This window comes from Aureisphaera galaxeae, from assembly GCF_028561275.1.
Lineage (GTDB): Bacteria > Bacteroidota > Bacteroidia > Flavobacteriales > Flavobacteriaceae > Aureisphaera > Aureisphaera galaxeae.
The window spans coordinates 1-57,671 of sequence record NZ_JAQQTF010000005.1; the positions used below are offsets into that span (position 1 = coordinate 1).

The 57,671-nt window shown below is 41.7% G+C and carries 56 protein-coding genes and 1 other RNA gene (1 of these 57 running past the window's edge); 28 read left to right on the forward strand and 29 right to left on the reverse strand.

All coding sequences use genetic code 11. The annotated features are described in order from the left end of the window. On the forward strand, nt 1–351 hold a 351-nt coding region (locus POV27_RS10165; RefSeq protein WP_272862660.1), incomplete at its 5' end, for a T9SS type A sorting domain-containing protein. 77 nt (nt 352–428) lie between these two features. On the opposite strand, the gene POV27_RS10170 is transcribed toward POV27_RS10165, so the two are convergent. Further along, entirely contained in the window at nt 429–545 is a 117-nt protein-coding gene (locus POV27_RS10170; protein ID WP_272862661.1) for a 30S ribosomal protein THX, read from the reverse strand. 173 nt (nt 546–718) lie between these two features. Here POV27_RS10170 and POV27_RS10175 point away from each other — a divergent pair, with 173 nt between their 5' ends. Next, nucleotides 719–1,675 carry a T9SS type A sorting domain-containing protein gene (locus tag POV27_RS10175; RefSeq protein WP_272862662.1) on the forward strand — a complete coding sequence of 319 codons (957 nt, stop codon included), beginning with the start codon at nt 719–721 and terminating at the stop codon, nt 1,673–1,675. Between the two features lie 96 nt (nt 1,676–1,771). Here POV27_RS10175 and trpA read toward each other — a convergent pair whose 3' ends face one another. From trpA to POV27_RS10220, 9 genes are all read right to left on the reverse strand, one after another. Next, complete coding sequence (trpA, locus tag POV27_RS10180) at nt 1,772–2,533, reverse strand: tryptophan synthase subunit alpha (protein WP_272862663.1); 762 nt, start codon at nt 2,531–2,533, stop codon at nt 1,772–1,774. A 33-nt stretch (nt 2,534–2,566) separates the two neighbouring features. Then, complete coding sequence (trpB, locus tag POV27_RS10185; RefSeq protein WP_272862664.1) at nt 2,567–3,748, reverse strand: tryptophan synthase subunit beta; 1,182 nt, start codon at nt 3,746–3,748, stop codon at nt 2,567–2,569. Beyond that, nucleotides 3,732–4,331: a phosphoribosylanthranilate isomerase gene (locus tag POV27_RS10190; protein WP_272862665.1), complete on the reverse strand. Its 600-nt coding sequence runs from the start codon at nt 4,329–4,331 to the stop codon at nt 3,732–3,734. Before POV27_RS10190 ends, trpB begins: the two co-directional genes overlap by 17 nt. Nucleotides 4,332–4,357: 26 nt before the next feature. Next, nucleotides 4,358–5,137, reverse strand: coding sequence for an indole-3-glycerol phosphate synthase TrpC (trpC, locus tag POV27_RS10195; protein ID WP_272862666.1), 780 nt, complete (start codon nt 5,135–5,137; stop codon nt 4,358–4,360). Next, nucleotides 5,138–6,133, reverse strand: a complete 996-nt coding sequence (gene trpD, locus POV27_RS10200; protein ID WP_272862667.1) for an anthranilate phosphoribosyltransferase — start codon at nt 6,131–6,133, stop codon at nt 5,138–5,140. Nucleotides 6,134–6,144: 11 nt separating this feature from the next. Continuing rightward, on the reverse strand, nt 6,145–6,711 hold the full coding sequence (locus tag POV27_RS10205; protein ID WP_272862668.1) for an anthranilate synthase component II: 567 nt from the start codon (nt 6,709–6,711) through the stop codon (nt 6,145–6,147). A 1-nt stretch (nt 6,712) separates the two neighbouring features. After that, nucleotides 6,713–8,113: an anthranilate synthase component I family protein gene (locus POV27_RS10210; RefSeq protein ID WP_272862669.1), complete on the reverse strand. Its 1,401-nt coding sequence runs from the start codon at nt 8,111–8,113 to the stop codon at nt 6,713–6,715. 180 nt (nt 8,114–8,293) lie between these two features. Continuing rightward, complete coding sequence (locus POV27_RS10215) at nt 8,294–8,863, reverse strand: YceI family protein (RefSeq protein WP_272862670.1); 570 nt, start codon at nt 8,861–8,863, stop codon at nt 8,294–8,296. 16 nt (nt 8,864–8,879) lie between these two features. Beyond that, nucleotides 8,880–9,335 (reverse strand): MarR family winged helix-turn-helix transcriptional regulator, encoded by a 456-nt coding sequence (locus POV27_RS10220; RefSeq protein WP_272862671.1) that lies wholly within the window; start codon nt 9,333–9,335, stop codon nt 8,880–8,882. A 160-nt stretch (nt 9,336–9,495) separates the two neighbouring features. On the opposite strand from POV27_RS10220, the gene POV27_RS10225 reads away from it, so the two are divergent. From POV27_RS10225 to POV27_RS10240, 4 genes are all read left to right on the forward strand, one after another. Beyond that, entirely contained in the window at nt 9,496–10,044 is a 549-nt protein-coding gene (locus POV27_RS10225; protein WP_272862672.1) for a TlpA disulfide reductase family protein, read from the forward strand. An 11-nt stretch (nt 10,045–10,055) separates the two neighbouring features. Beyond that, nucleotides 10,056–10,709 carry a thioredoxin family protein gene (locus POV27_RS10230; protein ID WP_272862673.1) on the forward strand — a complete coding sequence of 218 codons (654 nt, stop codon included), beginning with the start codon at nt 10,056–10,058 and terminating at the stop codon, nt 10,707–10,709. A 111-nt stretch (nt 10,710–10,820) separates the two neighbouring features. Then, nucleotides 10,821–11,135 (forward strand): rhodanese-like domain-containing protein, encoded by a 315-nt coding sequence (locus POV27_RS10235; RefSeq protein ID WP_272862674.1) that lies wholly within the window; start codon nt 10,821–10,823, stop codon nt 11,133–11,135. A gap of 10 nt (nt 11,136–11,145) precedes the next feature. Continuing rightward, nucleotides 11,146–11,541 (forward strand): rhodanese-like domain-containing protein, encoded by a 396-nt coding sequence (locus POV27_RS10240; protein WP_272862675.1) that lies wholly within the window; start codon nt 11,146–11,148, stop codon nt 11,539–11,541. 52 nt (nt 11,542–11,593) lie between these two features. Here POV27_RS10240 and POV27_RS10245 read toward each other — a convergent pair whose 3' ends face one another. Both POV27_RS10245 and POV27_RS10250 read right to left on the reverse strand, forming a co-directional pair. Then, complete coding sequence (locus tag POV27_RS10245) at nt 11,594–12,895, reverse strand: dipeptidase (RefSeq protein ID WP_272862676.1); 1,302 nt, start codon at nt 12,893–12,895, stop codon at nt 11,594–11,596. Between the two features lie 74 nt (nt 12,896–12,969). Next, a complete protein-coding gene (locus POV27_RS10250; RefSeq protein WP_272862677.1) occupies nt 12,970–14,448 on the reverse strand; it encodes a helix-turn-helix domain-containing protein in 1,479 nt (492 codons plus the stop codon). 118 nt (nt 14,449–14,566) lie between these two features. Between POV27_RS10250 and aceB the strand changes: the two genes are divergently transcribed. Together aceB and aceA are read left to right on the forward strand one after the other, a co-directional pair. Then, a complete protein-coding gene (gene aceB / locus POV27_RS10255; RefSeq protein WP_272862678.1) occupies nt 14,567–16,165 on the forward strand; it encodes a malate synthase A in 1,599 nt (532 codons plus the stop codon). 72 nt (nt 16,166–16,237) lie between these two features. After that, nucleotides 16,238–17,515 (forward strand): isocitrate lyase, encoded by a 1,278-nt coding sequence (gene aceA / locus POV27_RS10260; RefSeq protein WP_272862679.1) that lies wholly within the window; start codon nt 16,238–16,240, stop codon nt 17,513–17,515. Between the two features lie 51 nt (nt 17,516–17,566). Here aceA and POV27_RS10265 read toward each other — a convergent pair whose 3' ends face one another. Together POV27_RS10265 and ssrA are read right to left on the reverse strand one after the other, a co-directional pair. Continuing rightward, nucleotides 17,567–18,661 (reverse strand): adenylate/guanylate cyclase domain-containing protein, encoded by a 1,095-nt coding sequence (locus POV27_RS10265; RefSeq protein ID WP_272862680.1) that lies wholly within the window; start codon nt 18,659–18,661, stop codon nt 17,567–17,569. Nucleotides 18,662–18,872: 211 nt separating this feature from the next. Continuing rightward, nucleotides 18,873–19,270, reverse strand: a transfer-messenger RNA (tmRNA) gene (ssrA, locus tag POV27_RS10270). Nucleotides 19,271–19,382: 112 nt separating this feature from the next. On the opposite strand from ssrA, the gene POV27_RS10275 reads away from it, so the two are divergent. Then, nucleotides 19,383–20,594, forward strand: a complete 1,212-nt coding sequence (locus POV27_RS10275) for an NAD(P)-dependent oxidoreductase (protein ID WP_272862681.1) — start codon at nt 19,383–19,385, stop codon at nt 20,592–20,594. Nucleotides 20,595–20,751: 157 nt separating this feature from the next. Continuing rightward, nucleotides 20,752–21,339, forward strand: coding sequence for a hypothetical protein (locus POV27_RS10280; RefSeq protein WP_272862682.1), 588 nt, complete (start codon nt 20,752–20,754; stop codon nt 21,337–21,339). A 104-nt stretch (nt 21,340–21,443) separates the two neighbouring features. Here the strand turns inward: POV27_RS10280 and POV27_RS10285 are convergent, their stop codons facing one another. From POV27_RS10285 to POV27_RS10325, 9 genes are all read right to left on the reverse strand, one after another. Continuing rightward, entirely contained in the window at nt 21,444–23,663 is a 2,220-nt protein-coding gene (locus POV27_RS10285) for an ATP-binding response regulator (RefSeq protein WP_272862683.1), read from the reverse strand. A 142-nt stretch (nt 23,664–23,805) separates the two neighbouring features. After that, entirely contained in the window at nt 23,806–25,773 is a 1,968-nt protein-coding gene (locus POV27_RS10290) for a transglutaminase domain-containing protein (protein ID WP_272862684.1), read from the reverse strand. Nucleotides 25,774–25,803: 30 nt separating this feature from the next. After that, complete coding sequence (locus POV27_RS10295; RefSeq protein WP_272862685.1) at nt 25,804–26,469, reverse strand: DUF1361 domain-containing protein; 666 nt, start codon at nt 26,467–26,469, stop codon at nt 25,804–25,806. After that, nucleotides 26,456–26,818: a ribosomal maturation YjgA family protein gene (locus POV27_RS10300; RefSeq protein WP_272862686.1), complete on the reverse strand. Its 363-nt coding sequence runs from the start codon at nt 26,816–26,818 to the stop codon at nt 26,456–26,458. The genes POV27_RS10295 and POV27_RS10300 overlap by 14 nt, the downstream gene beginning before the upstream one ends. A gap of 107 nt (nt 26,819–26,925) precedes the next feature. After that, nucleotides 26,926–28,272 (reverse strand): cell envelope integrity protein CreD, encoded by a 1,347-nt coding sequence (gene creD / locus POV27_RS10305; protein ID WP_272862687.1) that lies wholly within the window; start codon nt 28,270–28,272, stop codon nt 26,926–26,928. Nucleotides 28,273–28,296: 24 nt separating this feature from the next. Beyond that, nucleotides 28,297–28,599, reverse strand: coding sequence for a hypothetical protein (locus tag POV27_RS10310; RefSeq protein WP_272862688.1), 303 nt, complete (start codon nt 28,597–28,599; stop codon nt 28,297–28,299). Continuing rightward, entirely contained in the window at nt 28,596–29,123 is a 528-nt protein-coding gene (locus POV27_RS10315; RefSeq protein WP_272862689.1) for a hypothetical protein, read from the reverse strand. The genes POV27_RS10310 and POV27_RS10315 overlap by 4 nt, the downstream gene beginning before the upstream one ends. Before the next feature lie 38 nt (nt 29,124–29,161). After that, nucleotides 29,162–29,455: a winged helix-turn-helix domain-containing protein gene (locus POV27_RS10320; RefSeq protein WP_272862690.1), complete on the reverse strand. Its 294-nt coding sequence runs from the start codon at nt 29,453–29,455 to the stop codon at nt 29,162–29,164. Nucleotides 29,456–29,462: 7 nt separating this feature from the next. Further along, on the reverse strand, nt 29,463–30,065 hold the full coding sequence (locus tag POV27_RS10325; protein ID WP_272862691.1) for a hypothetical protein: 603 nt from the start codon (nt 30,063–30,065) through the stop codon (nt 29,463–29,465). Nucleotides 30,066–30,337: 272 nt separating this feature from the next. Between POV27_RS10325 and POV27_RS10330 the strand changes: the two genes are divergently transcribed. Then, complete coding sequence (locus POV27_RS10330; protein WP_272862692.1) at nt 30,338–30,697, forward strand: DUF1801 domain-containing protein; 360 nt, start codon at nt 30,338–30,340, stop codon at nt 30,695–30,697. Here POV27_RS10330 and kdsA read toward each other — a convergent pair. Continuing rightward, nucleotides 30,694–31,512, reverse strand: coding sequence for a 3-deoxy-8-phosphooctulonate synthase (gene kdsA, locus POV27_RS10335; protein ID WP_272862768.1), 819 nt, complete (start codon nt 31,510–31,512; stop codon nt 30,694–30,696). The two genes, POV27_RS10330 and kdsA, sit on opposite strands and share 4 nt — an antisense overlap. Before the next feature lie 117 nt (nt 31,513–31,629). On the opposite strand from kdsA, the gene typA reads away from it, so the two are divergent. The 11 genes from typA to POV27_RS10390 all read left to right on the forward strand — a co-directional run bounded on the left by typA (nt 31,630) and on the right by POV27_RS10390 (nt 44,446). Beyond that, nucleotides 31,630–33,423, forward strand: a complete 1,794-nt coding sequence (typA, locus tag POV27_RS10340; RefSeq protein ID WP_272862693.1) for a translational GTPase TypA — start codon at nt 31,630–31,632, stop codon at nt 33,421–33,423. A gap of 155 nt (nt 33,424–33,578) precedes the next feature. Further along, nucleotides 33,579–33,779 (forward strand): hypothetical protein, encoded by a 201-nt coding sequence (locus POV27_RS10345; RefSeq protein WP_272862694.1) that lies wholly within the window; start codon nt 33,579–33,581, stop codon nt 33,777–33,779. Continuing rightward, nucleotides 33,769–35,169: a class I SAM-dependent methyltransferase gene (locus tag POV27_RS10350; RefSeq protein WP_272862695.1), complete on the forward strand. Its 1,401-nt coding sequence runs from the start codon at nt 33,769–33,771 to the stop codon at nt 35,167–35,169. Before POV27_RS10345 ends, POV27_RS10350 begins: the two co-directional genes overlap by 11 nt. Continuing rightward, the gene (locus POV27_RS10355) at nt 35,150–36,664 is read left to right on the forward strand and encodes a sulfatase-like hydrolase/transferase (protein ID WP_272862696.1); all 1,515 of its coding nucleotides are present in this window, start codon (nt 35,150–35,152) and stop codon (nt 36,662–36,664) included. The genes POV27_RS10350 and POV27_RS10355 overlap by 20 nt, the downstream gene beginning before the upstream one ends. 96 nt (nt 36,665–36,760) lie before the next feature. Beyond that, nucleotides 36,761–38,239, forward strand: coding sequence for a sulfatase-like hydrolase/transferase (locus tag POV27_RS10360; RefSeq protein WP_272862697.1), 1,479 nt, complete (start codon nt 36,761–36,763; stop codon nt 38,237–38,239). Nucleotides 38,240–38,500: 261 nt separating this feature from the next. After that, nucleotides 38,501–39,385 (forward strand): GNAT family N-acetyltransferase, encoded by an 885-nt coding sequence (locus tag POV27_RS10365; protein WP_272862698.1) that lies wholly within the window; start codon nt 38,501–38,503, stop codon nt 39,383–39,385. After that, complete coding sequence (locus POV27_RS10370; RefSeq protein ID WP_272862699.1) at nt 39,382–40,488, forward strand: DegT/DnrJ/EryC1/StrS family aminotransferase; 1,107 nt, start codon at nt 39,382–39,384, stop codon at nt 40,486–40,488. Before POV27_RS10365 ends, POV27_RS10370 begins: the two co-directional genes overlap by 4 nt. After that, nucleotides 40,485–41,786, forward strand: a complete 1,302-nt coding sequence (locus tag POV27_RS10375) for an O-antigen translocase (protein ID WP_272862700.1) — start codon at nt 40,485–40,487, stop codon at nt 41,784–41,786. Before POV27_RS10370 ends, POV27_RS10375 begins: the two co-directional genes overlap by 4 nt. Before the next feature lie 3 nt (nt 41,787–41,789). Further along, entirely contained in the window at nt 41,790–43,271 is a 1,482-nt protein-coding gene (locus POV27_RS10380; protein ID WP_272862701.1) for an O-antigen translocase, read from the forward strand. Further along, nucleotides 43,268–44,020, forward strand: a complete 753-nt coding sequence (locus POV27_RS10385) for an acyltransferase (protein ID WP_272862702.1) — start codon at nt 43,268–43,270, stop codon at nt 44,018–44,020. Before POV27_RS10380 ends, POV27_RS10385 begins: the two co-directional genes overlap by 4 nt. A 12-nt stretch (nt 44,021–44,032) precedes the next feature. Next, entirely contained in the window at nt 44,033–44,446 is a 414-nt protein-coding gene (locus tag POV27_RS10390; protein WP_272862703.1) for a sugar 3,4-ketoisomerase, read from the forward strand. Here the strand turns inward: POV27_RS10390 and POV27_RS10395 are convergent. Next, complete coding sequence (locus POV27_RS10395) at nt 44,443–45,582, reverse strand: glycosyltransferase family protein (protein WP_272862704.1); 1,140 nt, start codon at nt 45,580–45,582, stop codon at nt 44,443–44,445. The genes POV27_RS10390 and POV27_RS10395 overlap by 4 nt on opposite strands. Before the next feature lie 38 nt (nt 45,583–45,620). Here POV27_RS10395 and POV27_RS10400 point away from each other — a divergent pair, with 38 nt between their 5' ends. After that, nucleotides 45,621–46,715, forward strand: a complete 1,095-nt coding sequence (locus POV27_RS10400; protein ID WP_272862705.1) for a glycosyltransferase — start codon at nt 45,621–45,623, stop codon at nt 46,713–46,715. 167 nt (nt 46,716–46,882) lie between these two features. Here the strand turns inward: POV27_RS10400 and POV27_RS10405 are convergent, their stop codons facing one another. Both POV27_RS10405 and POV27_RS10410 read right to left on the reverse strand, forming a co-directional pair. Then, entirely contained in the window at nt 46,883–47,824 is a 942-nt protein-coding gene (locus POV27_RS10405; RefSeq protein WP_272862706.1) for a glycosyltransferase family 2 protein, read from the reverse strand. Next, nucleotides 47,817–48,728: a glycosyltransferase family 2 protein gene (locus POV27_RS10410; protein WP_272862707.1), complete on the reverse strand. Its 912-nt coding sequence runs from the start codon at nt 48,726–48,728 to the stop codon at nt 47,817–47,819. Before POV27_RS10410 ends, POV27_RS10405 begins: the two co-directional genes overlap by 8 nt. Nucleotides 48,729–48,796: 68 nt before the next feature. Between POV27_RS10410 and POV27_RS10415 the strand changes: the two genes are divergently transcribed. Both POV27_RS10415 and POV27_RS10420 read left to right on the forward strand, forming a co-directional pair. Next, complete coding sequence (locus tag POV27_RS10415; RefSeq protein ID WP_272862708.1) at nt 48,797–49,624, forward strand: 2OG-Fe(II) oxygenase; 828 nt, start codon at nt 48,797–48,799, stop codon at nt 49,622–49,624. Beyond that, on the forward strand, nt 49,621–51,243 hold the full coding sequence (locus POV27_RS10420; protein WP_272862709.1) for a S8 family peptidase: 1,623 nt from the start codon (nt 49,621–49,623) through the stop codon (nt 51,241–51,243). Before POV27_RS10415 ends, POV27_RS10420 begins: the two co-directional genes overlap by 4 nt. Nucleotides 51,244–51,247: 4 nt before the next feature. Here POV27_RS10420 and POV27_RS10425 read toward each other — a convergent pair whose 3' ends face one another. Both POV27_RS10425 and POV27_RS10430 read right to left on the reverse strand, forming a co-directional pair. After that, nucleotides 51,248–51,931, reverse strand: a complete 684-nt coding sequence (locus tag POV27_RS10425) for a cell division ATP-binding protein FtsE (RefSeq protein WP_272862710.1) — start codon at nt 51,929–51,931, stop codon at nt 51,248–51,250. A 32-nt stretch (nt 51,932–51,963) separates the two neighbouring features. Continuing rightward, nucleotides 51,964–52,437 carry a tail fiber protein gene (locus tag POV27_RS10430; RefSeq protein ID WP_272862711.1) on the reverse strand — a complete coding sequence of 158 codons (474 nt, stop codon included), beginning with the start codon at nt 52,435–52,437 and terminating at the stop codon, nt 51,964–51,966. A 139-nt stretch (nt 52,438–52,576) separates the two neighbouring features. On the opposite strand from POV27_RS10430, the gene POV27_RS10435 reads away from it, so the two are divergent. The 3 genes from POV27_RS10435 to POV27_RS10445 form a co-directional block, all read left to right on the forward strand. Continuing rightward, nucleotides 52,577–55,600 carry a tetratricopeptide repeat protein gene (locus tag POV27_RS10435; protein ID WP_419179946.1) on the forward strand — a complete coding sequence of 1,008 codons (3,024 nt, stop codon included), beginning with the start codon at nt 52,577–52,579 and terminating at the stop codon, nt 55,598–55,600. Nucleotides 55,601–55,635: 35 nt separating this feature from the next. Beyond that, complete coding sequence (locus POV27_RS10440) at nt 55,636–57,441, forward strand: TonB-dependent receptor (protein WP_272862713.1); 1,806 nt, start codon at nt 55,636–55,638, stop codon at nt 57,439–57,441. Between the two features lie 180 nt (nt 57,442–57,621). Further along, nucleotides 57,622–57,671, forward strand: partial view of a hypothetical protein gene (locus POV27_RS10445; RefSeq protein WP_272862714.1) — the start only. It continues 352 nt past the right edge of the window; 50 of the gene's 402 nt are visible here — the first part of the coding sequence; its start codon is at nt 57,622–57,624; the stop codon falls past the right edge of the window.

A 57,671-nucleotide genomic window follows, 5' to 3' on the forward strand; every position in this document is an offset into this window, starting at 1 on the left:
ACCTATACGATCACCCTGACGGCCGAGGACGAGTACGGGAACGTATCTACCTGTACCTTCGAGCTTACGGTGGAGAGCGTACTTGGTCTTGAGGACACGGTGCTTGACAATGCCATCAGCATCTACCCGAACCCAGCGGAGAGCGTGGTGAACCTTGCCAACACGGCCAACATCCTGTTGGACCAGGCGGCGATCTACGACACCAACGGTAGGCACATCCAGACCATCGACCTTAGCGACATGCAACAGGAGAAGGCCATAGACGTGTCCACCCTGGCAACGGGAGTGTACATGGTACTGATCACCAGTGACGAAGGTGCCGCTACGGTGAAAAGATTAGTGAAAGAATGAGGATTATGATAGTTAGTTAATGTAAGAACCCCCTTTGGAAACGAAGGGGGTTCTTTATTTTTTTAGGAGGAGGAAAACTACTTTTTCTTAGCAGGAGCCGCAGCGGTTTTTTTTCGCTTCTTTTTAGGACGAAGTCTGCCCGAAGTTCCCATAATGATTTTTCCCCTTTTCGTTTTTTTGTCTCCTTTTCCCATATGTATTTGTTTTATAGAGTGTTACTAAAGTTAATAAAAAAAAGCAAATCCTTTAGTAGTTATGTATTTGCCCCATCGAAGACACAAATTTTTGCATATCAGCAAGGTCTTCTTAGCGGTTTCTACTGCGAAAAACGTATATTAAAGTACATTAAACTTTAAATTTATTTATTATGAGAAAAAATTATCTATTGCTTTTGCTAACAGCATTCTTTGCTTTTAATATGAGTGCTCAGATTGACCCGTTCTTCGATAATCTTGAGGGTGAAACAGATGGGGCTGATGTATGTAGCACCCCGGGACCTAACGAGTGGTGGATCGACTGGTTCTCCGATTGTTCTACCGCCGGACAAGCAAGCAGTGCTCAGGCCTACAGTGGAAGTTTGTCTTTCTATGTACGTCCATCTGATCCTGGAGCAGGAGACGTTATCGATCCTGTACTGGACTTGGGTAACAAAATCTTCGGGACTTGGTACCTAAGCTTTTGGTACTATGTGCCTAGTAACCGGGAAGCCTATTTCAACATTCAAGGGGTCACCCCGATTGCAGGTGGGGAGTGGGTGGTAGGAAACATTCCTTTCAACGGAGACTTGCTTACACCTGGTGAAGGACAAATTGACAACTCTGCTTTAGGAGCTGTTACTTTCACCTTCCCACACGACCAGTGGTTTAGAATCTACATGGGATGGGATATCTCTGGTGGAATCTCTACGGCAACTTGGTTCATGTATGTTGACGGTAATGAAGTAATTCCTCCGGGAACTGCTTTCACTGATTCAGGAGGAACTGTTCCTACATCATTGGGGGGTTTAAACTTCTTCTCTGTGGGACCAAACAATGAGTACTATATTGATGATGTGGAATTCTGTGATTTCTGTACTGGAGGGATAAGTGACCTTGAGACAATTGGGGTTTCTATGCATCCTAACCCGGTTAAAGATCGATTGAACGTTCAAGCAAGAGAAGCGATCTCTAACGTCACTGTCTACAACCTATTGGGGCAGCAAGTATATACTGCTAACATTGATGCGCTCACTACAACCATAGATATGTCACAAATGACCACTGGAACCTACTTTGTACAGGTGGAAGTCAATGGTAGAACGGCCGTGGATAAAATCATAAAATAAACAATAGCTCCATTGTTTTATAGGAAAAGGGGTGCCATCTGGCACCCCTTTCTTTTGTCTTCCTATGTTCGGAATATACCTAAGTTAGTTATGTCTTTACCGAATTGAGGACACAAAGTTTTGTATGCCAGAAACACCTTCTTTTCGCAATGATTTTATGAAAGCACTTCCTATAATAGCCCCTTTCGATTTTTCGGTAGCCGCCTGAAAAGTGGAAGCATTGCTAATTCCGAATCCGACGATCTGCTGGCTGTTAAGTTCCATGCGGGCGATTCTATCAAAATAATTAGCTTGTTCTTCGCCAAAACCGTCTTTGGCACCCGTGGTACTCGCACTACTTACCATATAAATGAAACCGTTGGAAGCCTCATCTATCTGTCGTATGCGTGCCTCAGACGTCTGAGGGGTGATTAAAAACACATTGATAAGTCCGTATTGCTCAAATATGGATTGGTAGTGCTCTTGGTATTCGGCCAAGGGAAGATCAGGAAGAATGAGCCCATCGATTCCAATTTCTTGGCATTTCGCACAGAAGGCTTCCACACCGTATTGTAAAACAGGGTTGAAATACCCCATAAGGATTAAAGGAATGGAGATATGCTCCCGAACAGCTGCTAACTGATCAAAAAGCTTTTGGGTGGTCATTCCGTTATTCAAAGCTTGGGTAGAACTTTCTTGAATGGTAGGGCCATCGGCCAATGGATCGCTAAAAGGGAGGCCTATTTCTACCATATCCACTCCCGATTGTTCTAATTGCTTTAGTATAGGCACCGTGTCTTCCAAGGCAGGAAAACCAGCAGTAAAGTAAATGGACAATAGCTTTTTATCTTCTTGAAGTTTTTGGTTGATTCTATTCATATACTTCTATTTAGATCAGGAAATCCCCTCTGGCTAGAGATTAAAATAATTTATATAAGTGTTAAGGTCCTTGTCCCCACGGCCACTTAAGTTTAATACGACCACATCGTCTTCCTTAAATTTTCGCTGTTCGAAAATGGCCAAGGCATGACTGCTTTCTATAGCGGGAATGATCCCTTCGAGTTTGCAAAGTTCCAATCCTGCTTTCATAGCGTTCTCGTCGGTGATGGAAATGAATTCACCGCGGCCGCTAGCAAACAAATGTGCATGCATGGGGCCTACTCCCGGATAATCCAAACCTGCCGAAATGGAATACGGTTCGGTGATTTGACCATCTGCCGTCTGCATCAATAGCGTTTTGCTCCCATGAATGATTCCCATTTTCCCTAAGGCGGAAGTTGCTGCACTTTCTCCCGTGTCGATACCCTTTCCTGCGGCTTCTACCGCGATGATGCCCACTTCAGGTTCATTGAGATAGTGGTAATAGATGCCCGCGGCATTACTTCCTCCTCCAACACATGCCACTACATAATCGGGTCGCTCACGTCCTTCTTTTTCCAGCAATTGCTTTTGGGTTTCTTCACTAATAACGCTTTGGAAACGAGCCACCATATCGGGATAGGGATGCGGCCCAACAACACTGCCTATGATGTAATGGGTATCTACTGGGTTATTGATCCAATCGCGAATGGCTTCGTTGGTGGCATCCTTTAAGGTTTTACTTCCGCTGGTCGCTGGGACCACAGTTGCACCCAGCATTTTCATTCGGGCCACATTGGGGGCTTGCCGCTTAATGTCGATCTCACCCATATATACAATACACTCCAGTCCCATCAAGGCGCAGACCGTAGCGGTTGCCACACCATGCTGCCCAGCACCCGTTTCCGCGATGATGCGGTTTTTACCCAGTCGCTTGGCCAATAGAATCTGTCCAATGGTATTGTTTACTTTATGGGCTCCAGTATGACAAAGGTCCTCACGTTTTAAATAAACCTTGGTGTTGTATTTTTCTGAAAAACGTTCGGCAAAGTAGAGCGGGGTTGGTCTCCCGACATAGTCTCGCAACAACTGGCGAAATTCTTTCTGAAAGCCTTCTTCTGCGGTGATGCTTAGGTATTGTTGACGCAGTTCCTCTACATTGGGATATAGCATTTCTGGGATATAGGCGCCACCAAATTCTCCGTAGTATCCTTTTTCGTTAACGTTGTAATTCATGATTCAATTTTTTTAATGCTGAAATATCTTTAAGGCCGGGTTTCACTTCGAACCGGCTGTTTACATCAATGGCGTAAATGGGTAGATCGGTTTGTAAAAGAGCTCGTACCTTGTCCATTTCCTCTAAACCAATCCCTCCACTTAAGACGAAAGGCTTTTTACTGGGATAGTCCTTTAGTACGGACCAATCGAAGGTATACCCATTGCCTCCTTTTTCCTTGCCTTTGGTATCGAACAAGTATTTGTCGACCACCGATTCGTAGGATTGCAGGATTTTAAAATCGAAGGTGTCTTTAATGGAAAAAACTTTCCACAGTTCAACCGCTTCCGAAGCAAGCTGATCTTTTAATACCCAGCAATAACGATCCGATTCTTCACCGTGAAGCTGAATGACATCAAACCCGAACTGCTTTGTTTTTTCGATAATGAATTCGATGGAAGCATCTACAAACACTCCGACTCTTTTGGACGTTCGCGTATCCGATATGGATTCCCGATCGAAATTCCTGGGACTTTTTTCATAGAAAATGAATCCCAAGTAGTCGGGTCGCAACTCGTCTACGGCAGCCGTGTTGTGTTTCATTCCACATATTTTGAGTCGAAGGTCCATTACAGATGATCTATAAATTCTTTTGCTTTATTTCCAGGGTGATCGCTTTTCATAAAGTATTCACCCATGAGAAACCCTTGGAATCCGTATTGTCTCAGCTCGTTGATGGCTTTGAGGCTACTGATGCCACTTTCGGAAACCTTCACAAATTCATTTGGGATCTTTTCTGATAGTGCTTTACTCGTATCCAAAGAAACCTCGAAGGTTTTTAAGTTTCTATTATTAACTCCTAATAAGTCCACTGTGGGATGTAGGGATTTGTTGAGTTCTACTTCGTTGTGTACTTCGAGAAGGACATCCAATCCCAATTCCTTGGCTAAGGCCGAAAAGGATTTCAATTCTTCTTCAGAAAGACAGGCCGCAATCAATAAAATCGCATCGGCGCCATGAGCTTTTGCTTCGTGTATTTGATAAGGATCTACGATAAACTCTTTGCGCAATAAAGGAATGGACACCGAATGTCGTGCCAATACCAAATCTTCTAAGGAACCTCCGAAGAATTTAGTGTCGGTAAGTATAGAAATGGCACTCACCCCTGCATTTTCGTATCCCTTTACTACTTCGGGTAATAATACTTTATCATTAATGACCGACTTGCTTGGCGAGCGTCTTTTGTGCTCGGCAATAATACCCGTGTTCGAATTTCGGATGGAATGGGCCATAGAAATACAGTCCCTTTCATAGTAAGGCAAGCTTTCGATGATAGAAAGCGGAAATGCCTCTTTCTTGGCTTCGACTTCCTTGCGTTTATAGGCGGTTATTTTTTCGAGTATGGTCATTTAGTTAGCGCTTAATTCCTGTAGTTTTTTCAATGTTTTTAAGGCATTGCCCGATAGCAGACTTTCTTTTGCCTTTTCGAATCCATCGATAATGGAAGATCCATTTACTGTTGAAATGGCCAGCCCCGCATTGGCACAAACGACATTGTTTTGGGCTTCGGTGCCTTTTCCATTAAGGATGTCGGTAAATATTTGAGCAGAACTCTCCACGGTTTCACCGCCATAGATATCACTTTGCTGAATTCGTTTTACACCAAATGTTTCAGGAAGTAAGACCTTTTCCGTGACATTGGAAATCATCTTCACGGGGCCTGTTAATGAAACTTCATCATAACCATCCATCGCGTGAAGTACTGCAAAGTTTTTGGTGCCTTTTTGATAGAGATAGCCATACATACGGGCCAACTCCAAATTGAAAACCCCTACCAATTGGTTTTTCGGGAACGCTGGATTTACCATAGGACCGAGCATATTGAAGAAGGTTTTTACACCCAGTTCACGACGGATGGGTGCCACGTTTTTCATGGCTGGGTGAAATAGGGGAGCATGCAAAATACAAATACCTGCTTCGTCCAGAGACCTTTTTAGATAGTCCCTTTCATTGCTGAATTTTATCCCTAATTGTTCCATTACGTTGCTGCTTCCACTAATGGAAGAAACCCCATAATTTCCATGCTTGGTAACCTTCACTCCAGCTCCTGCCGTGACAAATGAGGCTAGGGTAGAGATATTGAAGGTGTTTTTTCCGTCCCCTCCCGTACCGCAAAGATCGATGGTGTTGTAATCGGCGACATCGACGGGAACGCATAGTTCTAGAAGGGCGTCCCTAAAACCTTCCAATTCTTCCAAAGCGATGCTTCGCATCATATAAACGGTAATGAAGGCGGCAATCTGACTGGAATTATAGGCCCCTTCACTAATGGAGACTAGTACATTTCTCGCCTCTTCCTTGGTGAGTTGTTCGTGGTTGATGAGTCTGTTCAGAATTTTTTTCATGGTCATCTATTTTAGGCGGCCACCCAGTTTTTGATCATTTGTTTTCCTTTGGGAGTAAGCACACTTTCCGGATGAAACTGTACTCCACGAATATCGAAATCCCGATGGCGCAGGGACATGATTTGTCCGTTTTCGTCTATGGAAGTGATTTCCAATGCTGCTGGAAAGTCTTCTTTAGAAACTACCCAAGAATGGTAACGGCCAATTTCAATTTCTTGGTCCAAGCCTTTAAACAAGGGTTCATCGTTCACTAGAAGGGTTGCTTTTGTAGCAACACCATGGAAAACTTCACTTAGGTTGATGATCGATCCACCGAATACTTCCCCAATGGCCTGCTGACCGAGACAAACCCCCAAGATTGGGATTTTACCTGCGTAGGCTTCAATGACATCTTTTAATAGACCGGCTTCATCGGGAATGCCAGGACCAGGCGATAACAATATCTTATCGTAATTGGCTACCTCGTCCAATTGAAACTGGTCGTTTCTTTTTACGGTTACCTCTACATCCAATTCTTCGAGATAATGAACCAAATTGTATACAAAACTGTCGTAATTGTCTATTACCAGTACTTTCATGTTATAGGGTTTCTGCCAATTCTAAGGCACGGAGCAAGGCTCCTAATTTGTTATACACTTCTTGTAATTCTTTTTCTTCATTGCTTTCACTTACAATACCTGCCCCGGCTTGAAAATGTAACTGATGATCTTTGCTTACAAAGGACCGGATAATGATGGCATGGTTGAAGTTGCCGTTGAAATCCATAAAACCAATCGCTCCTCCGTAAAAATCGCGGTTCACATTTTCGTATTGCTCCAACAATTGCATGGCCCTGTGTTTGGGAGCGCCACTTAGCGTTCCCGCTGGAAAAGTGTCTGCTACAATCTGAAGGGTAGGGGTATCCGGATTTTTAAGCGCGGTTACTTTGCTTACCAAATGAATGACATGCGAAAAGAATTGCACCTCTCGGTAGGTCTCAACCTTCACATCGCTTCCATGGCGGCTTAGATCATTGCGGGCAAGATCTACGAGCATGACATGCTCGCTGTTTTCTTTTTCATCGGCCGCCAGTTCCTTTGCCAGGGCTGCATCTTGTTCGTCATTCCCTGTTCTTTTAAAGGTCCCTGCGATGGGATGTATTTCGGCACGATCGTCTTTTACAACCAATTGCGCTTCTGGGGAACTTCCAAAAATTTTGAAGTTGCCGTAATCGAAATAGAATAGATACGGAGAAGGGTTTACACTTCGTAAGGCGCGATATACGTTGAATTCATCCCCTTCGAAGCCTTGGGTAAAACGTTTACTAGGCACTATTTGGAACACATCGCCTCGAGCACAATGTTCTTTGCAGGTGCGCACCAATTGTTTGAAGCCTTCATCATCTATATTGGTTTTGGGTGCTCCATTTTTGGTGAAGGGATACTCCGCGAAATTTTTGGATCGCAATAACTGTTCTATCTGTCCAATATTGCTTTCACTCTCGTAACAATGGGAAAAGATATAGGCTTCGTTATTGAAATGATTAATGGCGATGATGTTTTGATAGATAGCGTAATAGAGGTCGGGGATTTCCAGATCGCCTTCCTTTTTGGAGATTTCAATATTCTCGAAATAGCGAACTGCATCGTAGGCCATATAACCGAAAAGCCCGTTGTGAATGAACTTGAATTTTTCCGACGCTTCACATTCAAAAGAGGCGGCAAAGGCATTCATGAGTTCGGTCACCTCTGTATTTGCATCAATCTCCGATGCTAAACGACTCCCGTCGGGAAACTTCTGAATCACCTTTTCATTTGCCACTTGGAAGGAGGAAATCGGATTAAAGCATACATAGCTAAAAGTGTTGTCGTTGGCACGATAGTCGCTACTTTCCAACAACAGGCTATTTGGAAACTTATCCCGCAGCCTAAGGTAGACAGATACTGGGGTGAGCGTGTCTGCCAATAGTCTTTTTGAATGTGTTTTTAAGTTGTATTTCATGTTTTGTTGAAATAAAAAAGGCTTATCGTGATGATAAGCCTTCGTGTATATTTTTTCACACTAGTGGTTATGCTCACGACATTCGACGTAAGTTTTTCCACCACCAAGTATGAGTATTGTTCATTTGCATTGTTGGTTCAAATATAGAAATGATATTTTAAATGACAAATGAAAAATAAATTAAAATTGTAGGTCAACCGCTAGGTCGAAAAGATCTTTAATTGCTTTGTTTCCCAAGTTGTCGAAAAAGCTTCCAGATCCGTATTTAATTCCAAATTTGGTGCGGTCAATGCTTACTTTGGCAGTGGCATTGTTACCATTCATGTCCATTTTGAAACTAATGGGCTTTGTTACCCCTTTAATGGTAATACTACCTTCTACAGCATAGGTGTTACCTGTTTTAGAACTACCGGCGATTACCAGGGTAGCTGTAGGGTGATTGGCCACACCAAAGAAGTCATCACTGCTTAGGTGACCTTCCAATTTCTCTTTTCCTTTTCCAGCTTTAAGATCGGTTACCTGTAGGCTGGTCATATCGATTACGAATTCTCCACCCACAATACGATCGTTATCCATTTCTAGGTATCCTTCCTTAAGATTGATAGTTCCCGTATGCTTTCCAGTCACTTTTCTTCCAATCCAAGTAATAGAGCTCTCCTTAACCTTCATTTTCTTGACCACAGGTGGTGTGAAGGCGGTAAAAGATGTAGCAATAAGCGCTACTAATACGATTTTAAGTGTCTTTTTCATGTTGTTTGTTTTTGAGTTATTCATTGCTTCTTAATTTATCTAGTAGTGTATTTAAAGTTTCTTGTTCGTCTTTGGTAAGGTGTTTTAGTATTTCTTTGTTAGCTTCGTCGGTTACAGGATCCAAGTCCTTTAATAATTGTAGTCCCTTTTCTGTAATGAAAATTTCAACCTTTCTGCGGTTTTGTTCACATACACGTCGTTCTACGAGTTCTTTTACGATCAATTTATCCACCAATCGGGTCGTATTGCTGCTCTTATCGATCATGCGTTCCTGAAGGGTCGATAGGTTGGCCGGATTTCCTTTTTGCCCTCGTAAGATGCGAAGTACATTGTACTGCTGCATGGTAATATCGCGTGTCTTAAAGCGATCGATACTTTTTTCAATGTACCGAGAAGTATACATGATATTGATTACCGTTCTTGCGGGAAGCGGTATCTTTACGGTGGACTTTATGGCCTCTTCGATTGTCATTAATGTATCTACAATTGTTGTAGGTACAAATGTAAGTATGATTTTTGAATTTACAATCACTTTAACACGATTTTAATTTTTCTGAAGTGAATACTACCATAGGGTAATAAGGATATGTTAAATAAAGGTTTCGTATCTAGGACTTTACTATTTTTAGCTTATGAAATTTTTATCCCTTTGTTCACTGGCTTTACTGTTGTTTCTAGGTTGCAAAGAAACTCCTGAAAAAGAAGCCGCTGAAAATGTTGCTTCCGTTGAAACTGAAATCCAAGAGAATCCTCCGGTTGCTTCATCACTAATTCCTACATACAATTTCGACGAATTGGAAGAAACGTATTTTAAGGTTGAAAGTGACTCTACCTATGTTATCAATTTTTGGGCCACATGGTGCAAGCCTTGTGTGAAAGAGCTTCCTGCTTTCGAACAATTGCGCGAAAATCACGCAGCCAATAAGGTGAAAGTGGTGTTGGTAAGCCTGGATTTTCCCGAGCATGTAGAGAAGGCGGTAATTCCGTTTATTGAAAAGAAGGGATTGGAATCGGAAGTGGTGTTGTTGGATGATCCCGATGCCAATACATGGATTCCTAAAGTGAATCCCAAATGGAGCGGTGCGATCCCAGCTACCATTATATTGAATAAGGAAAAAAGTAAGTTCTACGAACAGTCCTTCACCTACGAAGAATTAGAAAAAGAAGTTATATCACTATAAATAAAAGAACCATGAAACTAAAAAAGTTACTTACCCTAGAGGTGGCCGCAGTGCTAGTGTCCTTTATTGCATTTTCGGCATTTATCAATTCTTCCCACAACGAGGAAGTATCGAACCCTGTTTCCGTCGATGGTTACAGTATTGGCGATGAAGCCGCTGGAATTAATTTATTGAATGTGGACGATACCATGGTGTCTTATGAGGATTATCCTGATGCTCTGGGCTTTATCGTTATTTTTACCTGTAACACCTGTCCTTATGCAGTGGCCAGTGAGGATCGAATTATTGCATTGGATGCCGAATTTAAGCCAAAAGGATTCCCGGTAATCGCGATTAACCCTAACGATCCAGCTGTTCAACCGGCGGATACCTTCGCGAAGATGAAACAAAAAGCAGCCGATAAAGGATTTACATTCCCATATCTGTATGACGAATCCAAATCAGTGTATGCTCAGTACGGAGCCAAGAAAACCCCGCATGTGTATTTGCTTCATAAAGAGAATAATAAGAACATTGTGAAGTACATTGGAGCCATAGATGACAACGTACGAAATGCCTCTGGTGTTAAGGAGCGTTTCTTGTCAAATGCCATTTACGAATTGCTCGACGGAAAGGAAGTAACCGTTAAGGAAACCAAGGCAATAGGATGCTCTATTAAGGTGTAAAAAAAGAAATTTATTTTGTTTAACATTTTTCCCGACTTGTTTTTGTAACATTTCGGGATTTTTTACGTCTATTGATAAGAGATTTTGTAATTTTAAGGAAAAATTAACACGATGCAAGACCTTACCCAAAGCCAATGGACAGAACAATTAGCGCAGGATGACAATGCGATGATCTTGGATGTTCGTACCGACTTAGAAGTGGCCGAAGGCATGATCCCCAATGCTAAACAAATTGATATTCAGAATGCAGGTGGTTTTATGCAAGAAGCCCAAGAGTTGGACAAATCTAAGAACTATTATGTGTATTGCAGATCTGGAGGGCGAAGTGCCCAAGCTTGTATGATTCTGAATTCATTGGGTTTCTCAAATACCTATAACCTCATGGGAGGAATTACGGAATGGGAAGGGGAGGTCATAACCCTATAAACTAACCGTTATGAAAAGGATATTATTCATGGCCCTAATGGCCAGCTTTGTCTTTCTCGGGTCCTGCAAGCAGGCCAATGACCGAGAAATTGAAATGGTATCTGCAATGAAAGTTTATGAAGCGGTCTATGGAGAGGAGAACTTACAATTGGTAGATGTGAGAACAAAGGATGAATTTGATGTGAGCCATCTTAAAAATGCTCAAAACATCTGTGTAACCAGTCCTGATTTTAAAGAAAAAGTAGCTTCCTTGGACAAGGAAAAGCCTGTATACGTATATTGCAAAAAAGGAGGTAGGAGTGCTAAAGCCGCTTCTATCTTAAAGGATATGGGCTTTACCAAGGTATACGACCTGCAAGGTGGAATTACCTCTTGGCAGGAAGAAGGATTGGAAACAATTAATTAAAGATTATCCATACTGGAAAGAAAAGGCTATCCCACAAAGGATAGCCTTTTTTTTATGATCCTTTTTGAAGTTCTGCCGCTACTGCCTGTACTTCGTCCAATACCCTCAATAAGTTACCGCTCCATAGTTTTTCGATTTCGGCTTCAGTATATCCTCTTCGGACCAATTCTAAAGTTACATTGAAGGTTTCTGAGGCATCACCCCAACCTTCAATTCCCCCTCCACCATCAAAATCACTGCTAATGCCGACATGCTCCAAGCCCATCTTTTCCACGAGGTAATCAATATGGTCCACGAAGTCGGCAACGTCTACTTCCGGTGGTAGATCGGTCATGGTTTTGGTTTTTGCTTTCACGATGCGGGACATTTCCTCATACGCCGCATAATACGAATCACGGTATTCTGGTTCCAGCTTGCGCACTTCAGACCAAGATAAGAGCATCATCCCCAAGGAGTCCATCACTTTTTCCTGCATTCCCTTTACCACCTTGTTACGGGCTTCATATTTTTCAGTATTCAGATAACTTCTGAAAGCCACGGTTTGAACCACGCCGCCATTTTCCTTCATCCATTGCAATTGTTCGTCGTCCAGATTCCGACTGTGATCACAAAGTGCCCTTGCTGAAGAATGGGAGGCGATAATGGGCGCTTTTGTCAATTCGATCATTTGCCGCATGGATTCTTTGGAAGGGTGGGATACATCGATCATCATTCCCAAACGGTTCATTTCGGCTACTACTTCCTTCCCCAACTCACTCAGGCCATTGTGTAACCAAACATCATCTTCCTCCCCGGTATTACTATCGCACAATTGACTATGTCCATTGTGGGATAAGGACATATAGCGTCCACCTATATCGTAAAACTTCTTTACATTGGTGATGTCCATACCCACAGGATATCCATTTTCAATCCCGATCATCGCGACTTTCTTTCCTTTGGCGTGAATGCTACGCACCTCTTCAGAAGTGGTGGCCAATTCAATATCGTTGGGAGCATATGTAGTTACCAGATCATTGATGGCCGTAAACTTAGCTATGGCGTTTTCGTAAGCCACTTCAAAACCTTGGTCTGTAAGGGAATCTTGCCCAGTATAAACAATGAACCAAGCCACATCCAATCCACCTGCTTTCATTTTCGGAAGGGTTACCTGGGTTTCCAATTCTTGGGTATAGTTAATGGAATCGGTGAAATTCTTCACATTGATATCACAGTGGGTGTCCAGGGTAATGACCCGTTCGTGTATGTCTTTGGCCTTGGCGATGAGCTGGTCTTCGGTCATAGCGGTTTCTTTGGGTTGATTGCAAGAAAAAATGAACAAGCAACTAATGAAAAGGAGGATGGAAGGTTTCATGGATGGTTATGTTTTCCCTAAAGGTAGGGAATATTAAGAAATGAAAATGAGGGGAATAGAAGGCCAATTCCCGCTTACGAATTGAACTTTTCGGTAAGTTCCTGTACAATGGTTTCGATCTTCTTGTTTTTATTCACTTTCTCCAATACCGTAGCTGGTGCTTTTCGAACCTTGCAATCTATAATAGAACAACGCTCGCAGGTAACACCCACATTTTGGGTGGTAATGGAAGGATCTTCCAAAAATTGAATCTTTCGTTGCAGCTGCTTGTTAATGAGTAGGCCAATACTGATGCTTCGGTAGTAATCTTCTTTAAAAGGATCTTTGGTAGCCGAAGAAAGTACCAAATACTTCATATCATCCTTTTGGTAATTGGAAATCTGAATATCGAATTCGTGATCCTTCTTGCATTTGCTAATGTCTTTCAGCACTTTTAACGAGACCCAACGACGGCAATAATGCTCGTTAGTTTCATTGGCATGGGGCGAATGTTGATGGGATAGGTGCAACTCCTTTTTCAGTCGGAATCGGTCACTTTTCGCTCTATGCGTAAACCGCAGGAAAAACAGGTTCTTAATATTGAACTCTTTGGGTAAAATATTCGTGAGTCGCTGATAAAAGGATTCCGGAGAGGCATTGAAAGCCCCCAAGGCTTCCAAGAATGCTGCGATATCGAAAGTGTCTTTTTCGAATATCTCATTGAGCTGTGTGGTAATTTTCGATTTGGGTAGAATAAGCGCACCAGCGAAATAGGAGGCATAGAAATTATTCAGTACTTGGTCGAAAGTGTCAAACTTAATCCATGGAAAGGTATACAGGCGTTCTTCGACCCCCATGAAATTATAGGCGAGCTCCTTGGCGTATATAAAGGTGCGTTGGGCTTCGTCTACTTCATTGGTAAGCAATAGGGTTTTGGTTTTGGGAGCAAAGACCGATCTCAAATTTCCAAGTGCTTCATACTTGTCCAATTCGTCTTCCTTAATAGTATATCCGTATTCTTCCACCAGGATTTCTTCCAAATCTTTGGAAACTACTGGCTGATTAAGACCTATTTGATAGGCCTTAGCGAATTTCAACACGCTTTGCTCTAAATCATCGAAGTAATTGTTGTTGGCCTCTTGGAAAGATCGTACCGATGCCAGAAAAAAGCTCTCCCGACTGAAGTTGTAATGCTGTGCAATTTCAATAATGGTACTAATAAAGGCATTCACTTTGGCCGGAGCATTGGCCACAATATCGATAAGGTCACTTTCTTTAATGCCAAACAGATCTAAAGGGATTTCTTTCAATATTTTGGATTGCAACAAATCTCCAATAGGAGCTAGGTTTTTATCCAGCTTTAAGGACACCAACTGATCATAAGGCACGTCCAGTTTGTCTGAAAGAATAGCAATCTTATCGGGCTTGGGATATTTTTTTCCGTTTTCAATTTCATTCAAATATGATTTCGATAATCCTGTAAGCTTGGACAATCCGAAAAGCGATAAATTCTTGTCAGTCCTTATCTGTTTTAGCTTTAGCCCGAATATGAGTTTAATATAACCTTCTTCCATATGAACAAATATATGCTTTTTTGCGAATATGTATATTTTGCGAAAAATAATATTTAGCGAACGTTCGCTTGTTTTTTCAAAATCTTTGTTTTACTATTGTGGTATAATTTCTAGTATCATGGAACAGACAGTCTTACAACAACCCAAAATCGGTTTCGCAAGGACCGTTACGAACTATTATCCCGAAGTACTCACCGATGAGGCTTTGGCTTTTATAACCGCCTTACATGAAAAATTTAATGCCCAGCGATTATTGCTTTTGGAAAGGCGTATACAACAACAAAAGATTTTTGATACGGGTAAGTTTCCCGAATTTCCCAGAGAAACCCAACAAATTAGGGAAGGGGAGTGGAAGGCATCAGAGATTCCTCACGATCTACAGGACAGACGGGTAGAGATCACAGGACCCGTGGATCGGAAAATGATCATTAATGCATTGAATTCTGGCGCCAAAACTTTTATGGCCGACTTGGAAGATAGCAATGCCCCAACTTGGAAGAACACGATCGAAGGGCAACAAAACCTAATGGATGCCACTAGCAAAACAATCTCCTTATTCGATACCAAGAAGGACAAGTCCTATCGTTTGAAGGAAGAAACTGCCGTTTTGCTGGTCCGTCCAAGAGGATTGCATTTAAATGAGAGACATCTTATCGTTAACAATGAAGAAGTTGCTGGAAGTCTCGTCGATTTCGGTTTATATGTGTACCATAACACAAGAACTTTGATGGAAAACGGAACAGCTCCCTACTTCTACCTTCCCAAATTGGAACACTATCTGGAAGCACGTTGGTGGAATGATGTATTCACCTTTGCGCAGGAATACTTGGGAGTACCTCAGGGTACCTTCAAGGCTACCGTTTTGGTGGAAACCATCACGGCAAGTTTTCAATTGGACGAGATCATATATGAACTAAAGGATCATATCGTTGGTTTAAACTGCGGCCGTTGGGACTATATCTTTTCATACATCAAGAAATTTAGAAATCACCCAGAATTTATCGTGCCGAATCGGGATCAGGTGACGATGACTTCGCCTTTTATGGATGCGTATTCCAAATTGGTGATTCAGCGGTGCCATAAAAGAGGCATTCTGGCCATTGGTGGAATGGCCGCCCAAATTCCCATTAAGAACAATGAAGAAGCCAATGCCTTGGCGCTGGAAAAAGTTCGGAAGGATAAAGAACGGGAAGTTAAAAATGGCCATGACGGTACCTGGGTAGCACATCCCGCCTTGGTAACGGTAGCCATGAACGAATTCAATAAGCACATGCCTACGGCAAATCAGCTACACATCACTCGTGACGATATTCAGATTACTGAAAAGGATTTGCTTAAAGTTCCCGAAGGAACCATTACGGAGGCTGGAGTTAGAAAGAACATTAATGTGGGGATTTTGTACACCGAAGCTTGGTTACGGGGTTATGGAGCTGTGGCTCTTTACAACCTGATGGAAGATGCTGCAACAGCCGAAATATCCAGAACTCAATTATGGCAATGGTTTCACAATGAAGTGAAACTGGACAATGGACTGCGCTTTACCATTCTTGTTTATATCGAACTATTTGAAGACGAAGTGGAGAAGTTACTTGCCGAATTCAATAACAACAATCGGGATACGACCCAATTGAAATTGGCCATCGAGATTTTTGACAAATTGGTGTTGTCTGAAAGATTCGAAGAATTCTTGACACTACCCGCTTACAAATACCTATAAAAAACAATCCTGCGATTGCGGACACAATCAACAGGATCTAATTATTAATAATAAATAACGTAATACGAAATTATGAAAATTGAAGACAGAATTCAAGAGTTAGTCACAGATTGGACGGTGAATCCGCGTTGGAAAGGCATTGAAAGGCCTTACACTGCGGCCGAAGTTGTAAAACTTCAGGGCTCCTATAAATTGGAGCACAGTATTGCTCGTTTAGGGGCAGAAAAACTGTGGAACAAATTGCAACATCAGGACTTCGTAGCTGGCTTGGGTGCTTTGACGGGAAATCAGGCAGTGCAGGAAGTGGAAGCTGGTTTGGAAGCAATCTATTTAAGTGGTTGGCAGGTTGCGGCCGATGCTAACTTGGCGGGCGATATGTATCCCGATCAGTCCCTGTATCCTGCCAATAGTGTGCCTTCTGTCGTTAAGCGAATTAATAAAGCTCTATTGCGTCGCGACCAGATACAATGTGTGAATGGAAATGAAGATAAGTTAGACTATTTGGTGCCCATAGTTGCTGATGCAGAAGCTGGTTTCGGTGGAAACTTAAATGCTTTTGAATTGATGAAGTCCATGATCGAAAGCGGAACTTCTGGAGTTCACTTCGAGGATCAGTTAAGTTCAGCAAAAAAATGTGGTCATCTCGGAGGAAAGGTGTTGGTGCCTACCCAAGAAGCCATCAATAAGTTAGTCGCTGCTCGATTGGCGGCCGATGTGATGGGAGTGCCTACAGTTATCATTGCAAGGACGGATGCCGATTCGGCGGGATTGCTAACTAGTAATATCGATGATAGGGATGAAGTATTTATCACTGGTGAAAGAACCAAAGAAGGCTTCTTTCGGGTGAAAAGCGGTATTGAGCAGGGAATTGCCAGAGGATTGAGTTATGCTCCTTATGCCGATTTGCTTTGGATGGAAACTTCCAATCCCGATTTGGAATATGCCAGACAATTTGCCGAGGCGATTCATGCTCAGTATCCTGGGAAAATTCTAGCCTATAACTGTTCCCCTTCCTTTAATTGGGCCGCTAAATTGAGTGTGGCCGAAATGGAAACCTTCCGAGAGGAGCTGGCGGCTATGGGGTATAAGTTTCAGTTTATCACCTTGGCAGGGTTCCACGCGCTAAACACGAGTATGTTCGAATTGTCTAAGGCCTATAAGGAAAGGGGAATGGCCGGGTATTCCGAATTGCAGGAACGCGAGTTTGCCCTTCAGAAGGATGGATTCAATGCAGTGAAGCATCAAGGATTTGTGGGTACAACCTATTTCGATGCCGTTCAGAATACAGTAACGGCAGGAGCATCAAGCACAGTAGCTATGAAGGATAGTACAGAAGTAGCTCAATTCTAAAAAAAGAGTTTCTATATACAAAAGAGTTGTCCCGTTGAGGCAGCTCTTTTTTTATGAGGCATATTGTACATCGAATAATTGTATGGGCTCCTCTTTACCGCGGAGCATCATTTTTTCCCTTTCATGAAAGGTTAGTGTAGGGTCGGGTTGCAAACGTTCTTTCAATTTTTCCGAAATCAATGTTTTGGAGTTGAGGTTGTTGCATTCTGCTTGTATCCGAGCCGTGGTGTTGAGCACATCCCCCGTATAAATGACATCTTTTTTGATGATTCCTATGATACCTGTAGTCACTTCCCCAATATGCAGTCCCGCTTTGAATTCAGGAACCCGACCGAATTGAGACATATAATCATCTCTTTTTTGTTCGAAGGCTTCCGAAATTTTTGAAAAGCATCGGATGCAATTGTTGTTGTAAAGTCCAGATTTCTCTGTCCAAGTAACCACGATTTCATCGCCCACATATTGATAGACCTCACCGGAGGTTTCCAAAATGGCAGAGGTCATGTCGGCATAATAGGCTTTCAACAGCTTAAAATAAGTTTCATGTCCCATTTTTTCAGCAATGGTCGTAGAGGACTTCATATCCAGGAACATAAAGATTCTATTTTCCTGATTTGGCTCGTGATACTTTCCCAGGAACGTTCCGATAATACCATTACCTAAGTGCTCTTCTATATCGGAATAAAACACGGCAAGTCCCGATATGACAACTATGAAGAGAATGACACTCCAAAACGCGTACGTTCCAACAAATTGGGAGATACTTTCTATAATGACCGGATCGAAAACTGGTTCTTCGTACAGCAAGGAATTGGAAATGAGTGTTAATCCAATGAGGAAGAACAGAATGAACAGAAAGTAGAAAACCGATTTGAAGATGAATTTTTGCCAAAAGGGATTCCGTCTAAAAAGCTTCTTTAGCCAGAACACTTCGATGACACCTTGTATGATCCCTACACCAAAACCCCCAATACAGGTATTGGTTAAAGAATTGATGAAGCCGTATTTATTTCCTGTGGTCGGATAATGGGTTAATGTGCCGATAAGGCCATATTCCAGTAAGACATACACAAACCCGAAAAGCAACCATATAAATCCGAAGGGAAGTATTTGCCGTATATAGCGCTTTTGTTTGGCGTATCTCATTGACATAAAGATAGGGAATCTGCTTTGTTTTTTGGTTCGATATATCTGATGGACAAACAGGGAGTACCTACGGTGATCCCTACTAGCTTCAGTCCTGCAAATAGAAATCTCTTGTTTGCTGTGCAAACAAACGTCTTCAAATAAAAAATGCCTCATAAGCAAGCTTACAGGCATTTTTGTATTTAAATCCGTAGCAGAGATTTCTGCTTGATCGTGGAGCCGGAGGGAGTCGAACCCTCGTCCAAACGTGCAACTGCACCGCTTTCTACATGTTTAGTTTTTGTTCAGATTTTAGACCCCTTGCCGGTCAAAAACTACCAACGTAGGGCTTAGCTTCTTAAATTTTGCAGGAATATCGAAGCCCTATTCCCGCTAGGTTTACTTTTACGAAGTCACTAAATCAATTGCCGTAAACCAAGGCCATTGAGTGACTTCCTGCTTGTCTACCTTGTAGACCGAGGCACTATCCTACTATGATTCAGATTATGCAGCTAGGGCGTAGTTATTATCGCCGTTTAAAAAAGATGAAATATGATATTTACGAGCTGTATCTCAGCGCTCGACATGCTTACTGTACCGTTAGACCCGCTGTCAAAACCAGTCGGCCCCATGGTGTTTCAATGAACGATTGAAGTCTGCAAAGATACACCAAAAAGCCTATCTTTGCACTCGCCTTTTAAAAACGAGGCTTCGTTTCATTTAAAATCAAAAAGTATTCCAAATGGCTTTCACCTTTGCTATTATCAAAGAACGTAAGAATCCACCTGACCGACGTGTCGTTTTTTCACCCGAAAAGTGCCAAGAAGTCATTCAAGAGTTTCCCGAAGCTAATATCGTCGTGGAAAATTCGGACATCCGCATTTTTTCAGATGATGCCTATGCGGCCAAAGGATTAACCGTTTCTGAAGATGTTACCACAGCAGATGTGATGCTGGGCGTGAAGGAAGTTCCTGTAGATGCCCTTATTCCAAATAAAAAATACTTTTTCTTTAGTCATACGATTAAAAAGCAACCCTACAACCGCAAATTGTTACGGGCCATTCTCGATAAGAAAATCGAACTTTATGATCATGAGACTATCGTAAAAGAGAGCGGAGCGCGTCTTATCGGTTTCGGTCGATATGCTGGATTGGTAGGGGCTTACAACGGATTTCGCTTGATGGGACAGCGCGATGGATTGTTCGAACTTCCCAAAGTGGAACACTTGGCAGATTTGAATGAAGTAAAACAAGAATTGGACAAAATTTCCCTGCCGAATATTAAGATACTACTTACAGGAACCGGAAAAGTGGCTCTAGGAGCCAAGGAGATCTTGGATCATCTTCAAATTCGTGAGGTAAGCGATGAAGCCTACCTTACTCAGGACTTCAATGAGCCTGTATATTGCCGTGCCGATGTTACCGAATATGTACGTCGTGCCGATGGTCAACCCATGGATAAATATGCATTTTATACAGACCCCAGTAATCATGAAAGTGACTTCATGCAATATGCAGCTGTTTCCGATTTCTTTATTGCAGGTCATTTCTATGGGGATGGGGCTCCTTATCTATTCACTAGGGAAGATGCCAAACAACCTGAATTCAAAATCAATTTAGTGGCCGATGTTTCTTGTGATATCGACGGCCCTGTGGCCAGTACGATTCGCCCTTCAACGATTGCCGATCCGTTTTACGCCTATGATCCCATTTCAGAAAGCGAAGTGCCTGTGGGTACCTCGGGTTCCATTGGGGTAATGGCTGTGGACAATTTGCCTTGTGAATTGCCCAAGGACGCCAGTGAAGGATTTGGGGATATGTTTATGGAGTATGTTATCCCTGCTTTCTTCAACAATGATGCTGACGGAATTTTAGAACGTGCCCGTATGACTACTTCCGAAGGAACCCTTACCGAACGGTATAGCTACCTTCAGGATTATGTAGACGGAAAATAGCAGGGTAATTTTCAATTAAGCTAGGTGTAAAAGGTTCTTTGTCTGACAATTAATGTCTTTCGTCGATAAATTTGAGGGATTCAACGAATTTTCTTACGGTTAAACCGTAATATATCGATTATTTGCTATTATTGTTAGACAAATCGCCGCCCCACAAATGAAAAAAATACTACTCCCCTTAGTTCTCCTCTGTGTTAGTTTTCAACTATTTAGTCAAGTAGGTATCAATACCACCTCACCATCTACAACATTAGATGTAAATGGAACCATTAGGGTGAGGGGGATCAAATCTGAGTTGGTCGAAACGGAAGCGATTCGGATTATAGGGGTAGATGCATCCGGTAATTTCGTTGAAGTCGAAATCGGAGATAATGTTATTTTGGAGGACAATGTCCTTCGCGCCGTAGAAAACAAATACAGTTTCGCCAATACAGATCCTATATCTGTAGGGCAAGTAGATGATTTCGATCTTATTGTATTACCTGGAGAGCCCAATGATGATAAGAAGATCATTCGCTTCATAACCACGGTTGGGGATATCGACCTAACCGGTATTAAAGCAGGTGAGAATGGTCAAGTGATTTGGCTAATGGCTTATAGTGGACGTATAAAGATTCGAGGTAATGATCTTTCTTCCGATCCAGAAAACCGTATCCTCGCAGGTACTGTAACATTGCAACAATATGAAATGATTCAATTGGTGTACGACGAAACCTTGCAAAAGTGGATTATCATGGACTTCTAATCCAACCTCATAAGAAGTGAAAAAGTGCGCTGTATCAAGCGCACTTTTTTATTTTGATTCAATCAAGCAGTTTAGATTCATGGAATATACCGAACATTAAACCATTAGGCTTCCACTTTCAAATGTTTGGAAATTACTTCTATGAAGTCGTGTTGCTTGTAGGGTTTAATGATAAAATGTTCGAACAGGTTTGTGTTCGCGTCGATGGTGATTTTTTCTTCTTCTACTGCCGTTAGGGCGATAATGGGGATATTTTTGTTGATAGTTTTGATGATTTTTGAAGCTTCAATCCCATTCATTTTAGGCATGTTTATGTCCATGAGGATCAAATCCACTTCTGTTGTTTCCACCCTATGTATTCCTTCCCTTCCGTCATTAGCCACAAGAATGGTCGCTCCATACTTTTCCAACGTCTTTTGTGTGACCAGTAGATTGATTCTATTGTCATCTACGATTAAAACACGAAAGCCTTTAAGCGTTTCTGGCGAGTGCTCTCTTTGGAATTCGATTGCCCCTGTATTTTCGGTTGCTATCTCGAAATTTAATTTGAAAGAGGCAGAAGTCCCTTCATTTACTTTACTGGAAATATGAATATGCGAATTGAGCAGGGACAGTAGTTTCTTCACAATGGGCAAGCCTAAGCCTGTGCCTTGGTGTTCGTAATTGGAACGCGTCGTAGAAAATTCAGAAAAAATATAACCCAGCTTATCTTCCGGGATTCCCATTCCGTTGTCCGTAACGTTAAAATGGAGGTACACCCTGTTGTCTTCCTGTCTATCGCAAAGAACCCGAATATCTATGCGTCCATTATGCGTAAACTTGGAAGCATTACTCACTAGATTCATTAGAATTTGCGAAAGCTTTATGTCATCACCAATTAATAATTGCGGAATGACTTCATCTATATGAGGAACATAGGTGTTTGGGTACGTGGTGTTAAGAAACTTGGTAGATTTAATAACGTTATCTATTAAATCCCTGAGGTTGAAAACGGAATGCTTTAATTTCTCGTTTCCCTTGCGCGTAGTAGTGAGCTGAAGGACATTGTTGATTAACGAAAGTAGGTAATCTGCCGAAAACTTGAGCGAACTTAGGTTTTCGGATTGATGCGTTAATGTTTTATCGTCCTTTAATTGGGATGAAATACCTATGATTCCATATAATGGAGTTCTTAATTCATGAGTAATATTGGCAAAGAGGCGACTTTTCGCCTTTGCCTGTGCTTCACTCTCTTCCTTAGCCTCGAGGAAGAGTTTGTTTTTTTCTACCAAGCTTTTGAATAACCTTCTTCTTTTTAGGTTGGAAATGAATAGAAAAGCTGAAAAGAGGAGAAGGATCCCTGAGGCGATCTTGATCCAAAATATCGTGGTTTGACGCTTAGTTTCTTGCCTGTCGATTTCGTTTTGAAGTGTTTGGGCTTTTAGTTCCTGCTCGTATTGATTTAGTTTAAATTTACCCGTAACTGTTTCCAGCGCCTGCATCTTATCGGCTTCATACTTTTTACTTTTATATTCGTCCGCTTCCAACAAATGAGTGACCGCATCTTCAAAATTGCCTAATTCTATTTGGGTTTTGGCAGCTACCTCGTTCGCGTCTATAAGCGCTTCGTCGTAACCCGAGCTTCTTGCTAGGCGTATACTTTCCAACAAAAAGGGAAGAGCGATCTCGGGTTCCTTTTTTAGATAATGTAATCGACCAGAAATAAGTTGAGCAACGGCTTGATAAGCTTCTGCTTTTACTTTGGTAGCATAGATTTGCGTTCGGTCCACATATTTTTCTCCCTCACTTATTCTGTTGAGATCAAGACTTTGTTCGGAAATGTTGTAGTTCAATATGAACAGGTGGGTAGTGTCTTTCAACTTTTCGGCTAGGGGAAGTGCTTCTTTATATTTTAAGATAGCTAAATCCTTTTTTCCTTGAAGGGCATACATATTTCCCAAATCAATACGTGCCGTAGTGAGGCTTCGGGTGGTATCGTTGTTTTTTTCAGCTTCTTGGATGGTTCTGAAAAATATGCGTTTGGCCTCAACGGTGTCGTTTGTTTGAAGAAAGGCATTACCAATTAGGCTGGATACCCTAAAAATGGCGGTACGATCCTCTATCTGCTTCGCGAGCCTTAGGGTTTCTTCACCCACTGCTATGGTCTGTGCAAAATTGTTGCTATAGAACTGCTTTCTTACAAACTTTACCAAAGTGTCTACTCGCTCTTGTTTAGAGAGTACAATAGAGTCGTTGGTTGCGTTGATTTCAGTTTGGCCTATACATAAGTTACCCCATAGAAAGGGTATAAGAAACAGGGCTTGGGTCGTTAGTTTTAGATTCAAAAGTTGAATTTGGGGGTATCAAGATATCTTTTTTTTTGTTAAAACCCAACGAAATCAATGGATTAGGTGTATAAAAGAGATGGGAAAACCGTAATATTTGATAAAAACATGCTTCCGAAAGCTTTGAAAGGCCTACAGGGGTTTATTTGCTAATAACAATGGGCTCCTTGGTGGTAATCTGAACCGTTTTCGAAAAGAAATCCTTTAGCGCATCATAATATTCGGGCGAAAATTCGTGCTGATTCAATTTAAAATTGAGACGGACACCAATAACACCATCGGCTTCGTTGTAGACAACACTGCAGATGCCTGCATCGTCAGGTAATTTTAAGGTCTTATTGGTTGGTAAGGTTTTTACCGAAAGGCTTTCGTCTAACGTAAATCTTGCGAGATAGGTATAGATCATAGGATATCCCATTTCAACCAAATAATCCCGACTTTCCAACTTAAAGGGGTTCTCATTTAAATATTCCAGTAAGAAAAAGGTGGGCAGATAAAAATCGTTTCCAATAAGTTCGGCCTCCATTTCAATGTCATAGGTTTCCTTCAGGTTTTTCTCCAGATCCTTAAAATTCTCGATTTCCAAATTGGAGACTTCCAAAGTTTCATGTAGTTGCTCCTTCTCGCCAGTATAATCGTCTTTCGTAGCGCTACCAATATCGAATCGCTTCGTACGGCCAAAATAACCCATATGTTGTTCCCCCACTTTGCCCGTAACAAGTCCATCCCCGTCTATAGTGAGTACAGAATTTACAAATATGACATTCTTTTTATGAGGTGTAATAGGGTGCCAATAGCTCCCATTTTTAAAATCCATGATGCGCCCTACACTATTGAGTGCCCTAAAAGGAACGATGCCAAAAGGAGTGTACTTGTCCGCCGCATCCAGATAATACTCGTTGTCCCCAATTTTAAGCCACGCCATGACATAGTTGAACTCAGTAAGTACAGGGAACAATTGATTGGGAATACCCGCTTCCCTGGTGGCGCTAAGAACCAATTGGGTGTCTTCCAGTCCTGCGGCACGTAGCGCATTGATTAAGGAAAGATTAATTTCGGCCAAGTTTCCAGAACCCGTATTGAAGGCCTTTTTTACATCGATGTCACTAAAGATGCGATACTTACCATTCCAAGTATAGTGATCTTGTATGAAATAGTACACGGCTTTTGCCTTTTCCAAAGGATCTGAAATGGTTTGGATATTCTCAGGTAACTGGTTTCCGAAAAACGATTTGGATTTAAGCTGTCGCCCCATGGCTTTATCCGTACGGAATTCTTTATCTACATCTCTCCATTCCTTGGTGTGTTTGGTGCGTTTCCCTTGAAAGTCGAAGCTTTCCTTGAGCTCGTATTTAACCCTGGCAATGTAGTTCTCCCTGGCCAACATAAAATCTTCTTCTTTAAATGCAGGTACATTGTTCATTACATAGAACTCATAGGTGCAATCTGCGGCATCTCCATACCCATCTACCGAAAAACAGTTCTTTTTAACGGAAGTATCGTGGGTATCTAGTTTTCTTCCTCCAAAAAGCCCGATTCTGTAGGTGTAATTTCCCGGTATCTCAGAAATGAACTCACTATAAATCGTAGGATAATCTCCTTGGAATTCCCACTCGTAGGTATGAAAGTAAGGGGATTCTACAGTGTAGGTATATTCTAGAATACTACCATTCTTTACATTGGGAAAAGTGAAGGTTTCGAAACGCCAATTTTCATAGGGATCTTTAGTGAAGATATCTTTTCCGCTTACGTATGTCATCGTTCCGTTGTAATGGGTTACGGCTTTAATATCCTTTACCACCATTCCCGACTTTCCTTCTTTATAATAGGGTATTTCTATGGTAGCACCTTTAAATCGATCCACATTGAGCACCTTAATTTTTTTATGAACTACCTTTTTTATTTGAAGGTATCTATGTTCGTTGAGAATTACCGAAACTTTCCCTTGCGAATACAACTCGACAGCGGCTGCTTCTGGATCATCTGGATATGTTTTCATGAACAATTCTTCTTGGGAAGGCTTCCCGAATGCTACTTCTTTCTTTTTTTGGGCAGTTAATGTACTGATTAACAGTAAAGAGATAAGCGTGCAGTATATTCTGAAATTCATAAGGTGCTTTGGCTACATTGAAAACTGAAATTACACCAATTTTTTAGTTGGGGAAAGATTTTTCTTGAAGAATCCGTACAATACCCACAGGCCGAATCCGAAGCTCAGCGTAGTACCCCAAGCCAATACATTGTTTTGGGGAGCGATTACGATATCAAAAATATCCCGAAGCAGCGCAAAGGGATTTTGAATGATATCCCATGAATTCCACCTGAGGAACCTTCCCAAATAAATACCAAATCCCGTAAAGAAAGGGAGTAGAAAAATAGTGATGCGAACTATCTTGTTCGGAAAGTGAATCCTCCATAATGCTTCCATATCCAACAGAGAAAATAAGTAACAAATAATTCCGGCAATAGAGAAAACGGCCAGCATAAAACCATCGAAAATGGGATGCGAATTGGGATGGTTTAGATGTACAAAATCGGTCAATATATAAGGTGCGTTGGGCAAGAATAGCAACCACAATCCGCTCCATAGCAATAACCCAATTTTCTTGGGCGGTTTGTGTGAAAGATAGGAGGAGATAAGGAAGGGAATCCAAGCCAGAAACAGGTTCCAAACCAGAAATAAATAAAAGAAGGAAAGGGTGAATTTTAGACGGACCATCAACAAAAAAAGACTGATTCCGGTAATGGCAAAAATGGGGAACAGCAATTCGAACCGTTCCATGAAGTAGTGCTTAATTTTTTTCATTTTTCGATAATTTTTCAGCAATTAAAATGACAAAGGCCCCTACGAAATAAGCCAGAAGGTCCAAAGGGTCGAAAGTGCTTCCTAGAATGATTTGAAGGAACTCAGATTGAATTCCCAATACCTCCAAAATGGAGAAAGCCTGAAGCAATTCGACCACAATGGCAATAAAAAGGGTTGCGAGCAAGGCTCGAATCATAGAGAATTTCGAGAACGCCCGTATGAAGGTATACAACAGGGGAATGACAAGTACATCGCCAAGGAATCCACGCACAAAACGATGGAAATGGAACAGGGCAATGGCGACTTCTGTTACGAATAGCAATGTAAATATGACGAGGTATCTTTTCATGTGGATAGATTGAAGTTTCTTGGAAGTCAGACTGAGCCTGTCGAAGTCTGAATGGTATCGAGCCGGTGTTAAAGGCTTCGACAAGCTCAACCTGACTTAACTATAGGTTACTCATTATTCCAGTCGATTTTTCGGGAGGCGAACATGATAATCGCAAGGATTACAAAGAGTCCGATACTTCCTACGAGCAATGCATAGTTTTCCAGTTGAATGATCACATAGATGAAACCATAAAGTGCGGCCAACGAACCCCCGATGAGCAATGGGAATTTGAAGCCCTTTAAAATCGCCCGGGAATACAAGGTGACCAGTGCTAACACAGACAGGGCAGAAATCCCGTAGGCTTTCAAGAAGCTACTATGCTCACTTATGGAAATGAGTAAGGTGTAGAACATTACCAAGGCAAGCCCAATCATGATGTACTGAAAAGGATGGATGTATATTTTACTTACCAATTGAATGAGTAAGAACACTAACAAGGTTAAACCAATCACCATGAATCCATATTTGGCCGTACGTTCACTTTTTTGGTATTCGTCTACGGGAACAATAAGTTTTGCACCAAAGGCAAATTCCATAAGGTCAGGTAAACTATTGAAGAACTGTTGCTGAAACTGACGGTTTATCTGCAACACCGTCCAAGAGGCATCGAAGCCATCTTGCCCAACATCCCTAGTTTCCGGCAGGTAATTCCCATCGAAACTTGGTGAATGCCATTTGGAGGTCATTTTTACATTGGTCTCCTTACCCACGGGAATGAATTTAAGGGCTTCGCTTCCGTTTACTTTTAGGTTCAATTGAAAAGGAACCGATTCATTGGAGTCCAGACTATAGGCCTTGCTAATGTCGCTTTCGACCATATTCAGGTAGTCTTGAGAGTATTTCGGATTCATGGCTAGGGTTTCCGTTCCCAAGGTAAGGGCAAGTGTGTTTCGGATTCCCTTGAGATTGGAGGTTTTAATAAGTACCGATATTTTGTCCCAAATGATATCGGCCGGTTTTACGTCCTGTTCGGATAAGTCGATTTTTGGGAAGTTTCCCGAAATGTTGAGGTCTGCCGTAAAGACCACAGATTCGTAAATACTTCTTTGCAAAGGCTTTTCGGCAATATTGGCTTGGGAATCGATTTTCAATTCGTCAGGAAAAATATAGGCGTAATTCAGGATTTCTTCCGTCTTTATTTCGAAGCTTTTGGTCTTTTGTATGTAGACTTTTTCTTCATTGTAGGTTTTGTAGGGAACCTTCAGAATAGGCCCGGAGAAAACGACTTCGTTTCCCCATTTGTTATTGATTTCCTGCACCACTTCCTGTTGCCGGAAGGCACGTTCGGTAATGAGGCTTTTTACAAATTCCAAAGGAATGAGTAGTACAAGGAGTAGAAAGCCGACAATGAGCATACGTGCGGTAATCGAATTGCGTAACCAAGATGAGAATTTTGCTTTTTTAGGTTCCATATCTTTTATGATTTAGTGTTGTTGTTATAAAAATTCAGTGAGTATATAGGCATAGCCAAAGGCTATGGGAATGTTGGCTAGGATGATGCAAATGGCAAAGAAGGTTTCCAAGAGGTCCTTTCGTATAAGATCTACCACAAGGACCAAAAGGATAAAACCATTAAAAATCACGGCTATTATGACGAAAATCATTCCCAAAAAGACCAATTCCAGACCATCGCCAAGAAGTAATTGCATAAGGAATAGGAAGGTCCCTATGCTGAAAAAGATTAAGGCTATCCTTTTGGCCACCTCTAAGGAAATGATGGGTTTATTTTTATCTTTCATAATAGGGTAGGGTATTGCGTTAGTTGATGCGTTTTTCTGTAGTCGTACATTTCGGTGAGGAGACGATCTGTAAAAATGGCACTGCGGAATTCATTGAAATCCAACCGAAGGATTTTCTTGAAATCGTAGGGATGAAAGGTGGCGGCCTGCTTTCCGAAACGATAGGATTTCAGATAATAGGGAAGGTAATCTGGCAGGATGAAGGTGCCCAGTAGGAGCACTCCGAAGAGGTAGGGCGTTCTTTTTCCATTTCCGAAGCATACATATTGAAGGGCGATTTCATCTTCTACCGCCGTACTGTAACCACAGAGTACATGATAGGCATCGTGTCGCTCTACCTTGGGAATAGGTTCGAATCCATTAGAGGATAGGAATTGTCCCAACCGATGCCCAAAGGTGTTTGGGGGCATGTTCAGCATGTCGGCACTGGTCAATCCCCAGGGTTGCTTCTTTTTGAAGCGGCAATAAAGCACCATGGATTTTTCGAAGAGCCAGTTAATGAGTTGTTTTCTTAATGATTTCATAAAGTACTTTGAATTTCAAAGTGAATTGATAAAAAAATTTAGGGTTTGCGTATGAGCTTTTCCAAGGCTTCTATATGTTTCCTGAATTCTGTCTTTCCCAATTTGGTAGCGCTGTAGCGCGTGTTGGGCTTACGTCCTATAAACTGTTTCTGCACCAAGATGTAATTCTCTTTCTCCAATGCCTTGAGGTGACTGGCCAAATTACCATCGGTAACGTCCAAGAGTTCCTTGAGGCGATTAAAATCGGCATCATCGTTCACCATAAGAATGGACATGATGCCCAATCGTATTCGATGGTCGAATAGTTTATTTATGTTTTCAATAATTCCCACGCAGTACTTATTTATCCCGTATCCAAATCAAACTTCCGTAAATAATATGGCACACGCCAAACCCGATGACCCAGAGCCAGAAACCATATCCGGGCAGCATGGCACAGATAATTCCCAAAATGATCTCGGCAATTCCTAAGTAACGGATATTCCCTACTGTGTACTTAGAGGCGTTAATAAGCGCCAAGCCATAGAAAATGAGCATTAGTGCACCTGTTTGCCCATATTTTTGCTGGTTCAAGATAATAAGGATATAGGCGCCACCGGCTACTAAAGGAATTAAAAAATTGATGAGCAAACGTCGGGTAGAGGCATCCCACATCTTTACGCCTGCTTTTTTCGCTTTTTTCGTAGTAAAGTAAATGGCGGTCACCACACTTAGGAATGCCACCAAGAACAAATCCAACAGAATAAGCCTAAATACTTTACCATCCAGAATAAGATAATCCCTTCCCGAATTCGTAACCAGCCAATAGGCAATGGCTGCTCCTATGAGCGCATAGATCCCAGCAAATACCCCAGAGAGTCCACTTAGGGATATAAAGCGGGACGATCGGTTCATTAAATTCTTGATTTCGCTAATGTCCTTTAGATAATCTTGCTCGCTCATAATAAAGTACTTTGAAATACAAAGTAAAAAGAAAATACCGTACCATCTTCGATTTTTGTAAATAATTTAACAAACAGGAAAAACCCTTAAGGAAAATACAGGAAAAATCCTGTTGCTTTATATAGGTTTTTGGATGCATATTTGAAGTGTATAAGTCTCGACTTAATTTATTTTGATAATCGGCTGGAAAATTAATTGGGGAGTTAATTTACAATTACGATTATTTGGTCTAGGGCTGTTCGGGTAGAGCAGCCTTTTTTTATTTTTATACCATGAATCCAGCCGAAGAATATATCCTACGACAAGAGGAACCCTTCCGTTCCATGCTCATTCATATCCAAGTAATTATAGAAGCTACTGTACCCGATGTTCGGCTGGCCTACAAATGGCGGTTGCCATTTTTCTATGTGGAGAAAAAGCCTATTTGCTATCTCAATGTGACCAAGGGATATGTAGATATCGGTTTTTGGACCGCCAAGTATTTCACCAAGCATAAGGAGTTGTTGGTTTCTGAAAACAGAAAACAGGTAAAGTCACTCCGTTATTGGAATTTGGACGAAATCAATGACCCAGTGCTCATAGAAGTCCTAGAGCAGGCTTATACGTATAGAAGGGAAAAGTTTTTGGATTAAAGCCCTTGAATAGTTCTTCTTATAGCGACCAAATCGCTCAATAGTTTTTCCAGTCTGCTTAAGTCTAACATATTGGCGCCATCACTTTTGGCATTGGCTGGATCGAAATGCGTTTCAATAAACAATCCATCTACTCCCACGGCAATTCCTGCACGGGCTATGGTCGAAATCATTTCTGGGCGTCCTCCCGTTACCCCAACCGTTTGATTGGGCTGCTGCAAACTATGGGTTACATCCAATACCGTGGTAGCATAAGTTTTCATCGTGGGAATCCCCCTGAAATCCACAATCATATCCTGATACCCGAACATGGTTCCACGATCCGTGATCATGGCTTTACCATTTCCACTGTCCAACACTTTTTGTACCGCGTGTTTCATGGATTCCGGACTCATGAATTGCCCTTTCTTTAGGTTGACTGTTTTTCCAGTTTGTGCTGCAGCCACTACCAAATCGGTTTGACGCACCAAAAACGCAGGGATTTGAAGGACATCTACATATTCCGCGGCCTTGTAGGCATCGCTGGCTTCGTGAATATCCGTTACGGTAGGAATATCGAACGTTTCAGAAACCTTTCTCAGAATCTTTAGGGCCTTTTCATCCCCAATTCCCGTAAAGCTATCGATTCGGCTGCGATTCGCTTTTTTGAAACTTCCTTTAAATACATAAGGTATCTTGAGGTCGTCCGTTATTTTTACCACCTTTTCGGCGATGCGCAAGGCCATTTCTTCTCCTTCAATGGCACAGGGTCCTGCCAATAGAAAGAAATTATCGGAATCGGTGTTTTTCAGTTTTGGGATATGAGAAAGCTCCATACGTTTATTTTGAGCTGCAAAGATAAAGAATTCCATAGGTGTAAAATCCATTTATTCACCGTACTTTTGCAGCCTCAAAATGGAAAGGCATGTTGCCTTTCAATGAAAGCTAAGGAAATGAATATTAGAAACATCGCCATCATTGCCCACGTAGACCACGGAAAAACCACCTTGGTAGACAAGATCATGCACCACTGTAGTTTGTTTCGTGAAAACGAAAAAACGGGAGAATTGATTTTGGACAACAACGACTTGGAACGAGAAAGAGGTATTACCATTACGTCCAAGAATGTTTCAGTAACCTATAAGGATACCAAAATCAATATTATCGATACCCCGGGTCACGCCGATTTTGGTGGTGAAGTAGAGCGTGTGTTGAACATGGCAGATGGTGTATTGCTGTTGGTAGATGCTTTCGAAGGCCCTATGCCACAAACCCGATTTGTATTGCAAAAGGCCATTTCCTTAGGATTGAAGCCTTGTGTGGTGATCAATAAAGTGGATAAGGAAAACTGTACCCCCGATGAAGTACATGAAGCGGTTTTCGATTTGATGTTTGAACTGGGAGCGGAAGAGTGGCAATTGGATTTCCCCACCGTGTACGGTTCTGCCAAGAACAACTGGATGGGAGAAGACTGGAAGGAAGAAACAGGGACCATAGAACCATTATTGGATATGGTTTTGGAACACATCCCTGCCCCTAAGGTAGCCGAAGGAAACCCACAAATGCTTATTACGTCCCTAGATTTCTCATCCTTTACCGGAAGAATCGCCATTGGACGTCTACAACGCGGAACCCTTACCGAAAATATGAACATCTCCCTAGTAAAAAGGGATGGTAGTATATTGAAAAGCCGCATCAAAGAACTTCACTTATTTGAAGGTCTTGGACGGAAAAAAGTAACCCAAGTAGAGGCTGGGGATATCTGTGCGCTCATCGGATTGGAAGGTTTCGAGATTGGAGATACTGTAGCCGATTTCGAAGCTCCTGAAGCATTGGAGACCATCGCTATCGATGAACCTACCATGAGCATGCTGTTCACCATTAACGATTCCCCTTTCTTCGGAAAAGACGGAAAGTTTGTTACTTCAAGACATATCAAGGAACGCTTGGAGCGTGAATTGGAAAAGAACTTGGCGCTTCGCGTAGAACCTACCGATAGTGCCGATAAGTTTATGGTGTTTGGTCGCGGGGTATTGCACCTTTCCGTATTGATCGAAACGATGCGTAGGGAAGGATACGAGCTTCAGATTGGTCAGCCACAGGTAATCATTAAAGAAATTGATGGTACGAAGTGTGAACCCGTTGAGGAATTGACCATCGATTTGCCCGAAGAAGTAAGTGGGCGTGCCATCGATATGGTGACGATTCGCAAAGGGGAGATGACCAGTATGGAAGCCAAGGGAGAACGTATGGTCTGCAAATTTGTAATTCCTTCCCGTGGAATCATTGGTCTTCGAAACAATCTTCTTACTGCGACTGCCGGGGAAGCTATTATGACGCATCGTTTCTTGGAGTATCAGCCTATGAAAGGAGGGATTCCTGAGCGATTGAACGGAAGTATGGTTTCTATGGAAAAAGGAACAGCCATTCCGTATTCCATCGACAAATTACAGGAACGCGGTCGATTCTTCATCGATCCAGGAGAAGAGATCTACGAAGGGCAGGTAATTGGTGAGAATTCACGTCAGGATGATATGGTAGTGAATGTGACCAAAACCAAGAAGTTGACCAACGTACGTTCGGCGGGAGCAGATGACAAAGCCCGTATCGTACCGGCGATCAAATTCTCTTTGGAAGAGGCCTTGGAATACATTCAGAAGGATGAATATGTGGAAGTAACACCCAATCACCTTCGTCTCCGAAAAATACTGCTTAAAGAGGTTGACAGAAAGCGTAATAAAGCGTAAGTAATCTACTTAAAGAGAGCTAGCTCTCTGTTAAATAGGCATTGAGGTAAGTCGTTGAATTTCATAAAATTCGATTTTTGGCCTTGTAAACCAAAGAACAGTGTTACCTTTGAGCACATTTTTTGTTAAGTTTACATTTCCAAATTGTTACCTATATGAACAAATTCCTCATGATATTCCTTTATTTCGATCCAGGATTAGGAGCAATGATAGCACAGGCGGTGGTGGCAGCAGCTGCGGGAATCCTACTGTTTTCCAAAAACGTTATGTATAAGATCAAATCCTTTTTAGGATTGGTAAAAGAGGAAGAAGACAATTTCGACTCCATAGATATAGATGACGAAGATGCCCAATGATTCTAATGCAACCTCCCACATTCATGAAGCTTCATTCCGGGACCCCTCGGGGCACATGTTTTGGGATGGTGAGGTACTACGCCGGGCAGTAAACCCCATCTATTTTCCACAATACCATAAGCTAAAGGAGTCGGGACTTTTCGACAACCTTATAAAAAAGAACCTTCTCATTCCGCATGAGGAGACTTCGGTTTCGGAGGACCAGATTATCCTTACGCCAGAGCCCATTCCATTTATAACACATCCGTACGAATGGAGTTTCGAGCAGTACAAGCATGCAGCACTGCTTACATTGCAGATTCAGAAATATGCACTTTCCAAAGGGTTTATACTGAAAGATGCATCGGCTTACAATGTGACCTTTCACAAAGGGAAAGCGGTATTTATAGATACACTTTCCTTCGATTTTTATCAGGAAGGAACCCCTTGGCGTGCCTACAAACAGTTTATCACACACTTTTTGGGGCCTTTGGTGTTGGCGAAATACCATGGAATGGAAATGATTAAAATGATGCAGTCGCATATTGATGGTATGCCCATAAAATTGATTGCTTCATTGCTTCCTGGAAAAACCAAACTGAATTCATTCCTCTACACCAATATCCATTTGTTGGCAAAACTGGAAAAGAAACATCATACCGACTACAAAGCGGAGACCAAAATTGCCAAAATTTCGAAAAAGGCACAGGAAAATATCCTTACTTCTTTGTTTGAGTATATCAAGAAGTTGAAATGCGAAGAAGAAACAGAATGGGGGAACTATTACGATAAAATCAATTACAACGACACTGCTTTTACCGCGAAACGGGATCTTATTCAAGAATGGGTGAAAGATGCCCAAGCACGTAAAGTGATCGACATTGGTGGGAACGATGGAACCTTCGGTCGAGCCATTGCGGATCATGTTGAAGAATTGATCGTAACCGATATAGATAGTGGTGCCGTGGCCCACAATTACCATTTGGTACAGCAGAACGGAGAAACCAAAATGCTTCCTTTCGTATGCGATGTGTTGCAACCTGTTCCAGGTATTGGTTTTAATAATACGGAAAGGGATTCGCTCATTGATCGATTGGCCACCTATAAACCAGATGTCGTGATGGCCTTGGCACTTATTCACCATATCACCCTTTCTGGGAATGTTCCTTTTAAAAAATCTGCAGAATTCTTTGCTAAGTTTTCGAAGTACCTCATCATCGAATTTCCAAAGCGTGAAGACTCTTGGGTAGAAAGTCTTTTGGTACGGAAGCGGGAGTTCAAGGAGCATTTCGATTTTTACCGATGGGAAAACTTTGAAAAGGGGTACGAATCCCATTTCAAACTTCTGAAAAAGGAGACCATAGCAGATTCTAACAGGATACTATACCTGTTTGAAAATAGAAACAAGTAATTTGAAAAAATGGAGTCATACCTTAGCTACACGACTGAAAGACGATAGCGAATATCCTCTTTTGGCTGGGGTAGTTACGGGGCTCTATCCTTTTATTTCCTATTATACCCATAATTTTCAGCTGGTCAATTCCTGGCAGCATTTCCTTTTCTTTTTTGCCTTGTTTATTGTTGCCCCAGCATTGCTTTTTTGGGTACTGTATCGCGTTTCCAACAAGGGATTTTTGAAAAAGTGGCGGAAGTATGGTTTGTTCTTCCTTACAGTATTTGTGTTTCTTCTGTTTGTGGAAATTGCATTGTATGCCCAATTGAAGAAAAAATTGGCATTGGCTACGTTTTTGGCTGTCATACCTTTTTCTTTCCTATTGTATAAGCACTACAAAAAGATCATTGTCTTGCAGGTGGTAATCGCCCTTATAGGGTTGATCTATTTTATACCGGTACTGTGGAAACAAAAGGATATTTCTATGGAGTGGACCAAGCAGCCCGATGCCATAGCTTCAACAGTACTTAAAAAGAAACCGAATATTTACTTCATCCAGCCCGATGGCTATGTCAATTTTGAAGAGATCGCAGGAGGTCATTACAATATAGATAATACCGAATTCAAGTCTTTTTTAGATGCTAGGGGCTTTACCATGTATCCTAATTTCAGGAGCAATTACCCTTCTACGCTCGCATCTAACGGCGCGGTGTTCGCTATGCAGCACCATTATTTTAATTACGGCACGCATCCCAGCAAATTCCTTAAGGCCCGAAGATTGCTGGTTTCCGATAATCCTGTTTTGAATATTCTCAAAGACAATGGCTATAAAACGCACTTGGTGTTAGAATCGCCATACATTTTATTGAATAGACCAAAGATGGGCTATGATGCTTGTAATTTTAGCACTTTCGATGTCCCTTTCATTGGTTCTGGATTTCGGAACAAGAAAGATGTTCAGGCCGATTTAGAAGGATATCTCGAAAATGACTCGGATCAACCAAAGTTCTTCTTTATCGAATTCTTTAATCCCGGACATATTAAAAACAGGAAAGGTGATTCTGAAGGGGCCGAAGGCGAAAAACAACACTGGCAAGAAAGTTTGGAGTATGCCAATGAGCGCTTGACCAAAATGATTTCCACTATTGAAGAAAAAGATCCTGGGGCGATGATCATACTTCATTCCGATCATGGGGGCTACGTGGGATTGGAATATGCCATGCAGATGTATGAAAAAACGGATAAAAGGGATGATATATATTCCCTGTTTTCCAGTTTATGCGCTATTAAGTGGCCGGATACTGACGAGAATACCCCAGAGATAGAGCTGAAAAGCTCTGTAAACCTGTTTCGGGTCATTTTTTCTGAACTGGCAGATGATCCTTCGCTTTTAGAACATCGACAGCCAGATGAGAGTTACATTATCCTTATGAAGAAAGCCCCTAGGGGAGTATACCGATACATCAACGGAAAAGGGGAAATCGTTTGCGAGCAGATGCTGCCCGAAAAATAACCGTTATAACGCCTATTTTACTACTTTAGCTGACGTGAAAAACAGGGGTCATGCTACAAAGGATGACTTTCCAATTTTAATTTGCCTCCGATTCCTATGAATCTTAAAAACAAAAACATTGCGTTCCTGAAATCGAAAATCCTGTATCCTTTCTTTGCAGCCCTAGGAGCTGGATTATACCCCTTGTTTTTTTATTTCACCAATAATTACACCATGGTCAATACGTGGGGGCACGTAAAATTTTTCATCAAGCTGTTTTTGGTGCTACCGGTTTTGGTTTTTGTAGGGGTGTATCTCATTTCGCAATTCAAGACTTTTGAAAAGATAAGGAAGTACATATTACCGTTTCTCGGGACTTTTGCTTTTCTATCCCTATTGCGCTTATGCCTGTACGGGGAGTTTAGTTATTGGGCAGGACTACTTATTTTAGTATTGGCGGGATTGTTTGCTTTTTACCTGCACAAGCATTTCCGAAAATTACTCATTTTTCAATGGTTACTGGCCGTTATCGGGCTGTTTACATTGATCCCCACCTTGTTCCAGCAGATGCAGTTTCCAACCGAGTGGAACAAGCAACCCGATGCCATTGCGGAAGTGACCCTCAAAAAGAAGCCTAATGTATATTTCATTCAGCCGGATGGCTATGTAAATTTTACCCAGTTGAAAAAGGGATACTATGGTGTTGAAGAAACCGAACTAGAAGATTTCCTAGTGGACGAAGGGTTTACCAATTATGACGATTTTAGATCCAATTACATTAGTACCCTTACCTCCAATAGTGCCACTTTCAATATGAAACACCACTATTTTAACAAAGGGATTGGCCTTGGGGAAATACTTAATTCTAGAGACTTCATTGTTTCTCAGAATCCGGTACTGGACATTTTCAAAAACAATGGATATACAACCAATCTGGTAGTAGAAACGCCGTATTTATTGATGAGTCGTCCCAAATTGGGCTTCGACTACTGCAATTATAAGTTTGAGGACATCAACTATATGGGTACAGGTCTTAATGAAGAGGTAGACGTAGTTCCGCCTTTGGAGGAGCGGTTGGAAAACAAAGGAAACGACCCTCAGTTCTTTTTCATTGAAATTTTAAACCCTAGTCACATTGCTACCTGGAAGAATGAAGGGGAAGGAGTGGAAAAGGAAAAAGAAAAGTGGTTGAAGAAATTAGAGGTGGCGAATAGGAAAGTCAAGGAAATTGTTTCGGTAATCAATGAAAAGGATCCGGATGCTTTGGTAGTAATTATGGCGGATCATGGGGGTTATGTGGGATATAAGTACATGCGTGAAATTTATATTAAAACAGAAGACGAAGCCCTTCTTAACTCCGCTTACAGTATTCAGTTGTCCATTCGCTGGCCCGAAGGAATCACTAGACAGGACGATCAACTAAAAACCCCGGTAAACCTTTTTAGATGCTTATTCTCTTCCCTTTCTGAAGATACAGTCTATCTGGAGCATTTGGAAGAGGACGAATCCTTCGCAATCATAGACAAAGGAGCACGAAGGGGCGTTTATAAATACATTGATGAGAACGGGGATTTTGTTTTCGAAAAGGTGAAGTAATACTCGGAAGAAAAGCGCAGCAAAGGCTATCAATGATAAAAGCACTCGATTTAGCAAGCAACATAAGTCAAGCAAGACCACGCAACGGATTCGGTAAAAAGGTTACTTCACTATACATGTCTAATTGAATAATGAGCGGCTTACATTTTTAAAAAGCCATACATTTGGGCTAGCATAAACAACACTAATTCTAAAAATTTAGGGACTATCTATACGGTAAGAAGGTATACAGCAGACGATAGCAAATTGTGGAATCAATTTGTGACAGCCTCCAAAAATGCGACATTCCTATTGCACAGGGATTTTATGGAATATCACAGCTCCCGATTCGAGGATTATTCGCTCATGATCCTTAAGAAAGATCAGTTGGCAGCTATTCTACCGGCGCATATAAAGGAAGGCGAGGTCTACAGCCATAATGGGCTCACCTATGGCGGTCTCATTTGCAAATCCAGATACACTACCGATATTGATGAATGCTTCCAGGCGCTTATCGATTATTTGAAAGTAGAGAAAATCACGGCACTTTCCATAAAGGTGATTCCCTCGTTCTTGCAAGAACAATATAGTAGTGCTTTGGAGTATCTGTTGTTTCAAAAAGGAGCTAGCTTAGTGAGTCGCGATATGAATTTTGTAGTGAATTTAAAGGGAGAAATTCCCTTTCATAGGACCAAAAGAAAAGTTCCAGATTTTGACAATCATCCAACGCTTACGTTAAAGAAGACAGAGGATTTAGCTGGTTTTTGGAATCAAGTTTTAATTCCTGTCTTGCAGGAAACCTACGGAAGTGCTCCTGTGCATTCTTTGGAAGAGATTACCCTTCTAAAAGAACGATTTCCAGGCAATATTGTACAATATAATATCGAATCCGACGATACTATTTTGGCAGGGATTACCCTGTTTATAGATAACGGAGTCGTGAAATCTCAATATTCTACAGTGCTGAAAGAAGGTAAGGAACAGCGGGTGTTGGAGCAATTGTATTTGGCACTTATCCACGAATATAAAAACCTTGGGTATTCCTATTTCGATTTCGGAACGACCACCATGGAGGGCGGGAGTTATTACAACCAAGGCCTTACGCGATATAAAGAAGAGTTTGGGTCCACCCCAATGAATTTAGATCATTATAGACTGGCTTTATGAAAGTTCCATTTCTAGACTTACATAAGATCAATTCCCGATATGATGGAGAATTTCAAGAGGTTTTCAAGAACTTTTTGGACTCTGGCTACTATATTTTGGGAAATCAAGTTCGCCAATTCGAAGAGCAGTTTGCCGCTTATTGTGGTGTAAAGCATTGTGTGGGAGTGGCCAATGGATTGGATGCCTTACGTCTTATTTTAGAGGGGTATAAGGAGTTGGGCCGTATGAAGGTAGGTGATGAGGTATTAGTGGCCTCCAATACTTATATAGCCACAATTTTGGGTATTAAGCAGGCGGGCATGGTACCTGTTTTGGTTGAAGCTGAAACTTCCCGCTATAATTTTGATATGGATCATTTGTCCCAACACCTAGGGCCAAGGACCAAGGCCATTATGCCGGTGCATTTATACGGGCAATTAGGCCCTATGAATGCCATAAAAGAGTTTGCTGAAGCACATGGCTTGCTCATTATAGAAGATGCTGCCCAAGCCCATGGTGCTATGGACGACGGTGGAAACAGAGCAGGGAATTTGGGAGATGCCGCCGGGTTCAGTTTCTATCCTACCAAGAATCTTGGAGCCTTGGGCGATGGAGGAGCCGTCACTACAAACGATACAGCGCTTGCCGAACTGATTCGTAAGCTTCGTAATTACGGATTTTCGCAGCGGTATGTAAGTGATTGGGTAGGAGTGAACAGTCGTTTGGATGAGGTACAAGCGGCACTGCTAAACATCAAGTTGAAAGATCTGGATAGCGATAATGAAGCGCGAAGGGAAATAGCAAAGAAATACCTTTCAGAAATAGAGAACGAACGTATCACCCTCCCTGAATATGAAGGAGGGAAGGATCATATTTTTCATTTGTTCGTGGTACGGGTTGCCGATCGGGAGCATTTCAGAAAGTATTTGGATGAAAATGGAATAGGGCATTTAACACATTATCCCATTCCACCGCACAAGCAAAAGGCGTTGTCGGAACTATCGCATCTTAGTTTCCCAGTAACCGAAGGCATTCATGATACTATCGTGAGCATTCCCTTAAGTCCTGTAATGACGGCGGCCGAAGTAAATCAAGTAATAACCGTGTTAAACCACTATTCTTGAAAATTCCAAAGTTTATAAAAAACAACCTGCTTTTAAAGATGACGTCTTTAAATGCACCAGTAATCCTCACTAGATTGGGGATTTCGCTTTTTATCCAACGGATGATCAGTTTGTACTTTGGAGAGGTAGGGTTTCACCTTATGGGACAGCTTCGCAACCTCATACAGATGTTAACTTCGCTTACTTCCTTAGGGGTTTTTAATGGTATTGTAAAGTATGTCGCGGAGTTCAAGGAAGACAATGAAAAGCTGCGGAAGGTATTTTCCACGACCTTCGTTTTTTGGTCCTGTGCCGTTGGTGTTTCTTCTTTGGCTTTGTTTTTTGGAGCGGGCGCTATTAGCGAATATATTTTTCAGACCCGGGAATACACTTTATTAATAAAAATCACTGCGCTGGTGGTTCCTTTCATTGGACTGCAGCGTATTTTCAATGGGGTCATCAACGGTCTTTCCCAGTATAAAAAGTTCGTGAAGATCGACCTTATCAGCTATCTGGTTTCCGCTGGGCTTACCATTTACTTTGTATATGAGAAGAATCTAGAAGGGGTGCTTTTTGCGATTGCTATTACACCCTTCTTTCAGTTTTTGGTGCTGGTACTCATCTTCTTTAAGGAACTGAAGCGATACATACCTTTCAGAAAGCTCTCGTTTAGCGTTCCCATGGCCAAACCCTTACTGGCATTCAGCTTGATGTCATTTTTCGCTACGGTGGTGCTCAATTATCTGGAGATCGAAATACGAAACGTTATCGTTCGGGTTATTTCGGAAGAAGGATCGGGGATATGGACGGCTATGACTTCTTTATCCAAGAACTATATGTCCTTTTCCATCATGCTTTTCAGTATGTATGTACTTCCCAAGTTCGCGATAATAAAGACACAAAACGATTTCACTAAGGAGCTGAAGAACATCTATAAAACACTATTGCCCATTTTTGGGGCAGGGATGATTTTGGTCTTCTTGCTCAGGGATTTCATTATCGATTTGGTATTCCCTGGTCACGATAAATTAGCGTTGGAGCCTTTGTTTAAATGGCAACTCATGGGGGACTTCATCCGCCTTATGGCCATGGTGGCCTCCTATCAATTTATCGCTAAGAAATTAGTGCGCACTTTCATTTTTACCGAGTTATTGTCGACAGGGTTGTTCTTCACCTTCGCATATGTCTTTGTAAATATTTATGGGGTAGAAGGGGTCGTTATAGGTCACTTACTCCGTTATATTGTATATCTCGTAGTTGTATTGTTCTTGGTATACCGCTATTTTAGAAACAAAAGGAATGAAGCACCCGATGCTTAGATTTTGGAAAATAAAAAAGAATCATATCGCGAAGTTGTAAAGGCCACCTCCCTTTTTGGCGGGGTAAAGGTATTTGCCATTCTTATCGCAGTGATTCGTTCTAAAGTCATTGCCATTCTTATTGGGGCGGAGGGAATGGGAATCGCCAGTCTTTTCATGTCCACCCTTAATATGGTAAATGGAGTTACTAATCTGGGAATGGACAAAAGTGCGGTAAAGGATATTTCCTATGCCCGCGAAAAAAAGGACGAAACCGGTATACAGAAGGCCATTGCTATTTTAAGCCGAGTCACCTGGATTACTGGAATCGTGGGAACGGGGCTTATCATGCTTACTTCGCCTTGGCTCAGTGAACTGGCTTTTGGTAACAGGGAGTACACCCTTTTATTCGTTTGGGTGGCGATTTCTTTACTGTTCATTCAACTAACCAATGCGAAATTGGCCATTTTACAGGGAATCCGTAGACATAGAGCCTTGGCCAAGGCAAATCTGCTCGGTAATTTTTTGGGATTGGTAGGAACCTTACCACTGTATTACTTCTATGGCATCGATGCCATTGTTCCTGCCATCATTTTGGCCACCTTTTTAAGCTTGGCGGTGACCCATTATTTCTCCTTGAAGAATAAGATAAAGATCGATTCCATAGGAAATAAAGCAGCCTTTACCCAAGGCAAAAGTATGATCCGATTGGGAATCATGCTTAGCATAAGTGGATTGATGTCCCTGCTGGCAGCTTATATATTGCAAATTTATATCAGTGCCAAAGGCGGTGTAGATCAAGTAGGGTTTTACAATGCCGGATTTGTAATTCTGAATACCTACGTGGGGCTCATCTTTAGTGCAATGGCGACCGATTATTTTCCGAGACTATCTGGAATTATAGACGATCTCAAGAAAATTCAGCAGACTGTTTTCGAGCAGGCTCACGTAGCTTTACTACTTATTTCGCCCATCATCGTGGTGTTTATTGCCTTTGCTCCTCAAATCATTAGAATCCTGTATTCAGGGGAGTTCGATCCTGCCATCGTTTTTGTGAGTTGGGCCATTATGGGGATGTTCTTTAAGGCGGTTTCCTTTTCGGTAGGATACATCATTATTGCCAAAGGAGATTCTAATCTGTTCTTAAAAACGACCTTTTCCTTTAATACCTTATTGCTTACCTTGAACATTCTTGGATATACTTATTATGGGCTATTGGGATTGGGAATCAGCTTTTTGGTGTACTATATCGTTCACTTCATTGCCATACAAATCATCACCTATTTCCGGTATCGTTTCTATTTAAAGAAAGATTTTTATTGGGTTTTTATCGTTTGTCTTTTCATCTGCACAGGAGCATTTTTAGCCTCTTTTTTAGAAACCGTTTTATGGAAGTATACTTTATTGGTACTTTTGATCCTGATTTCGATGGCGTATTCCTTCTTCCAACTGAATAAGAAGATGGACGTAATGGAGTTAATAAAAAGCCGTTTTAAGAAAAAATGAGCCCGCTAAGAGGAACATATAGGCGTTTTAAAAAACGATGGAAAATCTTCTGGTCCATTAATTGGATGAAGACCTGGTATTTTAACTATAAGATGTTCCCGTATAGCATTGCCAGTAAATTACCGGTAGTCTTTTACGGTCGTGTGAAGTTTACCTGCTTGGATGGTAAGATCACTATCGATGCGCCCATAAAGAAAGGGATGATCGGCTTTGGACAGGCCTATGAAAAGAGTACGCGCGAAAGCGGTATTGCCGAAATTAACTTACAGGGGGAGCTTGTTTTTAAGGGATATGCACAATTTGGGAAGGACTATTTGGTGTATATCCACAATGGAGGTTATTGCGAGTTTGGTCACATGGCTTCCTTGGCATCCAGCGGAAGACTCATTTGCTATAAAAGTATTGTATTGGGAACTTATGCGCGTATAGGCTCGCAAGGACAGCTTATTGATACTAACTTTCACCAAATGATCGATACCAAAACGGGAGAACGATTGCCTAAAACGGGATCCATTCAGTTGGGGGATTACAATTTTGTGAGCAATAGGGTGACCATTATGCAAAAGACCAAAACCCCAAACAATTGTACCATTGCCTCCAATACCCTTTGCAATAAGGACTATACCGATTTGGGTGAAAACATCTTGATCGGGGGAATTCCTGCCAAACTGCTTCGGGAGCATATTTCTAGGGATTGGGAAGGCGAAAAGGATCAAATAGAAAGTAGCCTAAAGGTTTTTGAATCATAAAATCGAGACGAATTGAAAAGTACAACCATAGAAGACATCCAGATTATTGATATCCCTCGTATAGAAGACCCAAGGGGAAATCTTGCCGTGATCGAAAAAGAGGTGATTCCCTATGAAATAAAGCGAGTTTATTACTTATACGATGTTCCTAGCGATGCATCTAGGGGAGGACATGCGCATATTGATCAGTTAGAGCTTTTGGTGGCTGTGAGCGGTAGTTTTACGGTGGTGTTGGACGATGGCAAGGAAAAGACCGAAGTAACCCTTAAAAAGCCTAACAAGGGATTGCTTATTCCCAAGGGAATTTGGAGGGAATTGGATGATTTTTCTTCCGGATCGGTTTGTTTGGTACTTTCCAGCGGAGAGTTTCTAGAAGCCGATTACATTAGGGAGTACGACGCGTTTCTCTCCTACAAGAACGATTAGGACGTCCAAGTGTCCAAATACTTTTGGGCCACCTTGCGATATTCATGCTCTTTTTCCACAAATGTTCTAGCATTGGCTCCAATGCGAGTAATGGCATCCTTATTCTCTACTAGCCAGGATAATTTCGAAACCAAATAGTCTACATCAGGCAAAGCATTGATACACACTTCATCCTCTTGCAGTCCATAGTGTTGCAGAAATTCTGTTTCAGCACCTGTAAACACTACTTTTCCACGGGCCATGGCCTCTAATGCGTTGTACCCTTGGTCGTAGCCAAATACTTGGTCGAGTAGTATGTGCGCCTCTTCAAATAAGACAATGTATTCCTTGTAAGGCAAATTGGTTACGGTGACGATGTTTACTGCTGAAGGGTATTTCTCTTGAATAATTTTTAAGGCCTTTTCGAAAAAAGGAACCCCTTTGGCGAACCTATTCCCACGGTTAATGCCCAAGAAAATATTGATCTTATCGGTAATGGATAGCGGTTTGTATTCCATACGCTCCAAATTCACAGGATTAGGGATAAGCCCTTTGAATTTGGGATGCCCTTCCAAAGGCAACACATAGTCCATATCGGAAGCTATGATTCCCTTTACATGCTTCATAAGCAGCTCATGTGTCTTTCGATGTCCCTTCTTTGCATAATCCAAGATATACTGAACGGTAGGTTTCAATGAAGGATCATTCAAATAGGGGGTAAGGATGGAATATTTTGGTTTTTGGGCCAATAGGAAGTTGACCACGAAAGTGTCCGCTCCGCAGGAGAGCAGATAGACGGTTCCGTTGTTGGCAATGATCTTCTTCAGCAATCTTCGCTCTAACCAAGGCATGGTTTTAATGGGCTTTTCGTTGATGAGTTGCACTACATCATACCCCTTTAGTTGTTTTAGTTTTCGTGAAAACTTGATTCCCTTTTCCAGGGTGAAAAGATCGAATTTGGTGATTCTGAAAATCGCTTTTCTTATGAGGTCAATCCCAGGAAGGCTGAAGAAGCTTGGGCGAATGGAAATATCCACATCGAAATTTTTGAAGCCGTCGCCGTCACCCACTAAGGTAACTTCATGCCCCAAGGAAACCAATCCTTCCTTAAGGTTGTTGTGTAGACGGCTATACTCGCCCAATAATAAAACCTGCATAAAAGTTATATTTGTGCCAAAGTTAAGTTTTTAAACACATGGAACAACCTAAACGCAAAATTGCCTTGGTGGGCAATACCCTTAGCAGTGGGGGTGCTGAGAAGGCACAAGCGAGGTTGTCCATTTTTTTGGATTCGAAAGGGATCGAGGTGCATCACATTCTGGTCACCGATAAGATTACCTATCCGTATGCGGGCAAGGTGTTCAATATGGGACGGTTAAAGAATCAATCCAACGACCTTTTCAACAAATTGAAACGACTTTCGGCCCTTCGGAAGTATCTGAAACAGGAAAAATTCGATTATATCATCGATTTCCGGGTGAAGAAGAACTTTCTTCAGGAAAATCTTATTGCCAATTGGGTGTATAAAGCACCCTATATCATGAGCATCCGAAGCTTTAATACCGATTATTACTTTCCGAAGCAAAAAGCAAAAGCTTCCCGTATCTACCGGAAATCTTACGGAATTGTAGCCGTTTCGAAAGCCCTTCAGAAGAAAATTGAAACCGAATTCGGCTATCAAAATGTCCATACCATATACAATGGGTTGGACTTTGATGAAATAAACACCTTGGCTGAAGCACCCCATAACTTGACATTTCCGTACATCTTGGGCATTGGCCGAATGCAAAGTGGAATTAAGCAATTTGATCATCTCATAGAAGCATTTCATGATGCTGCGGCCCGACAAAAGGGAATTCACTTGGTATTGGTGGGTGAAGGGGAAGATCTTTCAAAATACAAAGAGTTGGTAGCGCGGTTGAAACTTGAAAGCGAAGTGCATTTTATTCCCTTTGTTGAAAATCCATTTCCTTACTTTAAGAACGCTTACGTCACTGCTCTCACCAGTAAATTTGAAGGCTTTCCGAACGTACTCATAGAAAGTCTGGCTTCAGGAACTCCTGTCATGGCCTACGATTGTGAGTCGGGCCCAAGTGAAATTATTGAGCATGAAGAGAATGGACTTCTTATCGCCAATCAGGATAAGGGAGCCCTATTGGAAGCCATGGATCGACTGGTAATGGATTCGGAACTCTACGATCGTTGCAAGGCTCAGGCACGCCAAAGTGTTGATTCCTTCGCCATGGAAGCCATTGGCCAAGAATGGCTTCGTTTATTGAATATTAGCTAAGTTTTTTTCTTCTAGGTATTTTCCTGTTTAAAAAGGTGGATATTCCTATTTCAACTATGCGAGACAAGAACTACTTTCGCATTGTATAGGGAATAGGGTATGTTTTGAGGAGGATATGCCCTTTGAAAGTCATTCGCGCGAATGACTTTTCCTTTTTTATGCCCAGACTACTTTTGATAGCTATTCACAGAAATCCCCAAGTTTTGAAGGACCAATTTCATCCAACGGATACCATGCAAAAGAAAGTTGGGCAATTTCAATAGGAGTCGTTGCTTCCAGGATAAATTAGCAGGATCTATCGGGTCGACCATTTTTCGGAAATTCACTTTATCACCTCCCAATTTGTACATTTTGCCTTTTACATATCGCTGAAAATCCAGGTATTTTTTAATGTCCTTTCGGTCCTTGAATTGCGCTTCGTAACGATCGTAATCGGGAATGATTTTGTCGCCCAGTCCTTTTTGGGTAATCTGATTTTCAGAATCAAAGGCATACTGCACCAAAGGTTGTGAATGATAGGCCATTTTATAGACGGCATGCGCACGGATATTGAAATCCACATCTTCGCTAAACCGGATGGCTTCGTTGTAGTACCCCACTTTTTCAAAGACTTTTTTATGCACGCATAAACAGGACGGGTAATAAAAATTTTGGTTGAGGTTAGAGGCAAAAAAATTGGCTACGACACCATGTTTGTCCACTCCTTCGATATGGAAATCATGATGGATGGTCTTTCCGTTTTTCAATAGCACTTCGTACTTGGTGGCAAAAAGTGAAGTCTCGGGGTAGGTTTCTATTAAAGAATTAATGGTTTCTAGAAAGGTGGGTTTCCAAGTGTCATCGGCATCTAAAAAAGCAATATAATCTGCTTTGGCCACTTTAATTCCTGTATTTCGGGAGGCCGATAAGCCTTTGTTCACAGAATGCTCTAAATATTGAATCCTAGAATCTGAAATGGCTTGTGCCTTTTCGAAACTCTGATCGGTAGAGCAGTCGTTAATAATGATAATTTCAAAATCGGTAACCGTCTGTTTCAGTACACTTTTAAGGGTGTCCTGAATGTAATTTTCCTTGTTGAACAAGGGTATGACGACCGTAAACCTAGGCATTCAATTTCTCTTTTAATAAGGTATAGTGGTACAGACGGTAGAGGTCGAACCACCTTAAATTAGGGTTGTTGGAATATAGGTTTTTTTCAATTCGTTTTTCGAAAGCTCCAATGAACCCTTTGAATATTCCCAAAAGCCCCCATTTTTTCAATTTTAAATATAATTTCTGAACGGGTCTGAAATCTTCCGGAAAGTTCCCTTCCCTGTGAAACTGTAGGCTGGTCTCTAACGACTGAATGGATTTTTTGATAAAGGTTTTGGTGTTCTCCAATCCAAGATGATACACTGGATTGTCTATATGGGCTACTGTAATCCCATTTTTATAAATAAAATAGGACACAACATTATCCAATCCATATACATTTTCTGAAACCAGATTCACCTCGAAAAATGTATCCTTTTTAATCAGGAGATTTTGGGAAATGATAAAATGCGGGCTTTTATTGCGCTCCTTCACATTTTTAGCTTCCCGATCGGAACCGTATTTCCATCGCAGGATTTGTTGTAATTCTGGCTTCTCCTTACGATATGCCACCCCTCCAAAAACAATAGGTGAGTCCTGAGACTGGGTAAGGGAAAATCTTTTTATGAAATCTGGATACTTAGGCATGACATCGGCATCTAAAAATAGGAGCCAATCGAATTGGGCCTGCTTTGCCAGAAAATCCCGGGTAGCAGTGCGCCCTAGATTCCTTTCATGTCGAAGAAGCCGGCAATGTGTGAGTTGGTCAATACCTTGATTTGCTTCAGTAACATCTTGATCCGTAGAAGCATCATCTGCTACCATAATTTCGAAATCATGTCCCGCTTCTAGGCATTGCCGATGGATGTTTTCCACCAAGGAGAGCACGTTTGTATTGTATGTAGGGATAAGTACCGACAGCATGGCTAGTAAGAGATACAAAAATAGGCTTTTGGTTGTATTTATGTTTTATAATTAAACTATTTTAGGGGCGGAAAGAGAAGGAATCTATGGAGACCAAAGCCATTGCGGACATTATTTTAAAAAGACTTAGCGAAGAAAAAGAAGCCATTACCCAGCAGTATACGGCATCCAAGGAAGGCATTGGTCACTTTTTTGTGGACGATCTACTTCCTGAATCCTTGGCACGAGAGATTTACGAAGCCTTTCCCAAAAAGGACCAAATGGTTCGTAAAAAGAGCTTACGCGAATACAAGTATGTGGCTGCTCAAATGGATCAGTACAATCCGTTGTTGGAAAAGGCGATCTATGCATTTCAAGATCCTAGGATTGTAGATTTGGTAGGGGAAATTTGTCGCATCGAAGACTTGGAGCCAGATGAAAACCTCTATGCGGGTGGAATTTCACTCATGGCCGAAGGTAATTATTTAAATCCGCATCTCGACAATTCGCATGATAAGGATCGTGATCGTTGGCGCATACTCAACTTGTTGTATTATGTGACACCGAATTGGGAAGATGATTACGGTGGGCATTTGGAGGTTTGGCCAGGGGGACTGGAACAACCGCAAGTAACCTTACATAGCCGTTACAATCGATTGGCCGTTATGGCCACCCATAGAAAATCATGGCATAGTGTGAGTCCAGTAGTAGCCGAGGGGGAACGATGCTGTGTGTCCAACTATTATTTCTCCAAGACGCCACTTCGGGAAGACGATACCTTTCATGTGACCAGCTTTAGGGCGCGTCCCGGTGAGAAATTAAAAGATTTCTTGTTGGGAACGGATTCCAAATTACGCATGATGATTCGTAAAGTATTTAAAAAAGGGATTCGGGAGAACCCGCATCAATACAAAAAGGAAGACCAAGAGAAATGAGGCAACTGTTATTTTTATTGTCATTGGTTTGTTTCGTGTCTCTAGGTTATGGGCAACAGGATACCGAATGGTTTTATTTCCGAGCCAAGGATTCGGTAACGATCCCTTTTCAAAAGAAAAACAATAGGGTGGAATATGCTGGACAGGATGCCAAATTGAAGGCACTTTTCAGCAAATATGAAATCTATCAATTCAAAAAAACACAAAAGTGGGCCACCAAGGAAAACTTGTACAAAACATACTTCGCAAGGACCAATTCTAAAGCTTTTTTAAATGATGTGCTGGAAAATGCCGCTCATGTATTTATTTCCGGTGAAATAGTGGATGAAGAGGACAAGAAGATATACGAACCCAATGATTATGGTTTAACAAGCACCATAGGAGAGAATTTGGGATTGCCTGTAAATATGGATTATCTCGATTTTCTAGGCTTGCCCAAAGCTTGGTATTATACTACAGGAAGTAAGGATGTGGTCATCGGGGTTGCCGATGGTGCTGTGAATATCGATAATGCCGATTTCAAAGGGAAGATCAATGTAATCGGTAAAACCATAGATGTAAAATCCCATGGTGACGCCGTAGCTTCCTATGTAGCGGGACAAGGGGATAATGCAGAGGGAGTAACAGGGGTTTGTTATGACTGCAGTATGACTTCAACGGGTTTCAACTTTTTCAATGTACGGGAACTCAATACGCCAGGGCTCAGAGTGATTAATTGCAGTTGGTCCCGGCGTTCGTATGTAGAAAAGGACAAGCAATCCGTGGCCGACTTCTTTAAACGAGGAATTTTAATCGTAGGAACCTCTGGAAATGTAGGGTGGGACAAGCACAAGGATAAACTGCTTCGTTATCCAGGAGCTTATGATCACGCTATTTCTGTTTCCACTGCCATGTATAAGTATCCCGATGTTTTGGACAATATTAAAGTAGATGCCAAGGGGAATTACTATGCGGAAAACATTCGTGGTTTTGTAGGCAGAACCGTTGGTTTTAAGGATAACGATACTACCCAAACCTACCGTATTTGGCCTTCTTCCACGACCAATATGAACGATGCGGTAGACATTCTTGCACCTAGTGTAGGAATGTTTAAAGTGTCCCAGTATAGCATCGATAAGAGTATAGAATATATAGGCGATGAGGCTACCTCGCCAGCCGCTCCTTTGGTGTCGGGTACCATTGCCCTTATGTTTTCTTTGTATCCCTGTCTTCCGGTTGATGAGGTAGAAGGCATTTTAAAAATGACAGCTTGGAATGTTGACCATATCAAGGCGAATAAGCCTTACTTGGGGAAGTTTGGAGCAGGGATGCTTCAAACCGGGGATGCTGTGGAAATGGTCTATCAATTGTATAATGAAAAGGAGACGGCTTATATTAAGGATCAAGATTTTTCCCGTTGGGATTTTAAACTGACTGCTTTATCTAAAGAACTTAGAATACAAGATCAGAAATTTAGGGAAGCTGCCACGCTAAATGTCAAGGCCAAGAATCGCATTGTTATTGGGGCAAATACCCATTTAAAACCCAATACTGAGGGAAGCATACGTCTTACTATAGATCCTACCTTGGAAAAAGAATGTGATTTGGTGTTGCGAGATCCCAGTATTCTGGAGGATTAGTTTCTTAGACTGTTTTCTGAACCACCTCGAACACCTGATTTTCATCACATTTCAAGGTCTTGGCAGGATATTTAAGTATCAAGGCATAATCATGGGTTGCCATGAGTATCGTATTGCCGTTTTTGTTGATTTCCTGAAGCACTTCCATAACCTCCACACTGGTCTGTGGGTCCAGATTTCCTGTAGGCTCGTCGGCGATGATCAATTCTGGATCGTTCAACAAAGCACGCGCAATGGCTACCCGTTGTTGTTCTCCACCCGATAATTGATAGGGATATTTGAAACTCTTGGTTTTCATGCCCACTTTATCCAGTACTTCATCAATTTTTTGGTCCATTTCGGCCTGATCCTTCCATCCTGTTGCATTGAGTACAAACAGTAGGTTTTCTTTCACGGTACGGTCGTTCAGCAATTTGAAATCCTGAAAGACCACGCCCAACTTCCTACGGAGGAAAGGAATGTCATTTTCCTTAAGGGTGGCCAGATCGAATCCCACCACTTGTCCTTCGCCTTCGGTTAAGGGGAGATCGCCATAGAGGGTTTTCATAAAGCTACTTTTTCCACTTCCCGTTTTTCCAATGAGATAAACGAATTCTCCTTTTTCTACCGAAACCGAGACCTTGGATAGGATGAGGTTTTCCCTTTGGTAGATGGAGGCATTTTGAAGCGACAAAACAGGTGCTGACATAATGGAATTTTGTTTAGGCGAAAGTAGTTTTTTTACCGTTGGCTTTGTGAAATCTCTTCTATTTTTTTCTTCAGGGCGTCTATTTCTTTTTGCTGTTGAAGGGTATAAAGAGTCAACTCTTCCACTTTTTCCAACAACAACAAATTCATTTCCTTTAACGCCAGACCTTCGGTTTCTATTTCATCGGCCGAGGGAACCTTGGGCAAGTGATGATTTTCTTCTATAAACTTTTCCAAGTCGGTCAAGGATAGAAGCCGATAATCGGGGTTTCGCAGCGAAGCATTTTCATAATAACTTTCGAATACATAATCGGGTGCCACAGCTCCTTTTAAGTCTACAATGACTTCTTGGGTATGTATTTTTCCCTTTACCGTGAGCAGTTCGTCTGGGTTTGACGTACCAATACCAATTTTTCCATTTTTTTCGGTAAGGTTAGAGAAGGCCATTCTTTGTGCAGTACAGCTAGTTACGCCTATTGCCAAAGCTATTAACAGTAAATTCTTCATAAGAAATCGGTTTTTCTTTCAACGTGAGTTTAAAAATAAAGTATTTTTTCGCTCGATAATATTTTACCGTAGCAAAACATACGGATTGGAAAATAAAACCGTTATTATCGAAGTAGCAGGCATGCCCAAAACCTAATTGATGATGTCCAAGAACCTAGTCTCCCTTTTTCTTTTTTTATTATTTCTAACCGGTGTAAGTGCTCAGCAATCAGCTATTTATACCAATGATCTCGAGGAGTACAACAAAGCGATAGAGTTGTACAACAACAAACAATTTCTAGCTGCACAAGCACTGTTTGCAAAAATTGAAAAAACATCAGATGACGTCACTTTAAGTGGTGATTGTGCCTACTATATTGCCAATTGTGCGGTGCGTTTAAACCAGCAGAACGCAGATGGCCTGATGGAATCTTTCGTAAAGAACTATCCTACCAGCATTAAAAAAAACGATGCCTACCTAAATGTGGCTCATTACTATTTCGAAAATGGAAAGTATCCCTATGCACGAAAATGGTTCGACAAGGTAGATGAAGCCAGTTTGGGTAGAAGTCAGGTAGAACGGTATCGTTTCAATAATGGCTATTCCTATTTTAAAAGCAAGCGCTACAATGAGGCCAAGAAGTACTTAAAAATGGTCACCGATTCTGAAAAATACGGCTCACAGGCTAAGTATTACCTCGGTTTTATTGAATACGAAGGAGATAACTACGCCGAAGCCACCGAGCTGTTTGAGCAGGTACAAGGGGAAGAGCGGTATGCCGAAGGACTGAGCTATTACCAAGCCGATATGAACTTTAAGCTTGGAAACTTTCAGAAAGCGATCGATCTGGCCAAAGAACAGTATGACAATGCCAAACCGCCCGAGAAAAGTGAACTTTCCAAAATCATAGGAGAAAGCTATTTCAACTTAAAGCAATACGCCGAATCCATTCCCTACTTAAAGGAATACAAGGGGAAGCGCGGCCGTTGGAACAATACCGATTACTATCAGCTGGGTTATGCCTATTATAAACAGGGCGACTACCAATCGGCTGTGGGGGAATTCAATAAAATTGTAGATGGACGCAATTCGGTAGCACAGAATGCCTATTACCATTTGGCAGAAAGCTACCTAAAACTAGACCAGAAGCAGCAAGCACTTAACGCTTTTAGAAATGCTTCCGAAATGGATTTTTCCCCGCAAATACAGGAAGATGCTTGGCTTAATTATGCCAAGTTGAGTTATGAAATAGGAAACAGTTATGAAAGCGTGCCTCAAGCGATTTCCTCCTTTTTGGAAAAGTATCCCAACAATGGAAATAATGAAGAGTTGAAGGACCTACTTATCGATTCTTATATCACTTCCAAAAACTACGAAGCGGCCTTGGATCTGTTGGAGAACAACAAATCCTTCAACAATAAAAAAGCCTATCAAAAGGTGGCGTTTTATAGGGGATTGGAGCTGTATTCCATAAACGATTATGCTGGAGCTGTAGCGCTTTTCAATAAATCATTGAAAGAACCCTACGATCCAATTTTTACAGCAAGAGCGACCTATTGGAAAGCGGAAAGTGATTACCACGATTCTAATTTTACGGAGTCTTTGGTAGGGTATAAGCAATTCTTGCAATTACCGGAAGCCGATAAGACACCGGAGTTTGCGAATCTTCGTTACAATCTAGCATATAACTATTTTAAACTTCAGGATTACGAACAGGCCATTACCAATTATACTATGTTCGTGGAGTCTTCTTCGAATGATATGGCCCGTAAAAATGATGCTTATCTCCGATTGGGGGACAGCCACTTCGTAAGCAGCGCGTATTGGCCTGCTATGGAAAGTTATAACAAAGCGATCGAAGGATATTCCCCCGACAGGGACTACGCTGCCTTTCAGAAGGCCATTAGCTATGGATTTGTAAACAGGAACGATCAAAAACTGGAAGGACTTAAATCCTTTGGTACGAAGTATCCAAAATCCATTTACAGGGACGACGCGTTGTATGAACTAGGAAATACCTACTTGTCCCAAGACAAAACAGATGCGGCACTGAGTGCTTACAATCAGTTGGAACGTGAAATTCCTGCGAGCAGTTACGTTCCCAAGGCGCTTCTTAAAAAGGCGTTGATTTTGGACAATGAAGGCAATAGCAACGAGGCATTGTCTATTTTCAAAAAGGTGGCCAATAAATATCCATCATCCAACGAAGCCATACAGGCAGTGGCCTCTGCTAAGATCATTTATATAGATCAGGGACGAGTAAGCGATTATGCCGATTGGGTGGCTACTTTGGATTTTGTCGAAGTAGAAGACGCCGAATTGGATGATGCTACGTACCAAGCTGCCGAAACTCCGTATTTGGAAAACAAAATGCGTCAGGCCATAGGACGATTTGAAACCTATGTGAATGAATTTCCAAACGGAAAACACGCCTTAAAAGCCAACTTCTATTTGGCACAACTGTATTTTGGCGATAAGCAAAAGGAAAAGTCGATTCCGCATTATCGCTATGTGGTCGAAAAAGATAGGAGCGAATTTACCGAGCAGGCGTTGGCGCGTATTTCAGAATTATATCTGGCTCAGGAAGATTATCGAAATGCCCTTACTTATTTGAAACGTTTGGAAGTGGAAGCCGATTTTCCGCAGAACGTAGTTTTCGCCCAAACCAACAGCATGAAATCCAGTTATGAGTTAAAGCAGTATGATGAAGCTGTGGTATATGCCGAAAAGGTATTGGACAATGGCAAGGTAGATAATAGCATTAAGAGCGATGCCCAGATTATCATAGCCCGATCTGCCATGGAAACAGGCGATGAGGCAAAAGCTAAAGAAGCGTATGCTGAGGTGGCGAAGATCGCCACGGGTAAATTAGCCGCCGAGGCCTTATTCTACGAGGCGTATTTCAAAAACAAGGAATCCGATTTCAGTGGTTCTAATGCATCTATTCAAAAATTGGCGAAGGACTATTCCGGGTATAAATATTTTGGTGCCAAGGGGCTTGTGCTCATGGCCAAGAATTTTTATGCACTGGAAGATGCCTTCCAGGCCACCTATATTTTAGAAAGCGTCATTACTAATTTCACGGACTATCCCGACGTGGTCGAAGATGCCCGGGTCGAATTGCAGGTCATTAAGGCTGCAGAGTCCAAAACCAACTCTTCCGTCGAAACCGAAGGAAACTAACCACCCATCCAAATTTTTAAACAAAACATACGTATATGTTTCATAACATTTCAAGAGCATTTTTAAGTATGGAGAAGGCCATACGTGTTTCCGTTTCCAAGAGAATACTGCTAGTATTGGCAGTCTTTTGTCTACCAATTCTGGCGATGGCACAGGAAGAGGAAGAAAAGGATTTGGGAACAGAGGTGGTAAATATCGTAAAGCCCTACACACCTAGTGTGAGCGATGCCTTTAAGGTGAAGGAGACTCCTGTGCTGAATGATTCTATTGTTACTACGAAGAAGAAAGTGGACTACAGTATTTTCTCGGTTCCCGTAGCATCTACGTTTACTCCAGCCAAGGGAACAGCGGCTACGGTAGAAAAGGCCAAACCCATCAAGCTATACGACAATTATGCCTCGTTGGGTTTTGGAAACTATACAGCCATATTGGGTGAGTTGTACAGCAATTTTCAAATAAGCCGAACCGATAATGCCGGTTTTTTCTTCCGTCATAATTCATCTCAGGGGGGAATAGACAATATTCTGTTGGAAAACAAGTATTACGATACCCAGTTGGACGGAAATTATACCAGTCGACAAAAAGATATTTCCTTCGAAATCGATGCTGGGGCGGAGCACCAATTGTACAATTGGTATGGATTGAATGATATTGCCAATGACTTCACGGCAGAAGAAATCGCGGCCATAGATCCTCAGCAGTCCTTTTTGAGTGTTTATGTTTCGGGAAATGTGGGATTGAACGAAAGCATTTTTCAGAAAGTACAGGGAGGCGTGCGATTTACAAGCGATAGTTTTTCTTCTTCTGAAATTCATTTTACCGCAAGTCCGGAATTCTTATTGCCCATTGCCGATTTTGACGTGAAAGTGAAGGGGGATTTGGATTATCTAACCGGAAGTTTCGATCGAAGCTATTTGGATGCTGGAACGGGCATCAACTACAGCTATTTGAATTTGGGAGTAACTCCTTCGTTACTCTACGTAAATAACGACTTAACCCTTTCTTTAGGGGCTTCTATCGTATTGGGAATGGATACTGAGGCGAGCGATACGGACATTTTCATCTATCCACAAGTATATGCTTCCTACCGATTGGTGGACGAACTGTTAATTGCCTATGGAGGTGCCGAAGGAGGATTGCGCCAGAACACCTATTACGAATTCTTGTCCGATAACCCATTTGTGTCTCCTACCTTACCCATCGCCCCGACCAGTCAATTGTACAATGCCTTTGGAGGATTAAAAGGGAAGCTGTCCAATTCTGTGGGCTATAATATTCGAGTATCCTACGGAAAGGAAGACGACAAGGCCTTATTTCAGTTGAATCCTTACAAAGGAAGGATTCTCACCTTAGAAGGGTATGAATACGGGAATTCCTTTGGGTTGGTGTACGACGATATCAACACTTTGGATATTTTCGGGGAATTGAAGATTGAAGTTTCTGAAAAGTTCACCATGGGGCTCAATGCCAATGTATACGAATACAGCACCAATAATCAGCCAGAAGCTTGGAACCTTCCTGATATCAGGGCTTCCGTGTTTTCCAATTTCAGCATTACTGAAAAGGTCTATGGAGGGGTTTCCCTTTTCTACGTAGGGAAGCGTCAGGAATTCTTTAGCAGTACGCAAGCAGGCGTCCCTTTCGAACCATTTGCTACCGTAGTTTCCTTGGATGCCTACTTAGATGCCAATGTGAATGTTGGGTATCGTGTAAACGACCGGCTTTCCATTTTTGCCAAGGGAAGCAATCTGTTGAATGACGATTATCAAAAATGGCTTTTTTATCCAGTACAAGGCATTCAAGGGCTATTGGGAGCTACCTATAAATTTGATTGGAATTAGAAGCAACTGTTTTATTCTTTCTGCATCTATGGTATAAATTTCATAGGGAAAAGAATAAACTTAAAGTTTAATGGGGAAAAGCGTTCTTGGGTCTGAGAATGCTTTTCTTTTTTTGGTGTTAAAATAGCCCGCCCTACGCAACACTTCTTGCTGAAAATCATCTATTTACAAAAGAAAGTTATGAAATGGAAGACGTTAGTTTATGCAATGTCTTTGGCACTGCTATTTGT

What these genes read in the sequence shown, in the direction of transcription:
- POV27_RS10170 (WP_272862661.1), bottom strand. Translation starts at nt 545, where the DNA reads ATGGGAAAAGGAGACAAAAAAACGAAAAGGGGAAAAATCATTATGGGA.
- POV27_RS10175 (WP_272862662.1), top strand. Translation starts at nt 719, where the DNA reads ATGAGAAAAAATTATCTATTGCTTTTGCTAACAGCATTCTTTGCTTTT.
- trpA (WP_272862663.1), bottom strand. Translation starts at nt 2,533, where the DNA reads ATGAATAGAATCAACCAAAAACTTCAAGAAGATAAAAAGCTATTGTCC.
- trpB (WP_272862664.1), bottom strand. Translation starts at nt 3,748, where the DNA reads ATGAATTACAACGTTAACGAAAAAGGATACTACGGAGAATTTGGTGGC.
- POV27_RS10190 (WP_272862665.1), bottom strand. Translation starts at nt 4,331, where the DNA reads ATGAAACACAACACGGCTGCCGTAGACGAGTTGCGACCCGACTACTTG.
- trpC (WP_272862666.1), bottom strand. Translation starts at nt 5,137, where the DNA reads ATGACCATACTCGAAAAAATAACCGCCTATAAACGCAAGGAAGTCGAA.
- trpD (WP_272862667.1), bottom strand. Translation starts at nt 6,133, where the DNA reads ATGAAAAAAATTCTGAACAGACTCATCAACCACGAACAACTCACCAAG.
- POV27_RS10205 (WP_272862668.1), bottom strand. Translation starts at nt 6,711, where the DNA reads ATGAAAGTACTGGTAATAGACAATTACGACAGTTTTGTATACAATTTG.
- POV27_RS10210 (WP_272862669.1), bottom strand. Translation starts at nt 8,113, where the DNA reads ATGAAATACAACTTAAAAACACATTCAAAAAGACTATTGGCAGACACG.
- POV27_RS10215 (WP_272862670.1), bottom strand. Translation starts at nt 8,863, where the DNA reads ATGAAAAAGACACTTAAAATCGTATTAGTAGCGCTTATTGCTACATCT.
- POV27_RS10220 (WP_272862671.1), bottom strand. Translation starts at nt 9,335, where the DNA reads ATGACAATCGAAGAGGCCATAAAGTCCACCGTAAAGATACCGCTTCCC.
- POV27_RS10225 (WP_272862672.1), top strand. Translation starts at nt 9,496, where the DNA reads ATGAAATTTTTATCCCTTTGTTCACTGGCTTTACTGTTGTTTCTAGGT.
- POV27_RS10230 (WP_272862673.1), top strand. Translation starts at nt 10,056, where the DNA reads ATGAAACTAAAAAAGTTACTTACCCTAGAGGTGGCCGCAGTGCTAGTG.
- POV27_RS10235 (WP_272862674.1), top strand. Translation starts at nt 10,821, where the DNA reads ATGCAAGACCTTACCCAAAGCCAATGGACAGAACAATTAGCGCAGGAT.
- POV27_RS10240 (WP_272862675.1), top strand. Translation starts at nt 11,146, where the DNA reads ATGAAAAGGATATTATTCATGGCCCTAATGGCCAGCTTTGTCTTTCTC.
- POV27_RS10245 (WP_272862676.1), bottom strand. Translation starts at nt 12,895, where the DNA reads ATGAAACCTTCCATCCTCCTTTTCATTAGTTGCTTGTTCATTTTTTCT.
- POV27_RS10250 (WP_272862677.1), bottom strand. Translation starts at nt 14,448, where the DNA reads ATGGAAGAAGGTTATATTAAACTCATATTCGGGCTAAAGCTAAAACAG.
- aceB (WP_272862678.1), top strand. Translation starts at nt 14,567, where the DNA reads ATGGAACAGACAGTCTTACAACAACCCAAAATCGGTTTCGCAAGGACC.
- aceA (WP_272862679.1), top strand. Translation starts at nt 16,238, where the DNA reads ATGAAAATTGAAGACAGAATTCAAGAGTTAGTCACAGATTGGACGGTG.
- POV27_RS10265 (WP_272862680.1), bottom strand. Translation starts at nt 18,661, where the DNA reads ATGAGATACGCCAAACAAAAGCGCTATATACGGCAAATACTTCCCTTC.
- POV27_RS10275 (WP_272862681.1), top strand. Translation starts at nt 19,383, where the DNA reads ATGGCTTTCACCTTTGCTATTATCAAAGAACGTAAGAATCCACCTGAC.
- POV27_RS10280 (WP_272862682.1), top strand. Translation starts at nt 20,752, where the DNA reads ATGAAAAAAATACTACTCCCCTTAGTTCTCCTCTGTGTTAGTTTTCAA.
- POV27_RS10290 (WP_272862684.1), bottom strand. Translation starts at nt 25,773, where the DNA reads ATGAATTTCAGAATATACTGCACGCTTATCTCTTTACTGTTAATCAGT.
- POV27_RS10295 (WP_272862685.1), bottom strand. Translation starts at nt 26,469, where the DNA reads ATGAAAAAAATTAAGCACTACTTCATGGAACGGTTCGAATTGCTGTTC.
- POV27_RS10300 (WP_272862686.1), bottom strand. Translation starts at nt 26,818, where the DNA reads ATGAAAAGATACCTCGTCATATTTACATTGCTATTCGTAACAGAAGTC.
- creD (WP_272862687.1), bottom strand. Translation starts at nt 28,272, where the DNA reads ATGGAACCTAAAAAAGCAAAATTCTCATCTTGGTTACGCAATTCGATT.
- POV27_RS10310 (WP_272862688.1), bottom strand. Translation starts at nt 28,599, where the DNA reads ATGAAAGATAAAAATAAACCCATCATTTCCTTAGAGGTGGCCAAAAGG.
- POV27_RS10315 (WP_272862689.1), bottom strand. Translation starts at nt 29,123, where the DNA reads ATGAAATCATTAAGAAAACAACTCATTAACTGGCTCTTCGAAAAATCC.
- POV27_RS10325 (WP_272862691.1), bottom strand. Translation starts at nt 30,065, where the DNA reads ATGAGCGAGCAAGATTATCTAAAGGACATTAGCGAAATCAAGAATTTA.
- POV27_RS10330 (WP_272862692.1), top strand. Translation starts at nt 30,338, where the DNA reads ATGAATCCAGCCGAAGAATATATCCTACGACAAGAGGAACCCTTCCGT.
- kdsA (WP_272862768.1), bottom strand. Translation starts at nt 31,512, where the DNA reads ATGGAGCTTTCTCATATCCCAAAACTGAAAAACACCGATTCCGATAAT.
- typA (WP_272862693.1), top strand. Translation starts at nt 31,630, where the DNA reads ATGAATATTAGAAACATCGCCATCATTGCCCACGTAGACCACGGAAAA.
- POV27_RS10345 (WP_272862694.1), top strand. Translation starts at nt 33,579, where the DNA reads ATGAACAAATTCCTCATGATATTCCTTTATTTCGATCCAGGATTAGGA.
- POV27_RS10350 (WP_272862695.1), top strand. Translation starts at nt 33,769, where the DNA reads ATGCCCAATGATTCTAATGCAACCTCCCACATTCATGAAGCTTCATTC.
- POV27_RS10360 (WP_272862697.1), top strand. Translation starts at nt 36,761, where the DNA reads ATGAATCTTAAAAACAAAAACATTGCGTTCCTGAAATCGAAAATCCTG.
- POV27_RS10370 (WP_272862699.1), top strand. Translation starts at nt 39,382, where the DNA reads ATGAAAGTTCCATTTCTAGACTTACATAAGATCAATTCCCGATATGAT.
- POV27_RS10385 (WP_272862702.1), top strand. Translation starts at nt 43,268, where the DNA reads ATGAGCCCGCTAAGAGGAACATATAGGCGTTTTAAAAAACGATGGAAA.
- POV27_RS10395 (WP_272862704.1), bottom strand. Translation starts at nt 45,582, where the DNA reads ATGCAGGTTTTATTATTGGGCGAGTATAGCCGTCTACACAACAACCTT.
- POV27_RS10400 (WP_272862705.1), top strand. Translation starts at nt 45,621, where the DNA reads ATGGAACAACCTAAACGCAAAATTGCCTTGGTGGGCAATACCCTTAGC.
- POV27_RS10405 (WP_272862706.1), bottom strand. Translation starts at nt 47,824, where the DNA reads ATGCCTAGGTTTACGGTCGTCATACCCTTGTTCAACAAGGAAAATTAC.
- POV27_RS10415 (WP_272862708.1), top strand. Translation starts at nt 48,797, where the DNA reads ATGGAGACCAAAGCCATTGCGGACATTATTTTAAAAAGACTTAGCGAA.
- POV27_RS10420 (WP_272862709.1), top strand. Translation starts at nt 49,621, where the DNA reads ATGAGGCAACTGTTATTTTTATTGTCATTGGTTTGTTTCGTGTCTCTA.
- POV27_RS10425 (WP_272862710.1), bottom strand. Translation starts at nt 51,931, where the DNA reads ATGTCAGCACCTGTTTTGTCGCTTCAAAATGCCTCCATCTACCAAAGG.
- POV27_RS10430 (WP_272862711.1), bottom strand. Translation starts at nt 52,437, where the DNA reads ATGAAGAATTTACTGTTAATAGCTTTGGCAATAGGCGTAACTAGCTGT.
- POV27_RS10435 (WP_419179946.1), top strand. Translation starts at nt 52,577, where the DNA reads ATGATGTCCAAGAACCTAGTCTCCCTTTTTCTTTTTTTATTATTTCTA.
- POV27_RS10440 (WP_272862713.1), top strand. Translation starts at nt 55,636, where the DNA reads ATGTTTCATAACATTTCAAGAGCATTTTTAAGTATGGAGAAGGCCATA.